The sequence below is a fragment of the Rhizobium sp. M1 genome (genome assembly GCF_002531805.1).
Lineage (GTDB): Bacteria > Pseudomonadota > Alphaproteobacteria > Rhizobiales > Rhizobiaceae > Rhizobium > Rhizobium etli_C.
Map to the genome: position 1 here is coordinate 281,831 of NZ_NWSW01000007.1, position 50,172 is coordinate 332,002.

Annotated in this window: 40 protein-coding genes and 3 tRNA genes (1 of these 43 running past the window's edge); 22 read left to right on the top strand and 21 right to left on the bottom strand. The window is 62.5% G+C overall.

Annotated elements, in window-relative coordinates; all coding sequences use genetic code 11:
• The 10 genes from nuoL to CO655_RS08890 all read left to right on the top strand — a co-directional run.
• Positions 1–339, top strand: partial view of an NADH-quinone oxidoreductase subunit L gene (gene nuoL / locus CO655_RS08845; RefSeq protein ID WP_097664385.1) — the 3' portion only. The gene continues 1,662 nt to the left of window position 1, outside the view; 339 of the gene's 2,001 nt are visible here — the last part of the coding sequence; its start codon lies off the left edge, out of view; its stop codon occupies positions 337–339.
• A complete protein-coding gene (locus CO655_RS08850) occupies positions 339–1,850 on the top strand; it encodes an NADH-quinone oxidoreductase subunit M (RefSeq protein WP_097664386.1) in 1,512 nt (503 codons plus the stop codon). The genes nuoL and CO655_RS08850 overlap by 1 nt, the downstream gene beginning before the upstream one ends.
• A gap of 18 nt (positions 1,851–1,868) precedes the next feature.
• Positions 1,869–3,314 (top strand): NADH-quinone oxidoreductase subunit NuoN, encoded by a 1,446-nt coding sequence (gene nuoN / locus CO655_RS08855; RefSeq protein ID WP_097606482.1) that lies wholly within the window; start codon positions 1,869–1,871, stop codon positions 3,312–3,314.
• Positions 3,314–4,078: a biotin--[acetyl-CoA-carboxylase] ligase gene (locus CO655_RS08860; protein WP_097664387.1), complete on the top strand. Its 765-nt coding sequence runs from the start codon at positions 3,314–3,316 to the stop codon at positions 4,076–4,078. The genes nuoN and CO655_RS08860 overlap by 1 nt, the downstream gene beginning before the upstream one ends.
• 17 nt (positions 4,079–4,095) lie before the next feature.
• Positions 4,096–5,766, top strand: coding sequence for a ribonuclease J (locus tag CO655_RS08865; RefSeq protein WP_097606483.1), 1,671 nt, complete (start codon positions 4,096–4,098; stop codon positions 5,764–5,766).
• 2 nt (positions 5,767–5,768) lie between these two features.
• Positions 5,769–6,173, top strand: a complete 405-nt coding sequence (mce, locus tag CO655_RS08870; protein WP_097664388.1) for a methylmalonyl-CoA epimerase — start codon at positions 5,769–5,771, stop codon at positions 6,171–6,173.
• A 162-nt stretch (positions 6,174–6,335) separates the two neighbouring features.
• Positions 6,336–6,611 carry a DUF1467 family protein gene (locus CO655_RS08875; protein ID WP_004668399.1) on the top strand — a complete coding sequence of 92 codons (276 nt, stop codon included), beginning with the start codon at positions 6,336–6,338 and terminating at the stop codon, positions 6,609–6,611.
• A gap of 589 nt (positions 6,612–7,200) precedes the next feature.
• Complete coding sequence (proS, locus tag CO655_RS08880; protein WP_097664389.1) at positions 7,201–8,523, top strand: proline--tRNA ligase; 1,323 nt, start codon at positions 7,201–7,203, stop codon at positions 8,521–8,523.
• 15 nt (positions 8,524–8,538) lie between these two features.
• Entirely contained in the window at positions 8,539–9,843 is a 1,305-nt protein-coding gene (locus CO655_RS08885; protein WP_097581583.1) for a lipoprotein-releasing ABC transporter permease subunit, read from the top strand.
• Positions 9,844–9,857: 14 nt separating this feature from the next.
• Entirely contained in the window at positions 9,858–10,541 is a 684-nt protein-coding gene (locus tag CO655_RS08890) for an ABC transporter ATP-binding protein (RefSeq protein WP_097581582.1), read from the top strand.
• Positions 10,542–10,635: 94 nt separating this feature from the next.
• Here the strand turns inward: CO655_RS08890 and CO655_RS08895 are convergent, their stop codons facing one another.
• Positions 10,636–11,100: a DUF5680 domain-containing protein gene (locus tag CO655_RS08895; protein WP_097606486.1), complete on the bottom strand. Its 465-nt coding sequence runs from the start codon at positions 11,098–11,100 to the stop codon at positions 10,636–10,638.
• A 484-nt stretch (positions 11,101–11,584) separates the two neighbouring features.
• On the opposite strand from CO655_RS08895, the gene dnaE reads away from it, so the two are divergent.
• Positions 11,585–15,082 carry a DNA polymerase III subunit alpha gene (gene dnaE / locus CO655_RS08900; protein WP_097606487.1) on the top strand — a complete coding sequence of 1,166 codons (3,498 nt, stop codon included), beginning with the start codon at positions 11,585–11,587 and terminating at the stop codon, positions 15,080–15,082.
• Between the two features lie 90 nt (positions 15,083–15,172).
• Here the strand turns inward: dnaE and CO655_RS08905 are convergent, their stop codons facing one another.
• Both CO655_RS08905 and CO655_RS08910 read right to left on the bottom strand, forming a co-directional pair.
• Positions 15,173–16,429, bottom strand: coding sequence for a L,D-transpeptidase family protein (locus CO655_RS08905; protein ID WP_097664390.1), 1,257 nt, complete (start codon positions 16,427–16,429; stop codon positions 15,173–15,175).
• Between the two features lie 195 nt (positions 16,430–16,624).
• Entirely contained in the window at positions 16,625–17,917 is a 1,293-nt protein-coding gene (locus CO655_RS08910) for a DNA polymerase IV (protein WP_097664407.1), read from the bottom strand.
• Between the two features lie 75 nt (positions 17,918–17,992).
• Between CO655_RS08910 and CO655_RS08915 the strand changes: the two genes are divergently transcribed.
• Positions 17,993–18,580, top strand: coding sequence for a GNAT family N-acetyltransferase (locus tag CO655_RS08915; RefSeq protein WP_097664391.1), 588 nt, complete (start codon positions 17,993–17,995; stop codon positions 18,578–18,580).
• Here CO655_RS08915 and CO655_RS08920 read toward each other — a convergent pair.
• Positions 18,555–19,229 carry a hypothetical protein gene (locus tag CO655_RS08920; protein ID WP_170964984.1) on the bottom strand — a complete coding sequence of 225 codons (675 nt, stop codon included), beginning with the start codon at positions 19,227–19,229 and terminating at the stop codon, positions 18,555–18,557. The genes CO655_RS08915 and CO655_RS08920 overlap by 26 nt on opposite strands.
• Positions 19,226–19,534 (bottom strand): DUF3572 domain-containing protein, encoded by a 309-nt coding sequence (locus tag CO655_RS08925; protein WP_010030555.1) that lies wholly within the window; start codon positions 19,532–19,534, stop codon positions 19,226–19,228. Before CO655_RS08925 ends, CO655_RS08920 begins: the two co-directional genes overlap by 4 nt.
• A gap of 133 nt (positions 19,535–19,667) precedes the next feature.
• Between CO655_RS08925 and CO655_RS08930 the strand changes: the two genes are divergently transcribed.
• Both CO655_RS08930 and CO655_RS08935 read left to right on the top strand, forming a co-directional pair.
• On the top strand, positions 19,668–20,039 hold the full coding sequence (locus CO655_RS08930; RefSeq protein ID WP_003547430.1) for a response regulator: 372 nt from the start codon (positions 19,668–19,670) through the stop codon (positions 20,037–20,039).
• 18 nt (positions 20,040–20,057) lie between these two features.
• Positions 20,058–21,431: a PleD family two-component system response regulator gene (locus CO655_RS08935; RefSeq protein WP_097664392.1), complete on the top strand. Its 1,374-nt coding sequence runs from the start codon at positions 20,058–20,060 to the stop codon at positions 21,429–21,431.
• A gap of 750 nt (positions 21,432–22,181) precedes the next feature.
• Here CO655_RS08935 and rpmG read toward each other — a convergent pair.
• The 9 genes from rpmG to CO655_RS08980 form a co-directional block, all read right to left on the bottom strand.
• Complete coding sequence (gene rpmG / locus CO655_RS08940; RefSeq protein ID WP_003587245.1) at positions 22,182–22,349, bottom strand: 50S ribosomal protein L33; 168 nt, start codon at positions 22,347–22,349, stop codon at positions 22,182–22,184.
• 93 nt (positions 22,350–22,442) lie between these two features.
• Complete coding sequence (locus tag CO655_RS08945; protein ID WP_097581573.1) at positions 22,443–23,627, bottom strand: MFS transporter; 1,185 nt, start codon at positions 23,625–23,627, stop codon at positions 22,443–22,445.
• Positions 23,628–23,882: 255 nt separating this feature from the next.
• A complete protein-coding gene (locus CO655_RS08950) occupies positions 23,883–24,335 on the bottom strand; it encodes a DUF983 domain-containing protein (protein WP_064682240.1) in 453 nt (150 codons plus the stop codon).
• 64 nt (positions 24,336–24,399) lie between these two features.
• Complete coding sequence (gene rnr / locus CO655_RS08955; protein WP_097606493.1) at positions 24,400–26,772, bottom strand: ribonuclease R; 2,373 nt, start codon at positions 26,770–26,772, stop codon at positions 24,400–24,402.
• A 1-nt stretch (position 26,773) separates the two neighbouring features.
• Entirely contained in the window at positions 26,774–29,428 is a 2,655-nt protein-coding gene (gene topA, locus CO655_RS08960; protein ID WP_097664393.1) for a type I DNA topoisomerase, read from the bottom strand.
• 249 nt (positions 29,429–29,677) lie between these two features.
• The gene (gene dprA / locus CO655_RS08965; RefSeq protein WP_097606495.1) at positions 29,678–30,820 is read right to left on the bottom strand and encodes a DNA-processing protein DprA; all 1,143 of its coding nucleotides are present in this window, start codon (positions 30,818–30,820) and stop codon (positions 29,678–29,680) included.
• Complete coding sequence (gene plsY / locus CO655_RS08970; RefSeq protein WP_097606496.1) at positions 30,820–31,440, bottom strand: glycerol-3-phosphate 1-O-acyltransferase PlsY; 621 nt, start codon at positions 31,438–31,440, stop codon at positions 30,820–30,822. Before plsY ends, dprA begins: the two co-directional genes overlap by 1 nt.
• A gap of 46 nt (positions 31,441–31,486) precedes the next feature.
• Positions 31,487–32,776 carry a dihydroorotase gene (locus CO655_RS08975; protein WP_097606497.1) on the bottom strand — a complete coding sequence of 430 codons (1,290 nt, stop codon included), beginning with the start codon at positions 32,774–32,776 and terminating at the stop codon, positions 31,487–31,489.
• Positions 32,773–33,729, bottom strand: a complete 957-nt coding sequence (locus CO655_RS08980) for an aspartate carbamoyltransferase catalytic subunit (RefSeq protein WP_010032928.1) — start codon at positions 33,727–33,729, stop codon at positions 32,773–32,775. Before CO655_RS08980 ends, CO655_RS08975 begins: the two co-directional genes overlap by 4 nt.
• Before the next feature lie 179 nt (positions 33,730–33,908).
• Between CO655_RS08980 and CO655_RS08985 the strand changes: the two genes are divergently transcribed.
• On the top strand, positions 33,909–35,567 hold the full coding sequence (locus CO655_RS08985) for an acyl-CoA dehydrogenase family protein (RefSeq protein ID WP_096769285.1): 1,659 nt from the start codon (positions 33,909–33,911) through the stop codon (positions 35,565–35,567).
• A gap of 301 nt (positions 35,568–35,868) precedes the next feature.
• Here CO655_RS08985 and CO655_RS08990 read toward each other — a convergent pair whose 3' ends face one another.
• Positions 35,869–38,763, bottom strand: a complete 2,895-nt coding sequence (locus tag CO655_RS08990; RefSeq protein ID WP_097664394.1) for a ribonuclease E/G — start codon at positions 38,761–38,763, stop codon at positions 35,869–35,871.
• Between the two features lie 624 nt (positions 38,764–39,387).
• On the opposite strand from CO655_RS08990, the gene CO655_RS08995 reads away from it, so the two are divergent.
• The 3 genes from CO655_RS08995 (at position 39,388) to prfB (ending at position 44,760) form a co-directional block, all read left to right on the top strand.
• Complete coding sequence (locus CO655_RS08995; RefSeq protein WP_097664395.1) at positions 39,388–40,662, top strand: N-acetylmuramoyl-L-alanine amidase; 1,275 nt, start codon at positions 39,388–39,390, stop codon at positions 40,660–40,662.
• A gap of 407 nt (positions 40,663–41,069) precedes the next feature.
• Positions 41,070–43,529, top strand: a complete 2,460-nt coding sequence (locus CO655_RS09000; protein WP_097664396.1) for a penicillin-binding protein 1A — start codon at positions 41,070–41,072, stop codon at positions 43,527–43,529.
• 99 nt (positions 43,530–43,628) lie between these two features.
• Positions 43,629–44,760, top strand: a protein-coding gene (prfB, locus tag CO655_RS09005) for a peptide chain release factor 2 (RefSeq protein ID WP_097581562.1) whose coding sequence is annotated in 2 segments (ribosomal slippage) — positions 43,629–43,697 and positions 43,699–44,760 — 1,131 coding nt in all. Because the reading frame shifts where the segments join, the coding sequence is not laid out codon by codon here.
• A 55-nt stretch (positions 44,761–44,815) separates the two neighbouring features.
• Here prfB and CO655_RS09010 read toward each other — a convergent pair.
• The 3 genes from CO655_RS09010 to CO655_RS09020 are packed head-to-tail and all read right to left on the bottom strand — an operon-like array spanning position 44,816 to position 47,149.
• Complete coding sequence (locus CO655_RS09010) at positions 44,816–45,835, bottom strand: dienelactone hydrolase (RefSeq protein ID WP_097664408.1); 1,020 nt, start codon at positions 45,833–45,835, stop codon at positions 44,816–44,818.
• Between the two features lie 32 nt (positions 45,836–45,867).
• Positions 45,868–46,371: a hypothetical protein gene (locus CO655_RS09015; RefSeq protein ID WP_097606501.1), complete on the bottom strand. Its 504-nt coding sequence runs from the start codon at positions 46,369–46,371 to the stop codon at positions 45,868–45,870.
• 4 nt (positions 46,372–46,375) lie between these two features.
• Positions 46,376–47,149 carry an NAD kinase gene (locus CO655_RS09020; protein ID WP_097606502.1) on the bottom strand — a complete coding sequence of 258 codons (774 nt, stop codon included), beginning with the start codon at positions 47,147–47,149 and terminating at the stop codon, positions 46,376–46,378.
• Between the two features lie 156 nt (positions 47,150–47,305).
• On the opposite strand from CO655_RS09020, the gene CO655_RS09025 reads away from it, so the two are divergent.
• Positions 47,306–47,381 (top strand) — tRNA-Thr (locus tag CO655_RS09025).
• A 111-nt stretch (positions 47,382–47,492) separates the two neighbouring features.
• Complete coding sequence (locus tag CO655_RS09030) at positions 47,493–47,825, top strand: hypothetical protein (protein ID WP_010028939.1); 333 nt, start codon at positions 47,493–47,495, stop codon at positions 47,823–47,825.
• A gap of 30 nt (positions 47,826–47,855) precedes the next feature.
• On the opposite strand, the gene CO655_RS33795 is transcribed toward CO655_RS09030, so the two are convergent.
• The 3 genes from CO655_RS33795 to rlmB form a co-directional block, all read right to left on the bottom strand.
• Complete coding sequence (locus CO655_RS33795) at positions 47,856–47,993, bottom strand: hypothetical protein (protein ID WP_010028938.1); 138 nt, start codon at positions 47,991–47,993, stop codon at positions 47,856–47,858.
• 62 nt (positions 47,994–48,055) lie between these two features.
• Positions 48,056–48,214: a hypothetical protein gene (locus CO655_RS33800; RefSeq protein WP_164517777.1), complete on the bottom strand. Its 159-nt coding sequence runs from the start codon at positions 48,212–48,214 to the stop codon at positions 48,056–48,058.
• 312 nt (positions 48,215–48,526) lie between these two features.
• Positions 48,527–49,414, bottom strand: coding sequence for a 23S rRNA (guanosine(2251)-2'-O)-methyltransferase RlmB (gene rlmB / locus CO655_RS09040; protein ID WP_097606505.1), 888 nt, complete (start codon positions 49,412–49,414; stop codon positions 48,527–48,529).
• Positions 49,415–49,615: 201 nt separating this feature from the next.
• Between rlmB and CO655_RS09045 the strand changes: the two genes are divergently transcribed.
• Positions 49,616–49,700, top strand: a tRNA-Tyr gene (locus CO655_RS09045).
• A 24-nt stretch (positions 49,701–49,724) separates the two neighbouring features.
• Positions 49,725–49,798, top strand: a tRNA-Gly gene (locus tag CO655_RS09050).
• Positions 49,799–50,172: the final 374 nt, after the last annotated feature.

The following is a 50,172-nucleotide window of genomic DNA, read 5'->3' on the forward strand; positions in this document are numbered from 1 at the left end:
ACCGCCTGGTACATGTATATCCGCTCGCCGCAGACGCCGCGCGTCCTCGCCAAGCAGCACCGGGTGCTCTACCAGTTCCTCTTGAACAAGTGGTATTTCGACGAACTCTACGACTTCCTCTTCGTCCGCACCGCCAGAGCGCTTGGCCGCTTCCTGTGGAAGAAGGGTGACGTCGGCGTCATCGACACCTACGGCCCGAACGGCGTGGCCGCCCGCGTCGTCGCCGTCACCGACCGCGTCGTCCGCCTGCAGACCGGTTACCTCTATCACTACGCCTTCGCCATGCTGATCGGCATTGCGGCGCTCGTTACCTGGATGATGCTCGGGAGTTCCTTCTGATGACCGATTGGCCTATTCTTTCAACGGTCACCTTCCTGCCGCTCGTCGGCGTGGTGCTCCTGTTGCTGATGAACGGCGAGAGCCAAGCCGGCCGCAAGAACGTGCTGTGGATCTCGCTGATCACCACCGTCTTCACCTTCGTCGTTTCCCTCGTCATCTGGGTCGGCTTCGACAACGCCAATCCGGGCTTCCAGATGCTCGAAAAGCATGACTGGCTCGGCACCGGCATCGGTTACCATGTCGGCGTCGACGGCATCTCGATGCTGTTCGTCATCCTGTCGACCTTCCTCATGCCCTTCTGCGTGCTGGCGAGCTGGCTCTCGATCGAGAAGCGCCTGAAGGAATACATGATCGCCTTCCTCATCTTGGAAACGATGATGGTCGGCGTCTTCGTCTCGCTCGATATCGTGCTCTTCTACGTCTTCTTCGAGGCGGGCCTCATTCCGATGTTCCTCATCATCGGCGTCTGGGGCGGCAAGGACCGCGTCTATGCGAGCTACAAGTTCTTCCTCTATACGCTGCTCGGCTCGGTGCTGATGCTGCTCGCCATCATGGCGATGTACTGGCAGGCCGGAACGACCGACATCACCGCGCTGCTCGCCTACAAGTTCCCGCCGGCGCTGCAGACTTGGCTATGGCTTGCCTTCTTCGCCTCCTTCGCGGTGAAGATGCCGATGTGGCCGGTCCATACCTGGCTTCCGGATGCCCACGTTCAGGCGCCGACGGCAGGTTCGGTGATCCTGGCCGGCGTCCTGCTGAAGCTCGGCGGCTACGGTCTCATCCGCTTCTCGCTCGGCATGTTCCCGGTGGCGTCCGATTATTTCGCGCCGCTTGTCTTCGCCCTGTCCGTCATCGCCATCATCTACACCTCGCTGGTGGCGATGATGCAGGACGACATCAAGAAGCTGATCGCCTATTCCTCGGTGGCGCACATGGGCTACGTGACCATGGGCATTTTCGCCGCCAACATGCAGGGCGTTCAGGGTTCGATCTTCCAGATGCTGTCGCATGGCATCGTCTCGGGCGCGCTCTTCCTCTGCGTCGGCGTCGTCTACGACCGCACCCATACCCGCGAGATCAACGCCTATGGCGGTCTCGTCAACAACATGCCGAAATATGCCGTCGCCATGATGGTCTTCACCATGGCCAATGTCGGGCTTCCCGGCACCTCCGGCTTTGTCGGCGAGTTCCTGACGCTGATCGGCGTCTTCCGGGTCAACACCTGGGTCGCGCTCTTTGCCGCCACCGGCGTCATTCTCTCGGCCGCCTATGCGCTCTGGCTCTATCGCCGGGTGATCTTCGGCGCGCTGGAGAAGGAAAAGCTGAAGGCGCTGCTCGACCTTTCGCCCCGCGAACAGCTGATCCTCTACCCGCTGGTCGCACTGACCATCTTCTTCGGCGTTTACCCGGCTCCGGTCTTCGATGCCACGGCCGCCTCGGTGGATCTGCTGGTCAACAACTACACGGCCGCCGTGCACGCAGCGCAGAATGTTGCGCTGTCTATGAATTGATGACGGGACTTATCGGACATGACCGCTGAAACAATCCTCCTCAGTCTGCATCTTTCCGCGCCGGAGCTGATCCTCGCGGTCGGCGCCCTGGTCCTGTTGATGGTCGGCGTCTTCTCAGGCGAGCGGTCGGGCCTCGTCGTCACCGGCCTCGCCATCGTGCTGCTGCTGGCCTCCGGCCTGTGGCTGCTCTTCGTGCCGGCCGAAGGCCTTGCCTATGGCGGCGTCTACATGGCCGACGGCTTCTCGCGCTTCATGAAGCTGGTGGCGCTCATCGGCTCGCTGGTCGCCCTGTTCATGACGATGGGCCACGCCCGCGAAAACCAGCTCGACAAGTTCGAGTTCCCGGTTCTGCTGGTGCTCGCGACCCTCGGCATCCTGCTGATGATCTCGGCCAACGACCTGATTTCGCTCTATCTGGCGCTGGAGCTGCAGTCGCTGGCGCTCTATGTCGTCGCCGCGATCAACCGCGACAGCCTGAAGTCGACCGAAGCCGGCCTGAAATATTTCGTCCTCGGCGCACTTTCCTCCGGCATGCTGCTCTACGGCATGTCGCTGGTCTATGGCTTCACCGGCCACACCCATTTCTCCGAAATCGCCCAGGCGCTGTCCGTCGAGGGCGCACGGTCGCTCGGCCTCGTCTTCGGCCTGGTCTTCATCCTCGCCGGCATTGCCTTCAAGATCTCGGCCGTTCCCTTCCACATGTGGACGCCAGACGTCTACGAAGGCGCGCCGACGCCGGTCACCGCCTTCCTGGCCGCGGCCCCGAAGGTTGCCGCCATGGCGATGATGACCCGCATCGTCATCACCGCCTTCCAGCCGGTTCTGGCCGACTGGCAGCAGGTCGTCGTGTTCATCTCGATCGCTTCGATGCTGCTCGGCTCGTTTGCGGCGATCGGCCAGAAGAACATCAAGCGGCTGATGGCCTATTCCTCGATCGGCCATATGGGCTATGCGCTGGTCGGCCTTGCCGCCGGCAACCAGACCGGCGTTTCCGGCGTCATGCTTTACATGGTCATCTATATGGTCATGACCCTCGGCAGCTTCGCGATCATCATGTCGATGCGCCGCAAGGACGGCACCGTCGTCGAAGACGTCAATGATCTCGCCGGCCTTTCCGCGACCAACCCGTTCATGGCCGTGGTGCTGACGGCGCTGATGTTCTCGCTCGCCGGCATTCCGCCGCTCGCCGGTTTCTTCGCCAAGTACTTCGTCTTCGTTGCGGCGATCGAAGCCAAGCTTTATGCGCTTGCCATCATCGGCGTTCTCGCCTCGGTCGTCGGCGCCTATTATTATCTGCGCGTCATCAAGCTGATGTGGTTCGATGAGGCGACCGGCGAATTCGCCCGGGTCTCCGGCGCCCTGCGTCTGGTCTTCGGTCTTTCCGGTCTCTTCGTCACTGCCTATGTGCTCATCGGCGGGCCGATCGGCGGTGCGGCAGAGCTTGCCGCCGCGACGCTCTTCTAATGGTTTCCGACAGACGGCGCCGGATATCGCTCGGCGATTTCAGGCACGAGGCGCTGTCGGAAACATCGTCCACCAACAGCGAATGCCTCGCCCGGGCGCGGGCGGGCGATCCCGGAAATCTCTGGGTGACGGCCGAGAGGCAGACCGGCGGCCGCGGCCGCCGCGGCCGCCTCTGGGTGTCCGAACGCGGCAATCTCTACGCTTCCCTTCTTTTGATCGACCCGGCGCCGATTGAGCGCCTCGGCTCGCTGCCGCTGGCGGTTGCTGTTGCGGTGCACCAGGCGATCCGCCAGGTGCTGCCGCCGGGCGCCGAACCGCTCGAGGTCAAATGGCCGAACGATATTCTCATCGGCCGGAAAAAGACCTGCGGCATCCTCGTCGAGGGCGAGCAGTTGCCGGACGGCCGCTACGCGCTGATCGTCGGCATCGGCATCAATGTCTCGGTCATGCCGGATAATCCGCTCTATCCCGTCACCTGTCTGCGTCAGCATGCAAGCGCGGCTTCGCCGGATGAGCTCTTCGCCCATCTCTTCGCGGCGATGGCGGATGTGCTCGATCAATGGGACCAGGGCCGCGGCATTGCCGAGATCACGGCGCGCTGGCGCACCATCGCCTGCGGCATCGGCGAAAAGATCACGGTGAATTTACCGGACCGATCGATTTCCGGCCAATTCGCCGGAATTGATGATAATGGCTTGTTGATGCTCGATACCGGCGCTGGCAGGATTATGCCCATTGCCGCCGGTGATGTGTTTTTTGGATAGCGGAAAAAACGAAAATTATGGCGAAACAGGACGAATTGGTATTCCTGCCTCTGGGCGGCGTTGGCGAGATCGGCATGAATCTCGCTCTCTATGGCTACGGCCCGCCCGAGCATCGCCAGTGGATCATGGTCGATTGCGGCGTCACCTTTCCCGGCCCGGATCTGCCGGGCGTCGACCTCGTCCTGCCCGACATCCGCTTCCTCGCCAGCGAGCGCAAGAACCTCAAGGCGATCATCATCACCCATGCCCATGAAGATCATTATGGCGCGCTTGCCGATCTCTGGCCCGGTCTCAACGTGCCGGTTTTCGCCTCGGCCTTTACGTCAGGTCTGCTCGAAGCCAAACGCAATTTCGAGAAGGCGAGGATCGGCGAAGTGCCGGTGACGCCGTTCAAGGCAGGCGACACGATCAATGTCGGCCCCTTCAGCATCGAAGGTGTGGCCGTCAACCATTCGATCCCCGAGCCGATGTCGCTGATGATCCGCACACCGGCCGGCAACGTCATCCACACCGGCGACTGGAAGATCGACCACGAGCCCTCGCTCGGCCCCTTGACCGATGAGACGCGGTTCCGCCAGCTTGGCGACGAGGGTGTGCTGGCGCTGATGTGCGATTCCACCAATGCGCTGCGCGACGGTGTTTCGCCCTCCGAAAAGGATGTCTCGGAAAGCCTGCGCAAGATCATCGAAGATGCCGAGGGCCGGGTGGCGATCACCACCTTCTCGTCGAATGTCGGGCGCATCCGCACCGTCGCCGAGGCGGCCGAGGCGGCCGGCCGCGAAGTGCTGCTGCTCGGCAGCTCGCTGAAGCGGGTCGTCGACGTCGCCCAGGATATCGGCCTGATGGAGGGCGTGAAGCCCTTCATCTCCGAGGAGGAGTACGGCTATATCCCGCGCGACAAGGTCGTCGTCATCCTGACCGGCAGCCAGGGCGAGGCGCGGGCAGCGCTTGCCAAGCTCTCTCGCGACGAGATGCGTAATGTGGCCTTTGCGGCAGGCGATATCGTCGTTTTTTCCTCGCGTGCCATTCCCGGCAACGAGAAGGCGATCCAGGACATCAAGAACGGCCTCGTCGAGCAGGGCGTGCACATCATCACCGATACCGAGGCGCTCGTCCATGTTTCCGGCCATCCCCGCCGCAATGAGCTGCAGCGGATGTACGAGTGGACGCGGCCGAAGGTGGTCGTGCCGGTGCATGGCGAGGCGACGCATCTGACGGCGCACAAGGAGCTTGCCGAGCAATCAGGCATTTCGATCGTCCCGCGGGTGCGCAACGGCGATATCCTCCGGCTGGCGCCCGGTCCGGTCGAGGTGATCGGCGAAGCGCCGCACGGCCGCATCTACAAGGACGGCATGCTGATCGGCGATTTCGAGGAGATGGGGATCGGCGAGCGCAAGAAACTCTCCTATGTCGGCCATGTCGCGGTCAGCATCGTGCTCGACGCGCGTTATGATATCGTCGGCGATCCCGATCTCGTCTCGATCGGCCTGCCTGTTTATGACGACGAGGGCGATGAGATGGAGGATACGCTGTTCGACGCGGCGATCAGCGCCATCGAAAGCATTCCGCGCGCCCGCCGCAAGGATCTGGACATGCTGCAGGAGGCCGTTCGTCGCGCCATCCGCGCCGCTGCCAACCAGAGCTGGGGCAAGAAGCCCGTCGTTACCGCCTTCGTCACCAAGGTCTGATCATGCTCGGCCGGGTGAACCATATTGCCATCGCCGTCCCCGACCTGAAGGCGGCGGCGGCCGCCTATCGCGATACGCTGGGCGCTGCCGTGTCGCAGCCGCAGGCGCTGCCGGAACACGGCGTCACCGTCGTCTTCGTCGAATTGCCGAACACCAAGGTCGAACTGCTTGAGCCGCTTGGGGAAGCCTCGCCGATCGCAGCCTTCCTCGACAAGAACCCGTCCGGCGGCATGCACCACATCTGTTATGAAGTGGACGATATCATCCTCGCCCGCGACCGGCTGGTCGAGGCGGGGGCGCGGGTGCTGGGCGACGGCCAGCCGAAGACCGGCGCGCATGGCAAGCCGGTGCTCTTTCTGCATCCCAAGGATTTCTTCGGCACGCTGATCGAGCTTGAACAGGCCTGAACCCAATTCATGTGAAGTGCTTGCGCTGCGGCAGAGTGACCCGAAGGCGGCGAAATGTTTCGTTCGCTTTGAATTGGCCGCCATTCCGCCGTATAAAGGCGTGCAATTGAAAGTGAGAGGACGCCTTCGCCACATGGCGGCGCGACATCACCGGGAACCATAATGCTTCAGATCTTCCTTCAGGGATTTGCCGTCTACTTCATCATCTGGTGGATGACGCTTTTCGCCGTCCTGCCGATCGGCCTGCGCACCCAGGCGGAAGACGATGATATCGTGCTCGGCACCGTTCCCAGCGCGCCCACCCGCTTTCGCGCCGGCTTCGTCTTTTCGCTGACGACGCTGATCTCGGCTCTGATCTACGGCCTCTGGTATGTCTGCGACACCTATTTCGGCTGGGGCTTCGACGCCCTTCCACAACTAGGGCCTAGCTTCTATTGAGGTAGCTTTTGCTCAAAGTTTGGGCAGATGTAAAATTCACAAAAAATCGATTTCGTCATATCGGCGTCATGCTGTTGCGGCAAAGAGCTCGCCTAACGGAATGAGGGCGCATTTCCTTACGGAAGGCGATCTCGTTTCTGGTTGGGGTGGGAGGCAAAAGCCAAAAAAAAACAAGGCTGAAAGCCTTGTTTTAAGTATCGCGTGATCTGTAACCGTTGCCGGGGCTGCGACGAGCGCGCCTAAGATCTGATCCTCCCAAGACTTGACCGCGAATTCGGCAAGAATTTAGCTTCCTGCCTGTTTTGTGAGCTAAAGCTAGCTCAAACATTGGGCTTTGTCATTAGCTTTTTTTGCATTTTTGCTACACTCTAGCAAAATATTTCTGTTGACAAGATTTTCGTTCAAGTCCTTATAAACACGCGCTTTTTCACGCCCTTTCATTTTGCGGGCGTGAACATGCGTATCCGGGAGGCGGCCGACGGCAGTTGCGGGTTTCCTTCCCGCCGCGAAGCGGCTATGAACGCTCCCACATTACCAATGTACCGTCGATTCCGTTCTCCGCGGGATCTCAACTGCTTCGGAATCCGCCATGCGTCTGTCCCGCTATTTCATGCCCATCCTCAAGGAAAACCCCAAGGAGGCGGAAATCGTCTCCCACCGGTTGATGCTGCGCGCCGGCATGATCCGCCAGCAGTCGCAGGGCATCTATTCCTGGCTGCCGCTCGGCAAGCGCGTGCTCGACAAGGTCAACGCCATTATCCGCGAGGAGCAGAACCGTGCCGGCGCCATCGAGCTTTCGATGCCGACCCTGCAATCGGCCGAACTCTGGCAGGAAAGCGGCCGTTACGATGCTTACGGCAAGGAGATGCTGCGCATCAAGGACCGTCAGGATCGGCCGATGCTCTACGGCCCCACAAACGAGGAGATGGTGACGGATATTTTCCGTTCCTCCGTCAAGTCCTACAAGGACCTGCCGCTCAATCTCTATCACATCCAGCTGAAGTTCCGTGACGAGATCCGCCCGCGCTTCGGCACCATGCGCTCGCGCGAGTTCATGATGAAGGACGCTTATTCCTTCGATCTGACCCGCGAAGGGGCCGAGCATTCCTATAACAAGATGTTCGCCGCCTATCTCAGAACCTTCGATCGGCTCGGCCTGCGCGCCATTCCGATGCGTGCCGACACCGGCCCGATCGGCGGCAATCTCAGCCATGAATTCATCATCCTCGCCGATACCGGCGAATCCGAGGTCTTCTGCCACAAGGACTTCGTCGGCTTCGATATTCCTGGTGACAGCACCGATTTCGACAGCGTCGAGGGTCTGAAGGCGATCTTCGACAAGTGGACCTCGCTCTATGCGGCGACCTCGGAAATGCACGACGAGGCGGCTTTCAACGCCGTTCCGGAAGGCGAGCGTCTTTCGGCGCGCGGCATCGAGGTCGGTCACATCTTCTATTTCGGCACGAAATATTCCGAGTCGATGGGCGCGAAAGTGCAGGGGCCCGATGGCAAGGAACACTTTGTTCACATGGGTTCCTACGGTATCGGCCCGACGCGCCTTGTTCCCGCCATCATCGAAGCATCGCATGACGACAACGGAATCATCTGGCCGGCTTCGGTCGCGCCCTTCGATGTCGTGGTGATCAACATGAAGTCGGGCGATCAGGCCTGCGACGATACTTGCGAGCTGATCTACGCCGCGCTCACCAAGGCCGGCAAGGATGTGCTCTACGACGATACCGACGACCGGGCCGGCACGAAATTCGCAACCGCCGACCTGATCGGCGTACCCGTCCAGATCATCGCCGGCCCGCGCGCGGTCGCGAACGGCGAGGTCGAAGTGAAGGACCGCAAGACCGGCGCCCGCGAAACGATGACGATCGAAGCGGCGATCAACAGGTTCGTGGCTTAAGGAAACGGAGGCGAAATGGCAGAGGCAGCAGTGGACCGGAGTTCAACATCCGGCTTGGGTCCGGCTGGCAAGCCATTTTCCACCTTCGAACGCCTCGTGGCCTGGCGCTATCTGCGCGCCCGGCGCAAGGAAGCCTTCATCTCGGTCATCGCCGGCTTCTCCTTCGTCGGCATCATGCTCGGCGTCGCGACGCTGATCATCGTCATGGCGGTGATGAACGGCTTCCGCACCGAGCTCGTCTCGCGCATCCTCGGCATCAACGGCCACATGATCGTCCAGCCGGTCGATGGTCCCTTCACCGATTATCCCGACCTTGCCAGCAGGCTCGCCGCCGTGCCCGGCGTCAAGATGGCGCTGCCTTTGGTGGAGGGGCAGGTGCTTGCTTCCGCCCAGGCCGGCGGCAGCACCGGCGCCCTGGTGCGCGGCGCCCGCGCCGAAGACCTGACCAAGCTCAAGACGATCTCCGACAACATCAAATCCGGCGACATGGTGGGCTATGCCTCCGGCGAGGGCGTGCTGATCGGCACCCGCATGGCCGACCAGCTGGGTCTGCGCGTCGGCGACCTCATCACGCTGACCTCGCCGGAAGGTGACGTCACGCCGATGGGCGTCAACCCGCGCGTCAAATCCTACAAGATCTCCGGGCTGTTCGAGATCGGCATGTCGGAATATGATTCCTCGATCATCTTCATGCCGCTCGAGGAAGCGCAGCTCTATTTCAATGCGGCGGGGCTCGTGCAGTCGATCGAGCTCTTCGTCGATCATCCCGATGATATCGACGCTCTGCGGCCGAAGGTGGAAGAGGCGGCCGGTCGCCAGATCAACCTGACCGACTGGCGCCAGCGCAATCAGACCTTCTTCTCGGCGCTGCAGGTCGAGCGCAACGTCATGTTCATGATCCTGACGCTGATCGTGCTGGTGGCGGCGCTGAACATCATCTCCGGCCTCATCATGCTGGTGAAGGACAAGGGCAGCGATATCGCCATTCTGCGCACGATGGGCGCCAGCGCCGGCGCCATCATGCGCATCTTCTTCATGACCGGGGCGGCGATCGGTATCGTCGGCACCATCGCCGGCGTGCTGCTCGGCGTCCTCGTCTGCGTCAACATCGAATCCATCCGCCAGTTCTTCTCCTGGATCTCAGGCACCGTGATCTTCAATCCGCAGGTCTATTTCCTCAGCCAGCTGCCGGCCGAGATGGATCTCAGCGAAACGATTTCGGTCGTGGTCATGGCGCTCAGCCTCTCCTTCATCGCCACCATCTTCCCGGCATGGCGCGCCTCCAGGCTCGATCCGGTGCAGGCCCTGCGCTACGAATAAGGAATGCCGCATTCATGAATCGCAACGTCGTCCTCAAGCTTACCGGCGTCGAGCGCCATTACGGGCAGGGCGATACGCTGCTCTCGATCCTGAAGGGTGCGGATTTCTCGCTGTCGAAAGGCGAGATCGTCGCCCTTGTCGCGCCCTCGGGCACGGGCAAGTCGACGCTACTGCATGTCGCCGGTCTGCTCGAGCATCCCGACGGCGGCGAAGTCACCATCAACGGCCATGCCTGTGACGGGCTGAGCGACGAGAAGCGCACGGCGATCCGTCGCCGCGAGATCGGCTTCGTCTATCAGTTCCATCACCTCCTGCCGGAATTTTCGGCGCTCGAAAACATCATGATGCCACAGCTGATCGCCGGCCTGTCCTGGAAGGAGGCCGGAGAGCGGGCCGGCCAGCTTCTCGACTATATGCGCATCGGCCATCGCGGCTCGCACCGTCCGGCCGAACTGTCAGGTGGCGAGCAGCAGCGCGTTGCGATCGCCCGCGCCGTCGCCAATGCGCCGACCCTGCTTCTGGCCGACGAGCCGACCGGTAATCTCGACCCGGAAACAGCAAGCTACGTCTTCGACGCGCTGGAGGCTCTGGTGCGCCAGTCCGGCCTCGCGGCCCTGATCGCCACGCACAACCACGAACTCGCCCGCCGCATGGATCGGCGCGTGACGATCTCCGACGGCAAGGTCGTCGATTTCTGATCGATGTCGCCCGGACGTGCGCAGCGATTCCGGGATACGGACGAAGAGATGACGCGTCTGGCGGCAGGTTCGAATCGACCCGCCTCCGGATCCGTCAGGGGATGATCAGGCCGCCGCGATAGTCGAGCGCGTAAGCCTTGCGTCCGTCGACCACGATGCATTCATGACCGCTGAACCGTTCACAGCCGCCTTCGCTGCGATCGACATAGCGGCCGAACGGATGGTCGAATTCCATTCCGCCGAGAAAGCGGCCCTGCCGGTACATGGCAGAAAGCGCCGCCTTGATCACAGTTCCCGCTGCGCTGGCATCGATGAGATCGGGCGCAATGACCCAGCCGAAATAATTCATCGCCCAGATCGGCTCGTCGGCAAACCACACCACCTCCTGTCCGGCGAAGTCGGTGCCGCCGAAATAGCTGTCGAGATAGCGCCAGTCGCCGCGCTCATAGCCGATATCGTGAGACCCCGGCCGGCAGGGCGGGCGCGGCACGCCGCCGCCGACATAGCTGGCAGCTTTGGCTTCGACGACGAATTCGTTCAGCATCGCTGTCTCGGGCATAGGGTCCTCCTGACTCATTAGTTGGGATATAGCAGGATGTGCAGAACATAAACAGAACAAATGCGGGGGAGCCTTTGTCGTCGGCGGGATGTGTCCACGTTCTTTGCGGCACCGGGGCCGGCGAGGCCGCGGCTCGGCATCTCAAGCCCGTCGCCGAAGCTTTCACCGAATCGTTGCGTCGCCGGGGTGTTTTTCAAACGCAAGCAGGAAGGAAAAGATTCCTGTTGACATCGGAACATAGATCGAACAAATTGAAAACATAACGAGTAAAGGAGAGCCAAATGACTGACATGATCCGTGATATCGCAGCATTCACCTCCATCGCAATGTTCGTTGCCAGCTTCTCGCTCATCGTCATCGCGATCTAAAGTTTTCAGGGGACTGCATGGCCATCATGTGGTTCGAACACGGGACTTCTTCTGGACATCATTGCCCTCCATGCCGACAATGCGTCTGATTCATTCGGTGATTGGGAAGGCATGTCATGGCGGATACGGTAAAGGCTTCGACGGGTGAGGTGATCGGCGACACGCCGGGCTTCATTCACCTGAGAGTCCATTCCGCCTATTCGCTTCTCGAAGGCGCGCTGCCGCTGAAGAAGATTCTCTACAAGGCGGCCGGAGACAATCAGCCGGCCATCGCCATTACCGACACCAACAATCTGTTCGTCGCCCTCGAATTCTCGCAGAAGGCAATGGACGACGGGCTGCAGCCGATCATCGGCTGCCAGGTCTCGATCGACATGGAAGACGGGCTGGAGACCGAAAAACGCGGCGGCCAGCAGGCATTGGTCAAGCTGCCGTCGATCGTTCTTCTCGCAGCGACGGAGGCCGGTTACGAAAGGCTGGTCGACCTCATCAGCCGCGCCTATCTCGGCGGTGAAGGCAATCAGGCCGTCCATGTCCGATCCTCCTGGCTGGAGGAGGCGGGCACGGAAGGGCTGATCGCCTTGACCGGCGCCCTGACGGGGCCGGTCGACGGAGCGATCAGGGAGGGCCATTCCGCCCAGGCCGAAGCGCGGCTGCTCATGCTCAAGCGTCTCTTCGGCGACCGGCTCTATGTCGAGCTGCAGCGGCATGGCACCTACGACAAGCGGCACGAGCAGAAGATCATCGGGCTCGCCTATGCCCACGATCTGCCGCTGGTCGCGACCAACGAGGCCTTCTTTCCGACACGCGACGATTACGACGCCCATGATGCGCTGATGGCCGTTGCCCATAATGCCATCGTTTCCGACGACAGCCGCTTTCGCCTGACGCCGGATCACTACCTGAAGAGCCGCGCCGAAATGGCCAAGCTCTTTGCCGATTTGCCGGAAGCGCTGGAGAACACGATCGAGATCGCCAAGCGCTGCTCCTTCGTATTGAAGACGCGCAAACCGATCCTGCCGCGCTTCACGGGTGCGACCGACGACGCCGAGGAGGCCGAACGCGCCGAGGCGGGTGAATTGCGCCGCCAGGCGGTCGAAGGGCTGGACATGCGGCTTTCGACCCTCGGCATGTCGCCGGGTTATGAGGAAAAGGATTATCGCGAGCGGCTGGAATTCGAGCTCAGCGTCATCGAACGCATGCGCTTTCCCGGCTACTTCCTGATCGTTGCCGACTTCATCAAATGGGCCAAGCAGCATGACATTCCGGTTGGTCCCGGCCGCGGTTCGGGCGCCGGTTCGCTGGTCGCCTACGCGCTGACGATCACCGACGTCGATCCCTTGCGGTTTTCGCTGCTGTTCGAACGCTTCCTCAATCCGGAACGCGTGTCGATGCCGGACTTCGACATCGACTTCTGCCAGGACCGCCGCGAAGAGGTGATCCGATACGTCCAGGCCAAGTACGGCCGCGAACAGGTGGCCCAGATCATCACCTTCGGTTCGCTGCAGGCGCGCGCAGCGCTGCGCGACGTCGGCCGCGTGCTGGAGATGCCCTACGGCCAGGTCGACAAGATCTGCAAACTCGTGCCGAACAATCCGGCCAATCCGACGCCGCTCTCCAAGGCGATCGAGGAGGAGCCGAAGCTGCAGGAGGAGGCAGCCAAGGAGCCGGTGGTCGCGCGCCTGCTCGATATCGCTCAGAAGATCGAGGGGCTTTACCGCCATGCCTCGACCCATGCCGCCGGTATCGTCATCGGCGACCGGCCGTTGTCCAAGCTGGTGCCGATGTATCGCGATCCGCGCTCCGACATGCCGGTCACCCAGTTCAACATGAAATGGGTGGAGCAGGCGGGCCTGGTCAAATTCGACTTCCTCGGCCTGAAGACGCTGACCGTCCTGAAGGTCGCCGTCGATTTCGTCGCCAAGCGCGGCATCAGTGTCGACCTTGCGGCCATTCCCCTGGACGACAAGAAGACCTACGAGATGCTGTCACGCGGCGAGACGGTCGGCGTGTTCCAGGTGGAAAGTGCCGGCATGCGCAAGGCGCTGATCGGCATGAGGCCGGACTGCATCGAGGACATCATCGCGCTGGTGGCGCTCTATCGTCCGGGCCCGATGGAGAACATCCCGACCTACAACGCCCGCAAGCACGGTGACGAAGAGCTGGAATCGATCCATCCGATGATCGACCACCTGCTCAAGGAAACTCAAGGGGTTATCGTCTATCAGGAACAGGTGATGCAGATCGCCCAGGTCCTGTCCGGTTATTCGCTCGGAGAAGCCGATCTTTTGCGCCGCGCCATGGGTAAGAAGATCAAGGCCGAGATGGACCAGCAGCGCGAACGCTTCGTCGATGGCGCCGTCAAGAATGGCGTATCGAAGCCGCAAGCCGACAATATCTTCGAACTGCTGGCGAAGTTCGCCAATTACGGCTTCAACAAGTCGCATGCCGCCGCCTATGCCATCGTCTCCTACCAGACGGCCTATATGAAAGCGCATTATCCGGTCGAATTCCTCGCCGCCTCGATGACGCTCGACATGTCCAACACCGAAAAGGTCAACGATTTCCGCCAGGACGCCAAGCGCCTCGGCATCGAGGTGATCGCCCCGTCGGTGCAGACTTCCTTCCGCCAGTTCGAAACCGGCGACAACCGCATCTATTATGCGCTCGCCGCTCTCAAGGGCGTCGGCGAATCCGCCGTCGACCATATCGTCGAGGTGCGCGGCGACAAGCCCTTTGCCGGCATCGAGGATTTCTGCCTGCGCATCGATCCGCGCCAGGTCAACCGCCGCGTGCTGGAAAGCCTGATCTTTGCCGGTGCCTTCGACTGCTTCGGCACCGACCGCGCCCAGCTTTCAGCCGGGCTCGACCGTATCCTTGGTTATGCCCAGCGGGCGCAGGAAAACAAGTTGAGCGGTCAGTCGGATATTTTCGGCAGCACCCTGACGTCGGGGCCTGAGAAGATTGCCCTGCCGCCGTTTTCGCCCTGGCTTGCCTCGGAGCGGCTGCTGAAAGAATTCCAGGTGCTGGGTTTCTATCTCACCGCCCACCCGCTCGATTCCTACAGTAATATCCTGCAGAAGATGCGGGTGCAGACCTTCGCCGAATTTTCCGCAGCGATCAAACAGGGCGCGTCCAATGCGCGCCTTGCCGGCACCGTCATCTCCAAGCAGGAGCGCAAGACCCGCACCGGCAACAAGATGGGCATCATCGTCTTTTCGGATTCGTCGGGCCAGTTCGAAGCCGTGCTGTTTTCGGAAATGCTGAACCAGTACCGCGACATGTTGGAGTCCGGAAAATCCTTCCTGCTGACCGCGACCGGCGAGGAGCGGCCGGAGGGCATCGGTCTGCGCATCCAGACGATCCAGTCGCTGGAGGAAAAGTCGCTGCAGATGCAGAAGGCGCTGCGCGTCTATATCAGAGATTCCGGGCCGCTGAAAATGGTCGCCGGTCATCTGAACGCCAAGGGCGACGGCCTGGTTTCCTTCATCGTCATCAAGGAAGAGGGCAAGCGCGAGGTCGAAGTGGCGCTGCCGGAGAAATACCGCATCACCCCGGAGATCGCCGCCGCCCTTCGCGCTGCCCCCGGCGTCGTCGACGTCGAGCTTGTGTGATCGCGACGCGGATCGCCCGGGGCGAAGTTGGATCGCCGGGGGTAATGCACCTCACCTTGGGTGACGCTCCTCGCCCCGGGGTGATGGCCGTCAGCCGCGGGTGATGGTGATGAAATTCGTGCCTTCGCCGGTCTCCCGGCCGAGGCCGGTATCGGAGATCGTCAGCGTCGAGCCGGGCGCGATCAGCGCGTCGATCTTGCGGCGGGTCTCGTCGGGGATGGAAATCCGGCTCAGCGAACGGGCAATCGGCTTGCCGGTGACGATCGAGCCTTCCTGATTGCTGATCCCGAGCCGCTTCATCGTTTCGCGGGAGAGATTGTTTTCGAGGGTGATGCCGAGCCAGTCCGCCGTGCCGGCCTTTTCATCGGCCGCGTGCAGGGTGAAGAAATGCGTGCCGAGCGCCAGCCCCGGATCGGCGATCGTCACCGGCGCCTCGAAGACCGGCTTGAACGCCCTCCGCACCATGATGACGCCGTTCGCTGGCTCGCCCTTGCCGGCCGCGGCATAGACGGCTTTTAGCAGCCTGTCGGAGATCAGGCTCCTGTCGCCGGCAAATTCCGCCGGACGCAGCGTCCTAAAGGCCGTGACCGCCTGCACGGTCGCCGGGCCGAGCAAGCCGTCCGGATCGCCGGCGGAAAAACCGAGCTGGTTGAGAAGGGTCTGAATGTCGATCACCGTCTCGCGCAGCGTCCGGCGCGTGATGAGCATGCTGATCGGCTCGGTTGGCGGCTCGGCTTGATGCGTTGCAAGCGGCTGCACCATCGGCATCGGCATGGCGGCGGTATCGTTCATCGCCACCTGCACCGGCTTTTGCGGGCTGTCGGGCATGGATGGCCGCAGTTCGACATCCGAAAACAGCGGCATCGCCGCCGGCGCATCGGGATGGAAAAGCGTCGGATGGTCGATCGGCTGCGGCGCCAGCTCGCCGTCGCTGATGATGACGGGGATGCCGGCCTCGGTCATCCCATAGAGCATTTTCGCAAAGGCGCCGGGCATGCGCACGCAGCCGTGCGAGGCCGGATAACGCGGCACGGAATTCGATTCATGCAGGGCGATGCCAGACCAGGTCAGCCTTTGCATGAAGGGCATCGGGGCGGCGGAATAGAGATTGGATTCGTGGTATTTCCGCTTTTCGAGCACCGAGAAAATGCCGCTCGGCGTCGTGTGGCCGTCCTTGCCGGTCGAGACCTTCGAGGTCGCGACGACCTCGGTGCCGTCATAGACCGCAAGCGACTGCTTGTCCTTCGAAACGAAGATCTGCAGCGTGCGCACATCCGCGGCAAAAGCAGGGTGCACGAGTGCGGTGGCCGACAGCAAGCCGAGGCCGAAGACGAAACGCGAGACCATGATACCCAACCATACGCAATACTGGTCCGGCACATTATGGGACGAAGTTTAAGGAAGATTTTATAGGCTGAGCCAGTTGGCCGCCTCACGTGTTAAAGCATGTCTCGCAAAAGTGTGCGCGGTTTTGCGGTAAAGACATGCGAGAAAATAAACACCTAAAGTGTGAGAAGCGAATCTGAAAGATCGCGACACGCTTTAGCGATCGCGCTTGTTGCTGCCGAAGGTGTAGCCGGTCTCGACCGTGTTCTTGCCGAACTTGTCGCGCAGCTTGTCCATCGCCGCTTCGGCGGCCGCCCGCCGACCCGACTGCCGGTCGATGAGATCGGGCGGATCGGCGCGGGCAGCATCGCCGAGGTCGGTGACGCCGATGCCGATCAGGCGGAATTTCGTGCCGTCCGTCTCCTTTTCGAGGAGCTCGAGCCCGATGCGGAAGATCCTGTCGGCCAGCTGGGTCGGGTCCTCGAGCTTGCGGTTGCGGGTGCGCGTCTTGAAGTCGGCGCTCTTCATCTTCAGCACGACGGTGTGGCCGGCGATGTCGCCTTTCTTCAGGCGCCATGAGACCTTTTCGGAAAGATTGCGCAGGATCGGCACCAGGTCGTCGTAGCGCGAGATGTCGTCGAAGAAGGTCGTCTCGGCCGAGACGCTCTTGGCGGCATCGTTGAGGTGCACCTCGCGGTCGTCGATGCCGCGCGACAGGCGGGCGAGCCGCTGGCCGATGCTGCCGTAGCGGCGCATCAGGTCGTTCTCCTCCATCTGCTGCAACTGGCTGATGGTGCGGATGCCATCCGCTTCCAGCGTCGCGGCAAGGGCCTTGCCGACACCCCAGATCGTGGTGACGGGTCGCGGCGCCAGGAATTCGACCGCTTCCTCGCGGCCGATGACGGAAAAGCCGCGTGGCTTCTGCAGGTCGGAGGCGACCTTGGCGAGGAATTTGCAATAGGAAAGCCCGACCGAGACGGTAATGCCAATCTCCCTTTCGACGCGCCGGGCGAATTTGGCGAGCGTGCGCGCCGGCGGGTCGTGATGCAGTCGCTCGGTGCCGCCAAGTTCCAGAAAGGCTTCGTCGATCGACAGCGGCTGTACCAGCGGCGTCAGATCCTGCATCAGCGTCCGCACCTGGCGCCCGACCCGGACATATTTCTCCATATCAGGACGAATGACGACGGCCTGAGGGCACGCCTCCAGCGCCTTGAACATCGGCATTGCCGAGCGCACGCCGTGGATGCGGGCGATGTAGCAGGCGGTGGAGACGACGCCGCGTTTGCCGCCGCCGATGATCACGGGCTTGTCGGCAAGCTCAGGATTGTCGCGCTTCTCGACAGCCGCGTAGAAGGCGTCGCAATCGATATGCGCAAGCGTCAGTGCATGGAGCTCGCGATGGCGCACCAGACGCGGACTGCCGCAGGATACGCAACGGCGCGCCTCGCCCTTCTGCTCGGCAAGGCAGTCGCGACAGAAGCCGGGTGTCTTGTCAGGCGCGGGCGTCATGGTGAGAACAAAGGTTGAACGTTGCGACACTACGCCTTAAGCTGACGAGTCTCAAGAGAGGCGGGGAGCTTTGCCTTGGATAACGATCTTCGTTTCGAGCCGGTGACGGCGGAACGCTGGGGCGACTTCGAAACCCTGTTCGGGCCGCAGGGCGCTTTCTACAATTGCTGGTGCGTGGCGCTGCGTCTGCCGCATGCGGTGAGGACGAAAATGGCGGCCGACGAGCGCAAGGCGCATATGCAGGAGCGGATCGCGGCAGGGCCGCCGCCGGGCATCCTCTGTTATGCCGCTGGCGAGCCGGTCGCCTGGGTGCAGGTCGGGCCGCGCCACGACGTGCCGCAGTTCAATTCGCCGCGCACCGTTTCGCGGCCGCTGGAAGAGGGCGATGCGCATGATCCGTCGATCTGGGCCGTCAGCTGCTTCTTCCTGCTGCCCAGGCTGCGCGGCAAGGGAATGAGCCATCGGCTGCTCGCCGGCGCGATCGATCACGCCAGGCGCCAGGGCGCACGGCTGCTGGAAGCCTGTCCGATCGACCACGTGAAGCAGTCGAAATCCGTGACGCTCTGCATCGGTTCGACGGCGATCTTTGATGCGGCCGGGTTCGAGACTGTGGCAAGGCGCAAGGACGGACGGCCGCTCATGCGGCTGGAATTGCGCGACTGAACGTGCCGGAAAGGAAATGCGCGTCGATCAGTTCAGCGGCATGCGCCCAGTCGATGGCGCGGGTAATGTCGTCGGCCGCTGGCGGCGCGAAACGATGGACCGGTGAATCCGGCATCAGATGAATGAGCAGGCAATCGGCCACGTGTTCCCTGACGGAATGCAGATTGTGCGCCATATCATCGATGAATGCGACGGGAAAGGAGCGGCTGGCATGCAGCGCGTGGACGATCGGCCCCTTGGGCTGCTCGGTGGCAAGCAGCGGAAAGACCAGCCCGGCGCTGTCCAGCAGGCGGCGGCGCTGATCCTGGAATCGTGGCGGCATCGCCGTCAGGAAAAGGATATCGGCCGCCTGCGAAAGCCGGCCGAGCGTTTCGACGACGTGGTCGACCGGCGTCTGCCACAGTTCCTGCGCTTCGAAAAATTCTTCGATCAGTCGGCTGACCTGGTTGCCCTCGATCTCCGCACCGTCCGCTGTCGAGACGATGTTGCCGTGCAGCCGGAACGATCGCGGCAGGAACGCATGACCCAGGCTTTGAAGAAAAAGCTGGAACGGATCGATGAACTGCAGCACCACATCGTCGACGTCACAGACGATCAGCGGCCGCTCGCCGAGGCGGATATGCGAAATATCGAGGTCGGTCACGCTCAATATTCCCCGGAATCGAGACCCGGCGAGGAGAAATGCCGCCAGGCGGCGGTCACCGTCTCCGGGCTGAGGCCGCTCGCCGAGCAGAAGGCCATCGCCGTCGGTTCGTGGTTCATCAGGAAATCCATCATGCCGGAGAGGAAGCCGGGATCGTTGACGGCGCCGCGCACCTGTTCCGGCGCCACGCCGGTGAGCGCGAGGAAGCGGCCGAACATGTCGGGATCGCCGGCAAGCCAGCCGAGCACGGCGATCGCCGTCTCGTGCGGATCGGCCGCCAGTTGTTTCGAAGTCTTGAAGTTGCTTTGCATTTCGAGGGGTAAGTTACCTTTTCTTCAACCAAATACCGCTAGCGTGCGCTATCGGTTTCACGGAGCTCTTCATCCGCATGTGTCTTTCTCATGGGACGAACCGCTGCGCGAACGGACGTAGGGACAGCTTGTCATGCCCAAACAGGTGATGATTGTAGAAGATAACGAGCTCAACATGAAGCTCTTTCGCGACCTCATCGAGGCGTCTGGCTATACCACGATCCAGACGCGAAACGGCATGGAGGCGCTCGATCTGGCGCGCAAGCATCGCCCCGACCTCATCCTCATGGATATCCAGCTTCCCGAGGTCTCCGGCCTGGAAGTCACCAAATGGCTGAAGGAAGACGACGAGCTGCACGTGATTCCCGTCATCGCCGTCACGGCTTTCGCGATGAAGGGCGACGAGGAGCGCATCCGCCAGGGCGGCTGCGAGGCCTATGTTTCCAAGCCGATCTCGGTTCCGAAATTCATCGAGACGATCAAGACCTATCTGGGCGATGCCTGACGCATCGGAAAGACGCTTATGACTGCGCGAATACTGGTGGTTGACGATATTCCGGCCAACGTGAAGCTGCTCGAAGCGCGGCTGCTCGCGGAGTATTTCGACGTGATGACCGCCGCCGACGGCCACGAGGCGCTGGCAATCTGCGAGCGCAATCAGGTCGATCTGATCCTGCTCGACATCATGATGCCCGGTATCGATGGTTTCGAGGTCTGCGAGCGGCTGAAGGCCAGCCAGAAGACCGCCCATATCCCCGTCGTGATGGTCACAGCACTCGACCAGCCGGCCGACCGCGTGCGTGGCCTGAAGGCCGGCGCCGACGATTTCCTCACCAAACCGGTCAATGATCTGCAGCTGATCTCCCGGGTAAAGAGCCTGCTGCGGCTGAAAACGTTGAGCGATGAGCTGCGCATCCGCGCCGACACCGCCCATACGATGGGCATGGGTGATCTGATGCGGGCAGGCGAGGGCCGCGCCGACGAGGCCGGCCAGGTGCTGCTGGTCGATAGCCGCGCCAATTCGCAGGAACGCATCGTCAGGGCGCTGAAGCCCGTCGCCGATGTGCTTGCCCTCTCCGATCCGCAGGCAGCCCTTTTCGAAGCAGCCGAGAATGTCTTCGACCTCGTCATCGTCAACGCCAATTTCGACGATTACGATCCGCTTCGCCTCTGCTCGCAATTGCGATCGCTGGAGCGCACACGCTTCCTGCCGATCCTGATCATCACCGAGCAGGGGGCTGACGAGATGGTCGTGCGCGCCCTCGATCTCGGCGTCAACGATTACATCATCCGTCCCGTCGATCCGAACGAGCTGGTCGCCCGCAGCCTGACGCAGATCCGTCGCAAGCGCTACAACGACCGTCTGCGCGCCAGCGTCAAGCAGACGATCGAGCTTGCCGTGACCGATCCGCTGACCGGACTTTACAACAGGCGCTATCTCGACAATCACCTGAGTGTGCTCTTCAACCGCTCGATGGCGCGGGGCCGTCCGCTTTCGGTGCTGATCACCGATATCGACCGTTTCAAGCAGGTGAACGACACTTACGGCCATGACGGCGGCGACGAAGTCCTGCGCGAATTCGCAAACCGCGTCCGTTCGACCATCCGCGGCGCCGATCTTGCCTGCCGCTACGGCGGGGAAGAGTTCGTCGTTGCCATGCCGGACACATCGCCGGAAGTGGCCGCCGCTGTCGCCGAGCGCTTGCGCGCTGCGGTCGAGAGCGCCCCTTTCATGCTGAAGCACTCCGGAGAAGCGCTGAACGTCACCGCTTCCTTCGGCATCGCCTCGCGGATTGGCTCGGTGCTGACCCCGGACCAGTTGATGAAGCAGGCCGATCTTGCTCTTTACGAGGCCAAGAATACCGGCCGCAATCGTGTGGTTGCCGCGGCTGCCTGACGAATCACCCGTACGCTTTACGGCCATTTGCGGGTTTTCCACTGCCGTAAGCGAATTATTACCGATTTTTAAGCTTCGCCCACGCGACGCAGGCCGAAAATTTTGCAACTCGATAGCCCAAAAATGGACTCCAGGCGTTGCTGTGGATAACGGCGGCGTGCGACAGTTTCTGGAATGCCGGGCGGCGCTCGGAATGAAATGGGGACTATAAAAGAATGTCTGCTGACAAGAGGGTCAAATAGAGCGCGGCGGCGTCACCTCACGTAAGGGGAGGGGCGGCTTAAGTTATTAAGTTATATTGTCGAATTTCTTCTAGGCGTTCGGCACTAGGCTTCGGAGGCAAGCAGAGGCGGCAAATCTTTGTGTGTGCCAAAACTGGACTTTTAACCATAGAATCAAGCTAAGAAAATTCATCATTAAGAATTTGTTGATTTTCTTTCATTTCTGCGCAAATTATCGGCGTCATAACAGAAGCGCTCCCCTAGAGGAGCTGTCCGATACCCCATGATGCTCAGGTCCGCCGCATCTCCTGGGTCGTGGGGTCGGTCGGCTAGTAGGCAAGTCATAACGGTTCCTCGTGCCGTTTTGCATGCTGGCCGACCCCCTTTCAGGAAAACGCCGTCACTTCCCGAAGATGGAAGGGCGGCGTTTCTTGTTTGCGCTATCATCCCTCAAACGCGATCGTTCCGGACAATAAAAAACGCGCAACCCGAGGGCGCGCGCTTTTTTGAAATCCGTCAGGCCAAGTGATTACTTGATCTTGGTTTCCTTGAACTCGACATGCTTCTTAGCAATCGGGTCGTACTTCGTCTTCGTCATCTTGTCCGTCATCGTACGGCTGTTCTTCGTCGTGACGTAGAAGAAACCGGTGTCGGCTGTCGACAGCAGCTTGATCTTGATTGTTGTAGCCTTGGCCATGGTCGTCCTGCCTTTAAGAAAATGAAAGCCGTGGAAGCCGGATGGGGCTCCACGGCAAATTCTGGCGCGAAACTACGAATCCCGCCCGAAAAGTCAAGTCCGTTTTCGAATGAACATCAATCTGATGCCGGAAAGCATGGCGTAAAAGCCGAAGAAGGCGGCAATCGCCCAGGCAAAACCGTTATTTCCGGCGACATCGATCGCTGCGCCGATCGCCTGCGGCCCGGCCACGGTTCCCATCGCATAACAGAAGACGAAGGCGGCATTGGCCGCCGCAAGGTCGGAACCGGTCAGACGCGAGCCGAGATGGCTGAGGCCGACCGTATAGAGGCCGGAGACGCAGCCGCCCCAGAAAAGCAGGAGCCCGGCCATCAGCAGCCAGTTGTCGACCAGCAACGGCAGCATCATCGAGCCGATGAAGCCCATCAGCGCCATGCCGGCCAGAAGCGGCCGCTTGTCGGGGATGCGGTCCGAAAGCAGGCCGAGCGGGATCTGAAAGATGACGTTGCCGACGCCCATCATGGTCAGCAGAAGTGCTGCCTGCGATTCGGTAAAATGGGCGCGCACGGCAAAGATCGGGAAAAGCGACAGCCCGCCGGCTTCGACGGCGCCGAAGATGAAAACGGCCGCCGTCGCCGTCGGAACCAGGAAAACGTAGCGCATGAAATGCAGCTCCGGCTTTTCCTCGAGAACCGGGCTTTCGTAGCGGGCGATGAAGATCGGAATGGCGGCAAGCAGAATGGCGCCGGCGCCGACCAGGAAGGGGAAGATGCCGTCGCTGCCGAGCAACGAAAACAGCAGCGGTCCGGCGGCAAAGCCCAGCGAAAGCACGGTCGCATAAATGCCGAGAACGAATCCGCGCTTGGACGGCGGCGAGGCGGCGTTGATCCAGAATTCGGAGAGGATGAACAGCGTCGTCGTTGCGCCGTGGAAGGCGAAACGCAGCGGAAACCACATCCAGAAATCCTGGGCATAGTAGAAACCGAGCGCGCTCAGCGCTGAAATCACCACAGCCCAGAGCATTGTCGGCGCAACACCGTATATATGCGCGAGCTTGGTGGTAACGGGCGCGGCGGCCATCGCCGCAATGCCTGCCATCGCGGTATTGAGCCCGATCAGGGTCGATGAGATCCCGCGTTTTTCGAGGATGATGCTGAGCAGCGGAAGTCCGAGACCGATTGCGATGCCGACGGCTGATATCGACGAGATGGCTGCCACCAGAGAAGGCCAATGGATTTCTTCGAGATCGCCCGGTGTGCCGTTTCTCGGCTGAGACATTTATCCATCCTTAGAAAGCTTCGCGAGCGAATCGGCCGGTCGCTTCGCATAGAAAGACACGGACGTGCCAAATCCCGGTGACGAGCAGCGTTTCGCAGTATTTCCGATGTGAGTGACCGCCTGCGGAATGTAAAGCCTGTTCAGACAAGAAAAGCTTACCATGTCAAGTCGTTGAGGATCGACGACGCCCGCGTTCGGTAGTGGTCGGTGGAGGGCAGCCACTACACGTTAAATATGTCTGGAAGGTGAAGGCATTCAATCCGGCCGCCGGGGAAGGTCGTAATCATCGTGGTCATCGCTCTCCCCGCCGAAACCGTGCATGCGCAGCGCCCATTGCAGGCCGATGACGCCGCCTTTGATCGGCTGGATCGAGGCAAGCGCGGTGACGACGGTGATCGGCGCCCAGATGGCGAGATGAACCCATACCGGCAGAACGAAAGTCATGTCGGTCAACATGTAGCCACCGACGAGGACATGGCCGAGGACGAGGATGACGATATAGGGCGGCAGGTCGTCGGCGCGGTGATGATGCATCGCCTCGCCGCAGGCAGCGCAGTGATCGACCGGTTTCAGGAAAGCGCGAAAGAGCTTGCCGTCGCCGCAGGCCGGACAGCGGTTCATCAGCCCGCGCAGGATCGAGCGACGGAGCGGACGTTCGATCTCGGGCGTGCCCCCGTAGCGGACCGTCGGATCGGTCTGTGTGCCCATCGCATGTTCCTTTTCAGCCCGAAAATGTAGGGCTCCTGAATCAGGCTCGATGCCGTGAGATGCATTAACGCCGTCCGCGCGGCGGCCTCGTGCCGGGTTTCTTGCGGACCTCGCCTCTGTCGCGGCGGCCGGCCTTATGGACGGAGCGCACCGCCGTCGGCATCTCGCGCCCCTCGCTCAGCATTTCGAAACGCAACGCGCCGGCAAGCGGGATCGCCTCGGCAAGCTTCACGGTAACGCTGTCGCCGAGGCGATAGCCGAGCCCCGTGCGTTCACCCGAGAGCGCCTGATGCGCCTCATCATAGATGAAATAGTCGCTGCCGAGCGTCGATATAGGGACGAAACCATCGGCGCCATAGTCCGGCAGAGCGATGAAAAGCCCGGATTTCGTCACCCCCGAGACACGGCCGGCAAATTCCTCGCCGACCCGGGTGCTCAAGTGATGGGCGATCAGCCGGTCGATGGTCTCGCGCTCGGCTGCCATCGCCCGGCGCTCGAAGGTCGAAATTTCGGCGGCGATATCGTCGAGAGCGGCTTCTTCGTCCGGCGTGATGCCGCCCTCGCCGAAGCCGAGCGAGCCGACGAGCGCGCGATGCACGATGAGATCGGCGTAGCGGCGAATCGGTGAGGTGAAGTGGGCGTACTTCATCAGGTTGAGGCCGAAATGGCCGATATTCTCGGGGCTGTAGATCGCCTGGCTCTGCGAGCGCAGCACCATCTCGTTGACCATGGTTTGGTGCGCCGTGCCCTCCGCCTTCGCCAGAATGCCGTTGAAGCTGTTGGCGCGCACATTGCCGCCTTTGGCGAGCGAGATGCCGAGGGTCGCCAGGAACTCGCGCAGGACTTCCTGCTTGGCCAGCGTCGGGCCGTCATGGATGCGGTAGACCAGGGCCTGGCGCTTCTTTTCCAGCGTCTCGGCGGCGGCGACGTTCGCCTGGATCATCATCTCTTCGATCAGCTTGTGCGCGTCGAGCCGCGGCGGCACGAAGACACGATCGACCGTGCCGTCCGGCTTCAGCAGGATCTTGCGCTCCGGCATGTCGAGTTCCAGCGGCTGACGCCGGTCGCGTCCGCGTTTCATCACCTCATAGGCGTGCCAGAGCGGCTTCAGGATCGGCTCGAGCATCGGTCCGGTCTTGTCGTCGGGATTGCCGTCGATCGCTGCCTGCGCCTGCTGGTAGGAAAGCTTGGCGGCGCTCTTCATCATGATGCGATGAAACGTATGGCCGATCTTGCGGCCTTCGCCGGAGAAGCTCATGCGCACGGCAAGCGCGGGACGATCGACACCTTCCTTCAGCGAGCAGAGATCGTTGGAGATGCGCTCGGGCAGCATCGGTACCACCCGATCCGGGAAATAGACGGAGTTGCCGCGCTTCAGCGCCTCGCGGTCGAGCGGCGAATTGGGCCGGACATACCACGAGACGTCGGCGATCGCGACGGTGACGATGACGCCGCCGGGATTGTCGGGGGAGGAGTCGAGCTCGGCATAGACGGCGTCGTCATGATCCTTGGCGTCGGCGGGATCGATGGTGATCAGCGGCACGTCGCGCCAGTCCTCACGATGCGACATCGTCGCCGGTTTTGCCGCTTCCGCCTCGGCCATGACGGCGGGGGGAAAGACATGCGGGATGCCATGGGCATGGATGGCGATCATCGAGATCGCCTTTTCCGAGCCGACGGAGCCGACGACGGAGAGAACCTTGGCGCGCGGCAGGCCGAAGCGGCCGAGCCGGGCGACTTCGATCTCGACCAGGTCGCCATCCGCAGCACCGCCGGTGAAATCGGGATCGATCACCATCTCCTCGCCGCGCCGCTCGATCGGCAGCAGCCGACCGCCGCCGCCGGGCGCGGTGCGGAAAACCCCCATCGAGGCGCCGCGGCGCCTGTCGATCACCTTGATGATCCGCGCCGTATAGGCCGGCCCGCCGCGATCGACGGCCGGGAAGATCTTCGCCAGGATACGGTCGCCGAGGCCGGCGACGGGCGCCTTGCCCTTGCCCTGGCGGCCTGCCGGCGATTGCTGGCGAATGGCGACGGCAGGCGCGACACCCTGCTCCTCGGGCCATTCCGCCGGCCGGCCGATGAGATCGCCGTCCTTGTCGCGCGTGGTGATATCGAGAACGGTGACGGGCGGAAGGGCGCCGGGACGGATGAGCGACTTGCGGCTCTTCTGCAGCATGCCTTCCTGTTCGAGCTCCTGCAGCAGCTGCTTGAGCTCGACGCGGCTGTCGCCCTTCAGCCCGAAAGCCTTGGCGAGTTCACGCTTCGAGGCCTTCTGCGGATGATCGGCGATGAAGCGCAGGATCACCTCGCGCGAGGGCAGCGCGCCGTGGACGATGTTCAGCGGCTCGACGGCGGGAGCATCCTTGCCTGTGCGGCCGATCTTGCCCGGGCGCTTGCCCGCAGGGTTCGTTCTGTCGCGCGGTATCCTGCTCACCTCAGCCCTTTTTCGATTTCGCCGGCGCTTTCGCCTTCGTTGCCTTCGGCTTGGCGGCCGTCTTGGTGGTCTTGGCTTCGGCCGCAGCCGCCTTCGGCTTGGCTTTCGCCCTTGCCGGCTTTCCGGCGGGTGCCTTGCCGGCCTTCTCCGTGATCAGCGCCAGCGCTTCCTCGACGGTGATCGCCTGCGGATCCTTGCCCTTCGGCAGGGTAGCGTTGACCTTGCCCCAGTTGACATAGGGGCCGTATTTGCCGTCGCGAACGGTGATGGCGCCGCCGTCCGGATGATCGCCGAGCGTCTTCAGCGCCGCCGGCGTGCCGCGGGCACCGCGGCCCGGCGCCTTGTTCGCCTTTTCGGCGATGACGGTCACGGCGCGGTTGAGGCCGACCGAGAACACGTCCTCGACGGTTTCCAGATTGGCGTAGGACCCGTCATGCAGAAGGAACGGCCCGTAGCGGCCGATGCCCGAGGAAATCATCTTGCCGGTTTCGGGATGTTTGCCGATATCGCGCGGCAGCGAAATCAGCGCCATCGCCTTTTCATAATCGATATCCTCCGGCTTCCAGCCTTTCGGCAGCGACGCGCGTTTGGCTTCCTTGCCGTCGCCGCGCTGGATATAGGGGCCGAAGCGGCCCGAGCGCAGCGTCAGTTCTTCGCCGGTCGTCGGATCGGTGCCGAGGTTCTTCGGCTCGTTGAGGGCGACACCTTCCGCTTCTCCGCCGTTTTCGGAGGAGAGCTGACGGGTGTAGTTGCATTCCGGATAATTCGAGCAGCCGACGAAGGCGCCGTATTTGCCGAGCTTCAGTGACAGGTTGCCTGTGCCGCAGACCTGGCAGATCCTGGGGTCGCTGCCATCTTCGCGCTTCGGGAAGACCAGCGGCGCCAGCGCCTCGTTCAGCGAATCGAGCACGTTGGTGACGCGCAATTCCTTGGTGTCCTCGATCTGCGCGAAAAAATCCTTCCAGAAATCGCGCAGCACCTGCTTCCAGTTCAACTCGCCGGCCGAAATCCGGTCGAGCTTTTCCTCGAGGTCGGCCGTGAAGTCGTATTCGACATATTTGGTGAAGAAGCTCTCGAGGAAGGCGGTCACCAGCCGGCCCTTGGCCTGCGGGATCAGCTTGCGCTTGTCGATCGTCACATAGTCGCGGTCGCGCAGCGTCGCCAGCGTCGCAGCATAGGTGGAGGGCCGACCGATGCCGAGCTCTTCCATCTTCTTGATCAGCGAGGCTTCCGAATAACGCGGCGGCGGTTCGGTGAAATGCTGCGTCGAATTGATCTTCTGCTTGGCGAGTGTCTCGCGCGCATTGATCTCCGGCAGGCGGCCATCCTCGTCGCCGTCGTCGCTCTGCTCGCCGTCCTCCTTCTGGTCGGTATAGGCGGCGATGAAGCCGTCGAAGCGGATGACCGAGCCGACGGCGCGCAGGCCGGCCTTCTCGCCCTTGTTGGCGGCGGTGATTTCAGCCGTCGTGCGTTCGATCTCGGCCGACGCCATCTGGCTGGCGATGCCGCGCTTCCAGATCAGCTCGTAGAGCCGGATCTGGTCGGCGTCGAGGAATTTGCGCAGACGATCGGGCGAGCGGTAGAAATCGGTCGGACGGATCGCCTCGTGTGCCTCCTGGGCGTTTTTCGCCTTGGTCGAATAAAGGCGCGCCTTCTCAGGCAGGTAGCGTTCGCCGAACTGGTCGAGGATGGCGCGCCGCGCTGCGTCGATCGCCTCGGGCGCCATCTGCACGCCGTCGGTTCGCATATAGGTGATGAGACCGACCGTCTCGCCGCCGATATCGACGCCTTCATAGAGCTTCTGGGCGATCTGCATGGTGCGCGAGGCGGAGAAGCCGAGATTGGAGGAGGCGGCCTGCTGCAGTGTCGAGGTCGTAAACGGCGGTCCCGGGTTGCGCTTGACCGGCTTCGCCTCGACCGTGTCGACGATATAGCTCGCGCCTTCGAGCAATGCCTTCAGGCGGCCGGCATCTTCGCCGTTGCCGATGGCGCGCGGCGGCAGCCGTTTGCCGTTCGCCGAAACCAGTCTTGCCTCGAACTCGCCGCCGCGCGGCGTCTTCAGAAGTGCGGAGAGATTCCAATATTCTTCCGAAATGAAGCGCTCGATCTCGGATTCACGGTCGCAGACCAGACGAAGCGCCACCGACTGGACGCGTCCGGCCGAACGCGCGCCGGGCAGCTTGCGCCATAGGACCGGCGAGAGATTGAAGCCGACGAGATAGTCGAGCGCACGGCGCGCCAGATAGGCGTCGACCAGCGGCACGTCGATGTCGCGCGGGTCGGCCATCGCGTCGAGCACCGCCTTCTTGGTGATCGCGTTGAAGACGACGCGCTTGACCGACTTGCCGTTCAGCACCCGCTTCTTGTTCAGCATGTCAAGGACGTGCCAGGAAATCGCTTCGCCTTCGCGATCCGGGTCGGTCGCCAGAAAAAGCCCGTCGGAGGATTTCACCGCGTCGGCAATATCCTTCATCCGCTTGGCCGAGGCCCCATCGACCTCCCAGAGCATTTCGAAATCCTGATCGGGGAGGACCGAGCCATCCTTGGCAGGCAGATCGCGCACATGGCCGAAGGAAGCGAGCACTTTGTATCCCGAACCCAGATACTTGTTGATCGTCTTGGCCTTGGCAGGCGATTCCACCACTACAACATTCATGATGATTCTCTAAAAAAGACTCCGCGCCGGCGTGGAAGCCAGCGCAACACGCAGCGCAACTTGGATACTGGCCCTCCGACATGGACAGGGAAATCGCTGCGGTCAAGGGGTTTGCTACAATTTTACTTCTTGCGTACGGTGCAATCGAGGGAAGATTGTGCGCTGAATACAATTTCAGGTGGCGCGCCTGTCGAATTCGACACGCGGCTCCTGCAACTCCCGAGGCGGCTCTCTCATATCGCGCAAAGCTCAGTCGGAAAGCGAAACGAGGCCGCCCTGATGCCGATGCAGCCTGCCTGATATGTCGAGTTCCAGAAGAATGAGATAGACGGCGGATGCCGGAAGGCCGGTGTGGCGGATGACGTCGTCGATCTCGACCGGCGTCGGTCCGAGCGCATCGATGATGCGCATCCGGTCTGAATCGCCGGGCGGCATCGTTATTGGCCTGCTCTCGCCTGCCGGTTCCTCCGCCCTCGACGAGGGGAACAGCTCGAGTTGCGCCAGCGGCGCCAGGGCCTCGATAACATCGGCAGGTTCGGTAACGATCGAAGCGCCGTCCTTCAGCAGGCCGTTGGTGCCATGGCAGCGCGGATCGAGCGGCGAGCCGGGCACGGCAAACACCAGCCGGCCGAACTCGCCGGCAAGGCGTGCGGTGATCAGTGAGCCCGAGCGCGTCGCCGCTTCGACGACCACGAGACCGAGCGCGATGCCGGCTATCAGCCGGTTCCGGCGCGGAAAATCGCGGGCGCGGGGCTCCCAGCCGAACGGCATTTCGCTGACCGCCAGGCCGTTGCCGCCGGCTATCTCCTCGATGAGGCTGTGATTCTCCGGCGGGTAGGGCTTGTCGAGGCCGCCGGCAAGGGCCGCGATCGTGCCTGTCTCGAGGCTTGCCCGGTGCGCTGCCGTGTCGATGCCGCGCGCCAGGCCGGAAACCACCGTGTAACCCGCCCGGCCGCAGTCGCGCGCCACCATCGCCGCGAATTTGGCGCCGGCGATCGAGGCGTTGCGCGAGCCGACAATGCCGATAGCCGGCCGTTTGGCGGCGGCAAGCGCGCCTTTGACGGCAAGAAGCGGCGGCGCGCCGTCGATCTGTTTCAGCGCCTGCGGATAGTCCGGTTCGCCGATGCCGACGAAGCGGGCGCCGAAACGATGCGCCGCCTCCAGTTCCCGGTGCGCCTCGGCCTCGCTGGCAATGCGGATTGCCCGCGTCGCGCCGCCGCGCGCCGAAAGCTCCGGCAGCGCCGCGAGTGCCGCTTCGGCCGAACCGAAATGATTGATGAGGTCGCGAAAGGTCGCAGGGCCGACATTGTCGGAACGGATCAGGCGCAGCCAGGCAATTCTCTGCCGTTCGCTCAGCACCGTACCTTTTGATCCCGCGCTCGGCGCGTCCATTATCCCTTCGCCCCGATCTTGCTTTCCGTCCCGCCCATTAGCCGGGAGATATTGGCCCTATGCTTCCAGTAGGAGATGACAGTCATGATCGCCATGACCGCCGCAACCTTTTCATTGCCGAGGATCAACAGGGCGACCGGAATGACGAGCATGGCGACGAGCGCCGACAGCGAGGAATAGCGGGTGGTGACGGCGACCGCCAGCCAGACGGCGGCGAAGAGCACGACCATGATCGGTGCGACGCCGAGGAGGGTGCCGATATAGGTGGCGACGCCCTTGCCGCCCTTGAAGCCGATCCAGACCGGGAAGAGATGGCCGATGAAGGCGAAGAAGCCGGCGATGATCGCGGCCTCCTCGCCGAGGAAATAACCGACGATCCAGGCTGCCGCCGATGCCTTCAGTGCGTCGAGCAAGAGCGTTGCCGCGGCGAGTTTCCGGTTTCCGGTTCGCAGAACGTTGGTCGCGCCGATATTGCCGGAGCCGATGCTGCGCACATCGCCGAGGCCGGCCGCGCGCGTGAGGATCAGGCCGAAAGGAATGGAGCCGAGGAGATAGCCGATGACGGCGGCGGCAAGCGCGATCGGCAGCGTGATCTGCCATGACAAGAGATTGGATAACATATGCCCCCTCGGCCCTCCGATGGCCTGTTCTCAGTCCGGCCGGTCCCTAAACTGCGTGGACAAGCTTTCCCGAGACGTATGTCGCGACCGCTCGCCCGCTGAAGCGCGCATCCTCGAACGGTGTGTTCTTCGAGCGGGAGAGAAGCATGTCTTTGGCGACAAGCCAAGGCTCATCGAGATCGATCAGCGTGATATCGGCGGCAGCACCCGGCTTCAGCGTGCCGGCATCCAGGCCGAAAATCTCTGCCGGGCGAGTGGACATGGCGTCGATCAGGCGCATCAGGCTGACCTGGCCGCCATGGTGAAGCCTGAGGGCCGCCGCCAGCATGGTTTCGAGGCCGACCGCGCCGTCTGCCGCCTCGCCGAAGGGCAGGCGCTTCGTATCGACGTCCTGCGGGTCATGCGAGGAGACGATGATGTCGATGGCGCCGCGCGCCAGCGCGTCGACCATGGCGACCCGGTCGTCCTCCGGGCGCAGCGGCGGATAGAGCTTGAAGAAGGTGCGGTATTCGCCGATATCGTTCTCGTTGAGTGCCAGATTGTTGATCGAGATGCCCGAGGTCACCTTGGCGCCGCGGCTGCGGGCAAGCTCGATCGCCTCGACCGATTGCGGCACCGAAATCATCGCCGCGTGATAACGCCCCCGTGTCAGCTCGGCGATCCTGAGATCGCGTTCGAGCGGAATGAGCTCGGCTTCTCTCGGAATGCCAGAGAGCCCGAGCCAGCTGGCGAAAAGCCCCTCATGCATGACGCCGTTGGCGCCGAGATATTTGTCGCGCGTTTCGCAGCAGACGACGGCGCCGAATTCACGCGCATAGGTCATGATCCGGCGCAGCACCTGCGTATCGTGAACGCTGGAATGGGCATCGGTGAAGGCGACGGCGCCCGCCTGCATCAACAGGCCGATCTCGGTCATTTCCTCGCCGGCAAGATGCTTGGTGATGGCGGCGGCCGGATAGACCTTGACGGCGGCGGTATCGCGCGCCGTCTTCTTGACGAATTCGACGAGCGCGATGTCGTCGATGACGGGATCGGTGTCCGGCATCATGATGATCGAGGTGACGCCGCCGGCCGCCGCTGCCCGGCTTGCAGAGGCGATCGTCTCGCGGTGTTCGCCGCCGGGTTCGCCGATGTGGACGCGCGCGTCGACGAGGCCTGGCGCCGCAACGAGGCCGGTGCAGTCGCGCACGACGGCGCCGTCCGGCGTGCCCTGGTTCTGCGCTACGCTTCCGGCGGCAAGGATGACGCCGTTTTTCGCGATGATCGTGCCCACCTCGTCGAGATTGCGCGAGGGGTCGACGATGCGGACATTCTTGAGGACGATCGGGTTGCTCATGCCTTCATTCCGTCGGTTCGGGGACCCTGGTTCTGCGAGACGAGCAGAGTCTCCATGACGGCCATGCGCACCGCGACCCCCATTTCCACCTGTTCGGCGATCACGCTCTGCGGACCGTCTGCGACCTCGGAGGCGATCTCGACGCCGCGGTTCATCGGGCCCGGATGCATGACCAGCGCATCCTCTTTCGCCGCTTTCAGCGTTTCGGCGTCGAGTCCGTAGAAGTGATAATATTCACGCACCGACGGCACGAAGGCGCCAGACATGCGCTCGCGCTGCAGCCGCAGCATCATCACCACGTCGGCGTCCTTCAGCCCCTCCTGCATCGAGTGGAAGACCTCGACGCCCATCTCGGCGATGCCGGAGGGCAGGAGGGTGGCCGGCGCGACGACGCGCACGCGCGCGCCCATCGCATTGAGCAGCAGGATGTTGGAGCGCGCCACGCGCGAATGCAGCACGTCGCCGCAGATCGCCACGATGATGCGCGATAGCTTGCCCTTGGCGCGGCGGATCGTCAGCGCGTCGAGCAGCGCCTGGGTCGGATGTTCGTGCTGGCCGTCGCCGGCATTGACGACCGAGCAGGAGACCTTCTGCGCGAGCAGGGCGGCCGCACCGGCGCTCGAATGGCGGATCACCAGCACATCCGGGCGCATCGCATTCAGCGTCATCGCCGTATCGATCAGCGTTTCGCCCTTCTTCACCGAGGAATTGCCGACCGACATGTTCATGACGTCGGCGCCGAGCCGCTTGCCGGCAAGCTCGAAGGAGGCCTGCGTGCGGGTCGATGCCTCGAAGAAGAGGTTGATCTGCGTCAGCCCGCGCAGCGTCGACGTCTTCTTTTCTCTCTGGCGGCTGATCTTGACGGCTTCGTCGGCCTTGTCGAGAAGATAGGTGATATCCTGCTCGGTGAGGCCCTTGATGCCGATGAGGTGGCGGTGGGGGAAAAAGACCATGACCCTGCCTCTTGCTGTCTCTGGCGGGTCTATAAAGAGTGCGGCCCGCCGGGGCAAGCATGCGCTGTGGGCAAAGGCTTATGTCCCCATGCATTTTCGCCAGAATTCCGATAGAGCAGAATGAACCGAATCATAACTTCCGGTTTCCCTTTGCCGGGTTCTTACACTAGAAGCGAATTATGACCTCCGCCAACCGGACTGACGACAAACTCGCAGAACTCAACCAGCCGAGCCTGTGGTCCGGCATCAACGCCTACCGGTCCGATCCGCTGATCGTCGATCTGACGGCGGCCCTGCCGCGCGGCATCCGCGAGGATCTGGAAAACATGGGCCGCTACGTCACCTCGCCGGAGGCGCAGGAACTGGCGCGCATGGCCAATCAGGGCGCGCCGCAGCTGCGCACCCACGGCCCGCGCGGCGAGCGCCTCGACGTCGTCGAATTCCATCCGGCCTGGCATGCGCTGATGCGCCGCTCCATGTCGGTCGGCCTGCATTCCTCCGTCTGGGATCCGCAGGCCGATACCGACGCCAAGGACGAGGCCCACAAGGTTCGCGCCGCCCGCTTCTATCTGACGGCGCAGCTGGAATCCGGCCATCTCTGCCCGCTGACGATGACGAGCGCCTCCGTTGCCGCGCTCTCGGCCTCGCCCGCGGTGCAGAAGGACTGGGCGCCGAAGATTCTCTCGCGCAAATATGATTCGTCCAACCGCCCCGCCATGCAGAAGTCCGCGGTGACCATCGGCATGGGCATGACGGAAAAGCAGGGCGGCACCGATGTCAGGGCCAATCGAAGCGCCGCCGAAAAGGTCAGCGAAGGCATCTACCGGCTCTCCGGCCACAAATGGTTCATGTCCGCCCCGATGAGCGATGCTTTCATCATGCTGGCGCAGACCAAGGAAGGCATGGGCTGCTTCCTCGTGCCGCGCCTTCTGGAGGACGGTTCGGCCAACGGCCTGCAGTTCCAGCGGCTGAAGGACAAGGTCGGCAATCGCTCCAATGCCTCTTGCGAGGTCGAATTCACCGACACGTTCGGATTCCTGCTCGGCGGCTCCGATGCCGGCATCCGCACCATCCTCGACATGGTGACGTTGACCCGTCTCGATTGCGCGCTGGCCTCGTCGGGCATCATGCGCGCCTCGCTCGCCGAGGCCGTGCACCACACGCGCGGCCGCAGCGTTTTCGGCAAGATGCTCGTCAACCAGCCGATCATGACGCGCGTGCTTGCCGACATGGCGCTCGACGTTGCCGCCGCCACCGCGCTGTCCTTCCGTCTTGCCGATGCCTTCGACAAGGCGCGCGGCAATGCCGAGGAGGCGGCCTATGCCCGCGTCATGACGCCGGTCGCCAAATACTGGTGCTGCAAGATCGCGCCCGCCTTGATCTATGAAGCGATGGAATGCATCGGCGGCAATGGCTACATCGAGGAACGTCCGATCGCCCGCCACTATCGCGAGGCTCCCGTCAATGCGATCTGGGAAGGCTCCGGCAACGTCATGGCGCTCGACGTGCTGCGTGTGCTCAACCGCGGCAAGGACCTGTTCGAGACGGTCTTTGCCGGCTTGGCACGTGATCTCGGTCCCGCCGGCAAGAAGACGATCGACGTGCTGCGCGCCGCCATCGCGCTCTGCGAACAGGATGAAGGCGCGGCGCGCCTGCTCGTCGAGCAGCTGGCGCTTGCGGCCGGTGCTGCCGAACTCTATCGGCTTGGGGCAGGGCGCATTGCCGATGCCTTCATCGAGACGCGTCTTGCCGGCGGCTGGCGCTCCACTTACGGCATGCTCGATTCCCGCTTCGACGCCAGCTACATCGTCGATCTTCTCTATCCACCGGCGGCGTGAGCGCAGGCGGGTATTGTTGTTCGTCGCACCGGCATCGAGCCGATGGCTGCCCCTCACCCTAACCCTCCCCCCGTTCTGACGGGGAGAGGGGACGTGCCCTGCGAGAGATCAATGGGGACGCAGAGGGCCGCGGCATATCCCCTTCGCCCCGTTTACGGGGAGAAGGGGCCGGCAGGCGGATGAGGGGCTGGTGTCGCCTACCTCTCGGGGTACTCAACTTCACTGATAAAGCACCGCCATAAACAAAATCCGGCCGCGTCGCCGCGGCCGGATTTTCTCATTTACGTCCAAAAATCAGCGTTCAGAAGAAGCCACGGCGCTGCCACCAGCCGGCCTTCTTCGGCTTGCCGTCGTCGCTTTCGCCATTTTCGCTGCGAGTGGATTTCACCGTCGGCTCGGACGAGGCGATGTTGGATTCGCGGTTGGCGCGAACCGGCTTTGCCTCTTCCTGGGCGGGCGTTTGAAGGTCGGCGGAGGCTTCGGCCACCTCTGGCTCGGCTTCGGCGGCGGGTGCTGCTTCTGCTTCCACTACCGGTTCCTCGACCGGCGATGCGGCGGGCTTGCGACGGCCGCGGCCACGGGCGGGCTTCACTTCCTCGGTGACGACAGCCGCACCCTCGACGGCGGCCGCTGCGGCCTGGTCTTCGCGCTGTTCGGCAGCCGTCTCGACGATTGCAGCTTCGGCAGGCGCCACGTCACTCGAGGTGTCGTCGCCTTCGTCCTCATCGCTGCCGTTGTCTTCGCCGGCTTCACCGGCCGCCAGTTCGGAGCCGTCCTCGGCGCGGTTGCGGCGACCGCCACGCTTACCGCGACGACGGCGCTTGCGGCGCTGCGAGTCTTCGTTTTCGGCACGGGCCTCCGGCGCAGCGCCGGTGGTTTCATCGCCTTCGGCGCCTTCGTCGTCGCCGTCCTCGTCCTCATCGCCGGCTTCGCCCGCAGCCGATGCAGGCTGTTCGGCATTGCCGTTGCGGCCGCGGCGGCGCCTGCGGCGCTTGCGCTTGCGGTTGCCGTCACCGTCACCTTCCGAGCGTGCCGTGGCGGCGCGTTCGGCCGCTGCCGGCTTTTCCTCGAGTTCCTCGTCTTCGTCCTCATCCGCCTCGATGATGATGTCGTCGTCGTCATCCTCGGGAATGGCTGCGAAGTTGAACAGCGTTTCGATCTTGACCGGATTTTCCACGGCCTCGCCGCGATCGATGGCGAAATGCTGCGCGCCGACCGAGCCGTCCGCATCGATGACGATCGCCACGCCGAAGCGGCTCTCGTAATCGACGATCGTCTGGCGCTTGTGGTTGAGCAGGTAGAGCGCGATGTCAGGCGTCGTCCGCACGGTGATGTTATGCGTCGTATTCTTGAGCAGATACTCTTCGATGCCGCGTAGCACATGCAGCGCGACGGAGGACTGCGAACGGACGTGGCCGGTGCCGGCGCAATGCGAGCAGACCTGGGTGGTCGATTCGAGAACCGAAGCGCGGATGCGCTGGCGCGACATTTCGAGCAGGCCGAAATGCGAGATCCGGCCGACCTGAATGCGGGCGCGGTCGTTCTTCAGGCATTCCTTCAGCTTCTTCTCGACAGCGCGATTGTTGCGCTTTTCTTCCATGTCGATGAAGTCGATGACGATCAGGCCGGCGAGGTCGCGCAGGCGAAGCTGACGGGCGATTTCTTCCGCCGCTTCGAGGTTCGTCTGCAGCGCCGTGTCCTCGATCGAGTGTTCGCGCGTCGAGCGGCCGGAGTTGACGTCGATCGAAACCAGCGCTTCCGTCTGGTTCATGATCAGATAGCCGCCGGAGCGCAGCGTCACCTGCGGCTGCAGCATGCGGTCGAGCTGGGCTTCGATGCCCGAACGCGAGAAGATCGGGTGGATGTCGCGATAGGGCTGAACCACCTTGGCATGGCTCGGCATCAGCATCTTCATGAAGTCTTTGGCTTCACGATAGCCGTCTTCGCCGGCAACGATGATCTCGCCGATATCCTTGTTGTAGAGATCGCGGATCGAGCGCTTGATCAGCGAGCCTTCCTCATAGACGAGGCAGGGAGCGGTGGAGGCGAGCGTCAGCGTGCGCACGTTCTCCCACAGGCGCATCAGATATTCGAAGTCGCGCTTGACCTCGACCTTGGTGCGGTTGGCGCCGGCGGTGCGCAGGATGACGCCCATGCCCTGCGGCACTTCGAGCATGCGCGCGATTTCCTTCAGGCGCTTGCGGTCGGCCGGGTTGGTGATCTTGCGGGAAATGCCGCCGCCGCGTGCCGTATTCGGCATCAGCACGGAATAGCGGCCGGCGAGCGAGAGATAGGTGGTCAGCGCCGCGCCCTTGTTGCCGCGCTCTTCCTTGGCAACCTGCACCAGCAGGATCTGCCGGCGCTTGATGACTTCCTGGATGCGGTACTGCTTGCGCGGCTTGCGCTGCACGCGGTCCGGCACTTCTTCCATTGCGTCTTCGGCGCCGACGGATTCGATGACTTCCTCTTCGCCGTGATCGTCATCGTCATCGTCGTCATCGTGACGACGCTTGCTGGTGTCGACGTCCTCGGAGATCGAGTCGGTTTCCACCATCGCGGCCATTGCGCCGCCGGTCGAGCCGTCATCCTCGTTGTCGACGCTCGCAGCACCTTCGGCTTCGACGTCCGTGGGAACGGCGTCCTCGGTCGCGGTGGTTTCGGCAGCGGCTTCGGTGACTTTCTTGCGGCTGCGGCGCGGCCGTGCCTTCTTGGCCGGCGCTTCCTCGGCGGCTTCGGGCGATGCCGCCACGTCTGCCGCTACGGCAACGTCTTCCGCCGTTGCCTCTTCCGTTACGACAGCCGGTTCCGGCGCCTCTGCCGGCACAATGCCGACATCCGGCTGGTCCTGGGTCGAAAGGTCGACCATCGGCGCGGTTTCGACATGCTCGACGTCTTCGTCGCGGCGATGCTCCTCGGCCTCGGCCCGAAGCAGCGCCTGACGGTCGGCGAGCGGTATCTGATAATAATCGGGGTGGATTTCGGCGAAGGCCAGGAAGCCGTGCCGGTTGCCGCCGTAATCGACGAAGGCGGCCTGCAGCGAGGGCTCGACCCTCGTTACCTTTGCAAGATAGATATTGCCGCGGATCTGCTTCTTGTGCTGCGACTCGAAGTCAAATTCTTCTATGCGGTTTCCGCGAACGACAACGACGCGCGTCTCTTCCTCGTGAGACGCATCGATAAGCATTTTGTCTGCCATGTAAGCTGTGCTCCTCGGCGTGGCCGCGAGAGCGCATTCCCGACTGCTGTAGAAACAGAAAGAATGCGGTCCACCGTGGCCGCGCCGGATAATGAAAGTCGCGCCTGGCGCGAAGAGGAGAGCAGCAGCCAGACCGCAGCCGGAACCATTTCGGTCCGGGGCCTGTACACTTCAGATAAAACCTGCTGCGAAACCATCAACAACCAAGCGTGATCGACAAATACGAAGACCCTTTTCGGGTCCGATGAGGTTGCTCCCTGAGAGCGTGGTGGCTGATCCACCAATGAAGTTCCGACCAGAAGCCGGAAAATCAGGATCCAGTTCTCGGGTTGAAGCGCATGAGACGGCGGACGATGACCGATGTGGCGCCAGGTCCAGATCTGGCTGGCAGCCCTTGCGGCGACTCTATCCCGTCAACACTTCTACCCTAAAATGCGTTGTATGTTTTCTCTGTCACAATAGCAAGGGAAAAGCCAAATGTGCCATAATATTGATGGATTTCGGAACACATAGAAGCTGGGGGCCAGCGATTGCGATTCGGCAGGCGGCAAAGGCGTTTCGCTCTCGGGCGTCCGCTCCGGCCATGTCGGGTCCATCGCGCTATAAATAGGATGTGGCGGTTTATTGTTTAAGAGGGCTCGGATCGCGGCGCAGTCCGCAACGCGGCGATCGACATTCGCAAGGCGGCTCATGACGGCGGTGTTCGTCGCCGGCTGTATTCTGCCTGGTGTCGCGGGTTCGGCCGAGACGAGAGATCCGCTGCTTGCCTATGGCGCGCGCATCATCGGCGACGACGCCAGAACACGTATTGTCATCGATTTCGACCGCGAACCGCGGTTCTCCGTTCACTATATCGCCAATCCTGAACGCATCGTCGTCGACCTGCCGGCGACCGCCTTCGGCTTTCCGGGCAAGGATCTGGCCGCCCACGGCCTCTTCAAGGACATCCGCTACGGCAAGATGGACGAGGAGAGCGCCCGCATCGTGCTGACAGCGGCACGGCCGGTGAAGCTTTCCCTCGCCAAGGTGCAGGCCGACGAGGCCGGCAAGGGGCATCGGCTGGTGCTTGAGGCCGAGATGATCGACAAGCAGGCCTTTGCCGAACTGGTCAAGACGCAATCATGGAGCGACCGGGCCTGGAACGATCGGGACGCCGCGGCCCAGACGACGAGCGCCATTCCCGCACCTGCGAAAACCGCCCCCGGGGATTTCGTCATCGCCGTCGATGCCGGCCATGGCGGCATTGATACCGGCGCGATCGGCGTCGATACCAAGACCGAGGAAAAGCAGGTGACGCTTGCCTTCGCCAAGGCTCTGGCCGACCGGCTGAACAAGGAGCCGGGCATCAAAGCCTTCCTGACGCGCAATGACGATGAGTTCCTGTCGCTTTCCCAGCGCGTGCTGATTGCCCGCCAGAACCATGCCGGCCTGTTTATTTCGCTGCATGCCGACACGCTGAAGCAGAAGGATATCCGCGGCGCGACCGTCTATACGATCTCGGACAAGGCCTCCGACAAACTCGCCGCCGACCTTGCCGAACGCGAGAACCTTTCCGACCAGATCGCCGGCAAGGAGACGGTCGCCGAGCCTCCCGAGGTCGCCGACATCCTGCTCGACCTGACGCGGCGCGAGACGCAGGCCTTTTCGATCTCGCTGGCCGAGAGCGTGCTGAATTCCTTCAAGGATCAGGTCGGTACCATCAACAATCCGCACCGCCATGCCGGCTTCCGCGTGCTGCAGGCCCCCGACGTGCCGTCGATCCTGCTCGAGCTGGGATTCCTGTCGAATGCCGAGGATGAGAAACGGCTGCTCGATGAGAGCTGGCGCGGCAAGATAGCCGATCTGCTGACCGACGCCGTGAAGCGGTATCGCAGCGGCGTCGTTGCAAATGGTGGGTGATGCGTGCAGCAGTTGAAAGTGTTACAGTGTCGCTTGCGTCTATGAAAGACGCGCGGTCAGGGCGCCGGCCGGTTGATTAAGGTCGATACCCGTAAAAACAAAGAGTTGAGTGCGCCGCTTGAATCAGTTTCGCAGCCGCGCGCTCCGGATTGGCGGCGGGCAGGGGCGTTGCTTGGATGTGACAGTTCCGATGAAACGCGGCCGCAGCGATGAATGCGGCGGGCAGGGTCCTATTTTGCTCACATTCACGCCGTTACTCCGGCCTATGTTTCACAGCCTGAAGCGCGGAATCGGCTTGTAGCGGTAGCGCTCATGGAGTAAGCCGCGCGCAACGTGCAAATTGCCTTGATCTGTGCAATCGTTGCGTCTGTGCCGATTGAAGATCGAAGAGACCGGTAGCTGAAAATATGGTTAGACTTCTTGGATATTTCTTCGGAATGGCCTGCGTCCTGTTTCTGGTCGCGGCGGCGGGTATTGCCATCTATCTCGCCAATGTCGCGAAGGATCTCCCAGACTATGCCGTTCTGAACAGCTACGCGCCGCCGGTGACGACGCGCGTGCATGCCGGCAACGGCGCTCTGATGGCTGAATATGCCAAGGAAAAGCGTCTCTTCCTGCCGATCCAGGCCATCCCCGACCGCGTCAAGGCTGCTTTTCTGTCGGCCGAAGACAAGAATTTCTACAACCATCCGGGCGTCGACCTGACCGGCCTCGGCCGGGCAATCCTCGTCAATCTGCAGAATTTCGGTTCTGGCCGCCGCCCGGTCGGCGCCTCGACAATCACCCAGCAGGTGGCCAAGAATTTCCTTTTGAGCTCGGACCAGACGATCGACCGCAAGATCAAGGAAGCAATTCTCTCCTTCCGCATCGAGCAGGCCTACAGCAAGGACAAGATTCTCGAGCTCTACCTGAACGAGATATTTTTCGGCTTGAATTCCTATGGCATCGCCGGCGCCGCGCTCACCTATTTCAACAAATCCGTTACCGAACTGACCGTTGCCGAAGCCGCCTATCTGGCATCGCTGCCGAAGGGTCCGGCCAATTATCATCCTTTCCGCCATCCCGAAGCTGCGCTCGAGCGCCGCAACTGGGTGATCGACCGCATGGTCGAGAACGGCTATGTCAGCCAGAGCGACGGCGCGGACGCCAAGAAGCAGCCGCTCGGCGTGACTGCCCGCAGCACTGGCCCCTCGCTCTTCGCGTCCGACTTTTTCGCCGAAGCCGTGCGCCGTCAGCTGATCGATCAGTATGGCGAGAAGGTCCTCTACGAGGGCGGCCTTTCGGTGCGCACCTCGCTCGATCCGCAGATGCAGCTTGCTGCCCGCAAGGCGCTGCAGGATGGCCTCGTGACCTATGACGAGCGCCGCGGGTTCCATGGGCCCATCAAGCAGATCGATGCAAGCGGTGACTGGGGCAAGGCGCTTGCCGATGTTCCCGCGCTGTCCGACGTGCCGGAATGGCGCCTCGCCGTCGTGCTCGCCGCCTCGGACAGCAATGTCGACATCGGCCTGCAGCCGGCCAAGGACGGCAGCGGCAAGGTCGCGGCCGACCGGCAGCGCGGCACGATAGACGCCAAGAACATGCAATGGGCCTACCGTTCGGCGGACGGCTCGCGCAAGACCGCAAAAACGCCGGCCGGCGTCTTGAACCCGGGCGACGTCGTCTATGTCGAGAAGCTCGGAGACGAGGCGTCGACCTCCTATCGCCTGCGCCAGCCGCCGAAGGTGCAGGGTGGCCTTGTCGCCATGGATCCGAAGACCGGCCGCGTGCTCGCCATGGTCGGCGGCTTCTCCTATGCCCAGTCCGAATTCAACCGCGCCACCCAGGCGATGCGTCAGCCGGGCTCGTCGTTCAAGCCCTTCGTCTATGCGGCGGCGATGGACAATGGTTATACGCCGGCCTCCGTCATCATGGACGCGCCGATCGAAATCGTCTCGGGCGGCCAGGTCTGGAGGCCGGAAAACTACGGCGGCGAATCCGGCGGCCCGTCGACGCTGCGTTCGGGCATCGAGCATTCGCGCAACCTGATGACGGTGCGCCTCGCCAACGATCTCGGCATGAACATCGTTGCCGAATATGCCGAACGCTTCGGCATCTACGATCACATGCTGCCGGTTCTCTCCATGTCGCTCGGCGCCGGCGACACGACGGTGCTGCGTATGGTCTCGGCCTATTCGGTCATTGCCAATGGCGGCAAGCAGATCAAGCCGACCCTGATCGACCGCATCCAGGACCGCTACGGCAAGACGATCTTCAAGCATGAGGAGCGCCTGTGCGAGGGCTGCAATGCCAGCGACTGGCAGAATCAGGAAGAGCCGAATGTCGTCGACAACCGCGAAACCGTTCTCGATCCGATGACCGCCTACCAGATCACTTCGATGATGCAGGGCGTCATTCAGCGCGGCACCGCCGCCGGCAAGATCGATCTCGGCGGCCGCGACGTCGCCGGCAAGACCGGCACCACCAACGATGAGAAGGATGCCTGGTTCGTCGGCTTCACGCCGGATCTGGTCGCAGGCCTCTATATGGGCTTCGATACGCCGGGCCCGCTCGGCCGCGGCGGCACCGGCGGCGGTCTCTCCGCCCCGATCTTCAACGAATTCATGCAGGCCGCCGTCAAGGACACGCCGGAATCGAAGTTCGTCATTCCGCCGGGCATGAACCTGATCCCGATCGACCGCAAGACCGGCATGGCCGCCGTCGACGGCGATCCGAACACCATCATCGAGGCCTTCAAGCCCGGAACCGGCCCGGCCGACAGCTTCTCCGTCATCGGCATGGACAGCACCATGGCGCCGGAGGAGATCCTGAAGACCTCGCCGCAGGCCAACCAGGCCGTCCAGACCGGCACACCCGGCCTGTTCTGACCATCGCCGAATTTTGAACGCCGGCCGCGGCTCTTTACATCCGCGGCGGGCGTCTCTATTCACCAGCATCTGAAAAGACAGTTACGGAAAAGCAGGAAAATGCGAGCCGAAATCGAAAACGTGGTCGATGAAACCAAGCAGGCTATCACCCTGCTGAGGAGGCATCTTTGACTGGGACCAGGCGATAAGACGACTGGACTGGTTGAACAACAAGGCAGAGGATCCGAACCTCTGGAACGACGCCACCGAAGCGCAGAAGCTGATGCGCGAGCGCCAGCAGCTGGATGACGGCATCAACGGAGTCAAGCAGCTCGAACAGCAGCTCAACGACAATATCGAGCTGATCGAGCTGGGCGAGGAAGAGGGCGACCAGAGTGTCGTCAAGGAAGCCGAAGACACGCTGAAGGCTTTGAAGGCCGAGGCTGCGCGCCGCCAGGTGGAAGCCATGCTCTCCGGCGAAGCCGACGGCAACGACACCTATCTCGAAGTCCATTCCGGCGCCGGCGGCACCGAAAGCCAGGACTGGGCGAACATGCTGCTGCGCATGTACACCCGCTGGGCCGAACGCCAGCGTTTCAAGGTCGAGCTTCTCGAAGTCCACGACGGCGAAGAGGCGGGCATCAAGTCCGCGACCCTGCTCGTCAAGGGTCACAATGCCTATGGCTGGCTGAAGACGGAATCGGGTGTGCACCGTCTGGTGCGCATCTCGCCTTACGACAGCAATGCGCGTCGCCACACCTCCTTCTCGTCGATCTGGGTCTATCCCGTCGTCGACGACTCGATCCAGATCGAGATCAACGAAGGCGATTGCCGCATCGATACCTATCGTTCGTCGGGCGCCGGCGGCCAGCACGTCAACACCACCGACTCGGCCGTGCGCATCACCCATATCCCGACCGGCATCGTCGTACAGTGCCAGCAGGAACGGTCGCAGCACAAGAACCGCGCCAAGGCCTGGGACATGCTGCGCGCCCGCATGTATGAAGCGGAACTGAAGAAGCGCGAGGACGCCGCCAACGCCGAAGCCGCCTCCAAGACGGATATCGGCTGGGGCCACCAAATCCGCTCTTACGTGCTGCAGCCTTACCAGCTGGTCAAGGACCTGCGCACCGGCGTCGCCAGCAGCGCGCCGGACGATGTGCTCGACGGCGACCTGAACGAATTCATGGAAGCGGCCCTTGCCCACCGCATCAGCGGCGCCGCCGACGCGGTCGTCGAGGATGTCGACTGACAGGCAGCCGCGAGATCGAATGACGAGAAGGCCCCGGAGACGGGGCCTTCTTCGTTCAGGCGATGGCGCGGATGTCGCCGCCCTGAAACAGCGCTGCCGACAGATCGGCGGTCTCGTCATGGATGGCTGCGCGCGCGATATCAGGGGGATCGGTGAAGAGCTCGGCCGCAAAGGCAAAGCCTAATCCCGTGCCCTCCGGTACGAAGACATAATGCCCGAGGCCGCCGCCGAAGATCTTCAGCGCGCTGCGCGCCAGCCGCGCATGCAGCCATGCAGAACATTCTTCGGCCGGTGCCGCCCTGTCGGCATCGCCGACCAGGATAAGAGCGGGTGCCTCGACCGTTTTCAGACTGTCCTCGCTGAAACCGAGAACGGAGCGACCCGGCGCGCAGAGGAGCGCGGCCTTGATCCTGTCGTCTCGATAGGATCGCGACATGCGGGACCATGACTGGCGAAACACATCGCTCTCACGCAGCAACGAGGGGATATGATCGGCAAGGTCGGGAAATTCCCTTGGGCCGCGCGGCCCACCCGGTTTCAGCCTTGACGGTTCGAACTGCGAGAACCGGGCGACGGCGCCGAGAAGCAGCATGACGCTATAGGCTCCGGCCGAAAATCCGGCCGCAAACGCACGGGCTGTATCGATCCGGCCGGCGAGATCGCCGAGCCAGTCGCGACTGCGGTCCAGCATCAGGCTTAGGTCCGGCGCCCGTTCCCAGAGACAGGCAAAGCCTTCGGCCCGGTAGGGTTCGACGCCGGTATTGCCGTGATGGTTGACGCCGAGCGCAACAAATCCGCGCTCCACCAGGCGCCGCGCCAGCCATTCCAGCCCGGCCGCGGATCCGCCGGTGCCGTGCGACAGCAGGACGAGGGGATAAGGCGTGCTTGCCGGCCGAATCGGCGCATCGCGGGCGACCGCCGCCTTGCGAAACCAGCTTCGTTCCCGAATATCGCTTTCCCGAGCGTCATCGGCAGCCGGATACCACAAAGACCAGCTGACGGGCCTCGGGCCGGCTGCGTCCCAGTCCGGTCGTTGATCGTCGTAAAGTACCCCGTCGCGAAAGCCGAGTTTCATCGTCCAAGCCTGTGCAAACAGCGTCTCGCTGTTCAATTGGTCGCTTTCTCGACGGTGATGTCACCGAATTCGTCGATCAGCACCGTCCAGCCATCCGGCTCGGCCGCCGGCTCGGTCTTCAGATAGATGGTGGCGAAGAGGCCGGGTTGCTTGCTGATGCCGCTCGAATTCTCCGGGCGTATATCGGTCACGTAGGGCTTCAGGTCGCTGATCTCCTGCAGCTCGACGGTCGAGGCGATCGCCGGGCCGGTCTCCGTCTGGGCAATCTGCTGCAGATAGACCTTCGAGGTCCGATCCGGCTGGCGCACGGCAAAGAGCTTGTAATAGCCATGGCGCTTTCCCTGAGGGGCGGAAACATTCTCGGCGGCGGAAGGCGCCCGCTCGATATCAGGTGCGTTGCCGTCGTCCTCCCAGTAGCCGGTGCTGGTGGCAAAGATCACCGAAGCCGGCAGGATGGCGTCCTGAGCGGGAGCGGCGATGGCGGCCGAGCATCCGACGAGGAAAATCGTGGTCATCAATATCCGTCGCATTGCCATCGTCTCAATCCTTGAACTGCTCGGCGAGGATACGGTCGGACCAGGAGCGGTCGGGATCGGAGAGGATGCGCGCCGTCATATGCTCCGACTGGGCGATGCGGACATGCAGCACCGACTTGACCTCGGTATTGTCGGCCACCGCATTCACCGGCCGCTTCACCGGCTCGAGCACGTCGATATCGACGGTCACCTTGTTGGGAAGCAGAGCCCCCCGCCAGCGCCGCGGCCTGAAGGCGCTGACCGGCGTCATGGCGAGCAGCGGCGCCTCGAGCGGCAGGATCGGGCCATGGGCGGAAAGATTGTAGGCCGTCGATCCGGCTGGGGTGGCCACCATCAGCCCGTCGCAGATCAGCTCCTCCAGGCGCACGTGCCCGTCGACCACGACCCTGAGATTGGCGGCCTGATAAGACTGGCGGAACAGATAGACCTCGTTGATGGCAAGGGCCGTTGAATTGGTGCCGTCGGCATTGGCCGTCGTCATCTTCAGCGGCCGGAAGGCGTTTTCGACGGCGACGCAGATGCGCTCCTGAAGCCGATCCGTGCTGTAATCGTTCATCAGGAAACCGACCGAGCCGCGATTCATCCCGTAGACCAGCTTGCCGGAGTTCATGGTGCTGTGCAGCGTCTGCAGCATGAACCCGTCGCCGCCGAGCGCGACGATAACGTCCGCCTTGTCCTGCGGCACGTCGCCATAGATGCGAATCAGCTCTTCGCGCGCGGCGAGCGCCTCCATCGTCGGCGAGGCGATAAACGAAAGCGTCTGAAATGAACGGCCCATGCAATGCCCTTTGTGAAGCTGCTCTAGCTAAAGGATAAAAGGCCGTTGCGACAAGGCCGTTTTGCACGTCCCGGCGTTTTGCCGCCAAGTCGGACCGTCCACGGGGATCGGATTTTCCTTTACAGGATCGCAGAATCTGTTAGTTGGGCAGCTATTGCCCTTGTAGCTCAGTTGGTAGAGCACCTGATTTGTAATCAGGGGGTCGCGGGTTCGAACCCTGCCGGGGGCACCATCCCTATTCTCCGATCCGCTGTCCCTCGATGAACCCTGCCTGAAGGACTGCTTCAGCGGCAGTTCAGCCGCTCCGGGGCATTGTCTCCTCATCATCAATGAGGACGCAGCCATGAAGCTCGCACACATTATTCTCACCGCAACCATTGCCGCCGGTGCGGCTTTTGCCTCTGTCGCACCTGCTTCCGCCATGCCGGTTGAACGGCCCGGGATGACGGCGCAGGGAGATGTCGTCCAAATTCGCGACAGCTGGCGAGGCGATCGTTGGCGTGATGACGGTGACTGGCGTGGCGACCGTGGCTGGCGCGATCGGCGCGATTGGCGCCGCTCCGACTGGCGCGATGATGACCGCCGCTGGCGGCGGTGGCGTGCCGAGCGGTGGCAGGAACGCCGCGAGTGGCGCCATCGCGATCGCGATGTCCCCTTCTGGCTCTATCGCGGCTGAGCGCCGTTGCGAATCGCCCGGGCCGTCAGCTCAATGAGGGCCCGGTTCGTTGACGCTTGCCTCGATCCTGTCGCTCTTGCCGGTCTGGCCGGCGCCGGAAGGCGACAGGATTGCGATGCTGAGAACGGAGGCGACCATGAAGGCGACGACGGCGATCATTATGCGCATGAGCGTTCAATCCTCGTTCGGTGGGGATTAACGCGCAATCGCCGTCCGGCGTTCCTCTCGGCTTATTGCACCGGTCCCGGCGTCGCGGGGCCGGGTGCCGTCGGCGACAAAGGATCGGGCTGGTGGACCGGATGCGAAGTGTCCACCCAGATGATGCTGAGGATGATTCCCACAAAGGCCGCGATGAACAGGATACCGAAAATCAGCGGTCGAATGGCCATGATGGGGATCGCTCCTTCTTGCTTGTGACCGGTCGCTACGATCGATCGCCGCCCGATCATAGTGCTCCAGAAGGTCATTCCAAGGCAAAAGTGGATTTCTCCTGTCTAATGCATGTCGCCCGGACGTGTGCAGCGGTTCCGGGATAACGACATGCAAAAGACACGGAGCTAACGCCGCGTCGCGGCGCCGAGTGAAAGCGGCTTGCCGCCTTCTTCCCTGGACTTGTCGAAATTGCCGTCGGCGCGCATGTGAAGCCAAGCGACGCACCGTCATGGCTCATCAGCGTCAGGCTGCCGCGGCCCGTGGCCAGCCTATGCCTTTAAGTAAAGCCGCGCCGCGTAAAGCGCGATCGCCGCCGCATTCGACACGTTCAGCGATTTGATCGCGCCCGGCATGTCGAGGCGGGCAAGCGCGGTCACGGTCTCGCGTGTTTTCTGCCGGAGCCCCTTGCCCTCCGAGCCGAGTACCAGTGCCACCTTGTCGCCCGAAAACGTGCCTTCGAGCGGCGCCGGCCCTTCCGAATCGAGGCCGATGGTGGAGAAACCGAGCTTGTGCAATTCGCCGAGCGCATCGGCGAGATTGGTGATCTGTATATAAGGGATCAGTTCCAGCGCGCCGGAGGCGGATTTGGCGAGCACGCCCGACTCGGTCGGGCTATGTCTCTGGGTGGTGATCACCGCCCCGGCATTGAAGGCGACCGCCGAGCGCATGATCGCGCCGACATTATGCGGATCGGTCACCTGGTCGAGGACGAGCAGGAGAGGGCTGTCCTTCAGCGCTTCGAGCCGGCGCACCGGCAGCGGCCGTGTCTCCAGCATGACCCCCTGATGGATCGCCTCGGGGCCGAGCACCTTGTCGATCTCGTGCGGCGAGACGATCTCGAAGGCAATGCCGAGCGTCTCGACGTCGATTTCAAGCCGCGCGAGCGCGTTCTGCGTCACGGAGAGTTTGATCTTCTTGCGCTCGGGATTGTCGAGCGCTGCGCGTACCGTATGCAGGCCGTAGAGATAGACCTGGTCGGGCGCCAGCGCCGGCGGCTTCCAATCCTCAGCCCTCTTGCGCTTCTGCGGCTGAGGTGTCGGGATCTCGCCGCGTTCGCGCTTGGCGTCGCGGTGCGCACGCCTGAGATTGGCGTAATGCGTATCCTTGGCGGATGGGTCTGCTGCGGCCTTGCCGCCGGATTTCTTGTCTTTGCTCATGCGGCTTTATAGCTATGGCGTTGGCTGCCGCATAGGCTTTCTTTCATATGCCGGCTTTCGGCCGCGAATGAAATTTTTCGTGTTTTTTCCGTTGTCATCGTGTTGACAGACGGAAATGCTCCGGTCATATACGCGGCGCAGACGACGGGCGGCAACGCTTCGAAGTCTGACGAACTTGGTCTAACGATCCGGACGAAAACTGGAGAGATGCCCGAGTGGTTAAAGGGGACGGACTGTAAATCCGTTGGCTCAGCCTACGTTGGTTCAAATCCAACTCTCTCCACCATTCGTCATCGGATCGGACCATCCCGCGGGTATAGCTCAATGGTAGAGCAGCAGCCTTCCAAGCTGAATACGCGGGTTCGATTCCCGCTACCCGCTCCAGTCTCCCGTACAGCCAGTTGATACCATCGCAGCCACGATCGTCGTGAGCCATGTTTCAGCCTCGGCTGGAAGCTCGCCGCTATTGCCGTAGGCGAGGGTGTCGATGCCGCCGACTGCGGCTCATCCTTGATGTATCCGTCCGATTTTTCTCTAAGATTCCAGTGATTTTTGGAAGGGCTGCGGCGAATCGCCTTGCAGGCGGCGAATTGTCTCCCATATGCGCCTTCACGCCAAGAATGGCGTCTGCAATTAAGTCTTGCGCAATTTCGCCGAAAGCCTTAAACGGCGGCACTAAACCGGTTCGCCGGGGCCACCATTTCGTTCACAGGAAGCATTCAAATGGCAAAGAGTAAGTTTGAGCGCAACAAGCCGCA

Bases quoted from the DNA above. Each gene is read 5' to 3' on its own strand.
- rlmB (WP_097606505.1), bottom strand. From the start codon at position 49,414: ATGAGCAAAGACAAGAAATCCGGCGGCAAGGCCGCAGCAGACCCATCC.
- CO655_RS08930 (WP_003547430.1), top strand. From the start codon at position 19,668: ATGCCCAAACAGGTGATGATTGTAGAAGATAACGAGCTCAACATGAAG.
- CO655_RS08860 (WP_097664387.1), top strand. From the start codon at position 3,314: ATGGTTTCCGACAGACGGCGCCGGATATCGCTCGGCGATTTCAGGCAC.
- CO655_RS08885 (WP_097581583.1), top strand. From the start codon at position 8,539: ATGGCAGAGGCAGCAGTGGACCGGAGTTCAACATCCGGCTTGGGTCCG.
- CO655_RS08875 (WP_004668399.1), top strand. From the start codon at position 6,336: ATGCTTCAGATCTTCCTTCAGGGATTTGCCGTCTACTTCATCATCTGG.
- CO655_RS09010 (WP_097664408.1), bottom strand. From the start codon at position 45,835: ATGAAACTCGGCTTTCGCGACGGGGTACTTTACGACGATCAACGACCG.
- CO655_RS08945 (WP_097581573.1), bottom strand. From the start codon at position 23,627: ATGTCTCAGCCGAGAAACGGCACACCGGGCGATCTCGAAGAAATCCAT.
- proS (WP_097664389.1), top strand. From the start codon at position 7,201: ATGCGTCTGTCCCGCTATTTCATGCCCATCCTCAAGGAAAACCCCAAG.
- CO655_RS09030 (WP_010028939.1), top strand. From the start codon at position 47,493: ATGAAGCTCGCACACATTATTCTCACCGCAACCATTGCCGCCGGTGCG.
- CO655_RS33800 (WP_164517777.1), bottom strand. From the start codon at position 48,214: ATGGCCATTCGACCGCTGATTTTCGGTATCCTGTTCATCGCGGCCTTT.
- dnaE (WP_097606487.1), top strand. From the start codon at position 11,585: ATGGCGGATACGGTAAAGGCTTCGACGGGTGAGGTGATCGGCGACACG.
- rpmG (WP_003587245.1), bottom strand. From the start codon at position 22,349: ATGGCCAAGGCTACAACAATCAAGATCAAGCTGCTGTCGACAGCCGAC.
- CO655_RS09015 (WP_097606501.1), bottom strand. From the start codon at position 46,371: ATGGCAATGCGACGGATATTGATGACCACGATTTTCCTCGTCGGATGC.
- CO655_RS08905 (WP_097664390.1), bottom strand. From the start codon at position 16,429: ATGGTCTCGCGTTTCGTCTTCGGCCTCGGCTTGCTGTCGGCCACCGCA.
- CO655_RS08895 (WP_097606486.1), bottom strand. From the start codon at position 11,100: ATGCCCGAGACAGCGATGCTGAACGAATTCGTCGTCGAAGCCAAAGCT.
- CO655_RS09000 (WP_097664396.1), top strand. From the start codon at position 41,070: ATGGTTAGACTTCTTGGATATTTCTTCGGAATGGCCTGCGTCCTGTTT.
- CO655_RS08980 (WP_010032928.1), bottom strand. From the start codon at position 33,729: ATGGTCTTTTTCCCCCACCGCCACCTCATCGGCATCAAGGGCCTCACC.
- plsY (WP_097606496.1), bottom strand. From the start codon at position 31,440: ATGTTATCCAATCTCTTGTCATGGCAGATCACGCTGCCGATCGCGCTT.
- mce (WP_097664388.1), top strand. From the start codon at position 5,769: ATGCTCGGCCGGGTGAACCATATTGCCATCGCCGTCCCCGACCTGAAG.
- dprA (WP_097606495.1), bottom strand. From the start codon at position 30,820: ATGGACGCGCCGAGCGCGGGATCAAAAGGTACGGTGCTGAGCGAACGG.
- CO655_RS08975 (WP_097606497.1), bottom strand. From the start codon at position 32,776: ATGAGCAACCCGATCGTCCTCAAGAATGTCCGCATCGTCGACCCCTCG.
- topA (WP_097664393.1), bottom strand. From the start codon at position 29,428: ATGAATGTTGTAGTGGTGGAATCGCCTGCCAAGGCCAAGACGATCAAC.
- CO655_RS08910 (WP_097664407.1), bottom strand. From the start codon at position 17,917: ATGACGCCCGCGCCTGACAAGACACCCGGCTTCTGTCGCGACTGCCTT.
- CO655_RS08925 (WP_010030555.1), bottom strand. From the start codon at position 19,534: ATGCAAAGCAACTTCAAGACTTCGAAACAACTGGCGGCCGATCCGCAC.
- CO655_RS09020 (WP_097606502.1), bottom strand. From the start codon at position 47,149: ATGGGCCGTTCATTTCAGACGCTTTCGTTTATCGCCTCGCCGACGATG.
- CO655_RS08950 (WP_064682240.1), bottom strand. From the start codon at position 24,335: ATGGGCACACAGACCGATCCGACGGTCCGCTACGGGGGCACGCCCGAG.
- CO655_RS33795 (WP_010028938.1), bottom strand. From the start codon at position 47,993: ATGCGCATAATGATCGCCGTCGTCGCCTTCATGGTCGCCTCCGTTCTC.
- CO655_RS08890 (WP_097581582.1), top strand. From the start codon at position 9,858: ATGAATCGCAACGTCGTCCTCAAGCTTACCGGCGTCGAGCGCCATTAC.
- CO655_RS08850 (WP_097664386.1), top strand. From the start codon at position 339: ATGACCGATTGGCCTATTCTTTCAACGGTCACCTTCCTGCCGCTCGTC.
- nuoN (WP_097606482.1), top strand. From the start codon at position 1,869: ATGACCGCTGAAACAATCCTCCTCAGTCTGCATCTTTCCGCGCCGGAG.
- CO655_RS08865 (WP_097606483.1), top strand. From the start codon at position 4,096: ATGGCGAAACAGGACGAATTGGTATTCCTGCCTCTGGGCGGCGTTGGC.
- CO655_RS08935 (WP_097664392.1), top strand. From the start codon at position 20,058: ATGACTGCGCGAATACTGGTGGTTGACGATATTCCGGCCAACGTGAAG.
- CO655_RS08990 (WP_097664394.1), bottom strand. From the start codon at position 38,763: ATGGCAGACAAAATGCTTATCGATGCGTCTCACGAGGAAGAGACGCGC.
- CO655_RS08985 (WP_096769285.1), top strand. From the start codon at position 33,909: ATGACCTCCGCCAACCGGACTGACGACAAACTCGCAGAACTCAACCAG.